Source organism: Mesorhizobium sp. M0317, assembly GCF_040321555.1.
In the GTDB taxonomy this organism is placed as follows: domain Bacteria; phylum Pseudomonadota; class Alphaproteobacteria; order Rhizobiales; family Rhizobiaceae; genus Mesorhizobium.
Genome location: NZ_JAMYRV010000012.1, coordinates 56836 through 112927, shown reverse-complemented (window position 1 = coordinate 112927; position 56092 = coordinate 56836). Strand labels below are relative to the sequence as shown.

Below are 56092 nucleotides of genomic sequence, written 5' to 3'. Positions count from 1 at the left end.
CGGCGGCCCCGCCATTCCGCTGGACGAGCGCAAGATCGCCGCGATCCGCGCTGTCCAGGCCACGCCGTCGACCGGCCAGCCGGTGGCGGCGCAGTTCTCGCTCTACGTTATGGGCACGGGCGACCATATGGACGAGATCTACGGCTGCATCGATTTCCTGAAACAGTCCGGCGTCTTTGAGCGCTCAAAGAACTTCTGCACCAAATTGCGTGGCGATGCCGGTGCCGTGTTTGCCACGCTCAACGAGGCCTTCTGCCGCTTCGGCCCCGGCGCCGGCCACGTCACCCTCGACATCACGATCTCGGCGAACAGCCCGAGCGCCGTCTGAGCCGCGGCTCAAGCGTCGTTCCTTGAGGATATTGCCGTGGCTGGTTTATCTGACCTATTGCGTGGAGGAGATGCCTCTGACCCCTCAGCACAGAGAGGAGGGGAGCCATTGGCGATTGGCGAAGACCGCGATGCCCACGAATCTCCCCCCTCGAGCAGGAGATGGCCGGCAGGCCAGAGGGGGTCCCAGCGCGTGGAGCGCCGACGTCCTTTTCGCATCGGCAAGGCGTGGGCGCTCTATGCGAGACGACCCCCTCTGTCGCCTTCGGCGACATCTCCCCCTCGAGGGGGGAGATTAGCCGCAGCCATCGCCAAGACCATCCCCGCCGCCTGCGCCTCCGCCCTGCTCCTCGCGGCGTGGGAGCTCTACGCCCGCTATGGTGGCGCTGCGCCCACCATGCTGCCGGCGCCGTCGCGCGTGCTGCAGCAGGCCTGGGAGCATCGCGCTGCCCTTGCCGACAACACGCTGCCCACCATCCGCGCCACATCAGCCGGCTTCGCCTGCTCGTTGGTCGCTGCCTTCGTGCTTTCGGCGCTGGTCGATTTCTTGGCCCCGCTGCGCCGCGCGCTGTTTCCGCTGCTGATTGTCAGCCAGACCTTGCCGCTGGTCGCGATTGCGCCGATCATCGTGCTGTGGTTCGGCTTCGGGCTGATGCCAAAAATCTTGCTTGTGGCGCTCGTTACCTTCTTCCCGATGATGGTGGCGCTGGTCGAGGGTTTTGCCGCGACCAGCAAGGCGATTTCGCAGATGCTCGCCACCATGGGGGCAGGGCGCTGGCGCATCTTCTGGCTGGCGCGCCTGCCTTCGGCGCTGCCCTATTTCTTCGCCGGGCTGCGCATCTCCATCACCTACGCCGTCTTCGGCGCGATCTTCGCCGAATATGCGGGGGCGGCGAAGGGGCTGGGCATCTACATGCTCAATGCCAAGAACAACTTTCGGCCCGATCTGGTGCTCGCCGCGGTCGCCGTCAGCGCCGCGCTCACGCTTGTCTTGTTCGCCATTGCGGTGCTCGTCCAGCGCTTCGCCATGCCTTGGGAGAATGCAGGGAGCGAAAGCCGCGACGGCAAGGTTGAAGCTGCAGAAGAGAACCGTCAATGACGCGGCTCGAACTCCGGGACATCAGGAAGAACTTCGGCGCGCTTGAGGTGCTCGCCGGCATTTCGCTTCATGTCGCGGCCGGCGAGTTCGTCTCCATCCTCGGCCCTTCCGGCGCCGGCAAGTCGACGCTGTTCCAGTTGCTGACCGGCGCGCTGAATGGCGAGGGCGACATGCGCTTCGACGGCGCGCCATTGCAGGGCAGCCCCTTCGCCTTCATGCCGCAGCGCGACGCGCTGATGCCGTGGCGGCGCGTCATCGACAATGTGACGCTGGGGCTGGAAGTGCAGGGTCTTGGCCGCAAGGCGGCGCGCGAACGCGTCGCGCCGTTGTTCGCTGAGTTCGGCCTTGCCGGTTTCGAGCGCGCCTGGCCGGCCGAGCTTTCCGGCGGCATGCGCCAGCGCGCCGCCCTTTTGCGCACCGTGGTGCAGCAGCGCGACATGCTGCTGCTCGACGAGCCCTTTGGCGCGCTGGATGCACTGACCCGCGCGGGTATGCAGCGCTGGCTGGAAGGCATGTGGCAGCGCCAACGCTGGACGGCGCTGCTGATCACCCATGACGTGCGCGAAGCCGTCTACCTCTCCGATCGCATCTATCTGATGTCGGCGCGGCCGGCCAGCATCATCGGCGAGATTGCCGTGCCGCTGCCGCGCCCGCGCACCACCGGCAGCGATGCCGCGCGCCAGGCCGCCGCGCTCGAAGCCGACATCCTCGACACGCTGCTCAATCCCGGGACTGACCGGCCCTCGTTCCCGCAGACCGCTCAAAGGAGTTTTTCATGACCGAATTCACACGCCGGCAGGCTTTGCTGCTGACGCTGGCTGCCGGACTGCCGCTTGCCTCTCGCGCTCATGCGGCTACGCAAAAAATCACCGTCGCGCTCGACTGGACGGTCAACACCAACCATGTCGGCCTGTTCGTTGCCCGCGACAAAGGGTTCTACCACGAGGTCGGGCTCGATGTTGAGATCCTGCCCTATGGCGATACCGGCGCCGGCACGCTGGTCGCCAACCGCATCGCCGATTTCGGCATTGCCGGCGTCGGCCTGTTTACCCAGCGGGCTGCCGGCGCCGATCTCAAGGCGGTCTACGCCGTGGTCCAGCAGGAGACCGGCCGGTTGGTCTTCAACGCGGATCGCGGCGAGATCAAGAGTCCCAGGAATCTCGACGGTCTGACCTATGGCGGCTTCGGCAGCGCCTGGGAAAACACGCTGATCTCGACCATCATCCGCCACGATGGCGGCAAGGGCGTTTTCGAGACGGTGACATTAGGCACCTCGGCCTATGAGGCGCTGGCCAACGGCTCGGTCGACTTCACGCTGGAGGTCTCGACCTGGGAAGGCGTCGCTGCCGAGTTGAAAGGCGTCAGGCAGCGCGGCTTCCGCTACGCCGACTACGGCGTGCCCGACGAGCACACCACCTTGATCGCCTCCAGCAATGCATATACCCAGGCAAACCCGAAGGCCGCATCGGCCTTCGTCGAGGCAACGCGGCGCGGCTACCAATTTGCCTGCGATCACCCGCAGGAAGCCGGCGATCTGCTGATGGCTTCCAACAAGGACGCGCTGACCGACCCGGCGCTGATCCACGCTTCGCTGAAAATGCTGGTCGACGGACACTTCTTGCGCAGCCAGGACGGCGTCATCGGCACCATCGCCAGGGCCAAGATCGAGGCGATCGGAACCTACCTCTTCAGGGCCGGCATATTGCTCGATGGCGATGGCAAGGTTCTGAAGGAGAAGCCGGATTTTGGAGCGTATTTCACGAACGAGTTTTTGGGCGCGTAATCTCCCCCCTCGAGGGGGAGATGTCGCCGAAGGCGACAGAGGGGGTCGGTACGTCCTGACGCGACTTCCTATCGCGGACAGAGGACGTCAGCGCCTTACGCGCGGCGACCCCCTCTGGCCTGCCGGCCATCTCCCCCTCGAGGCGGGAGATTGCGCCTCACCGCCTTCTCCCTCACATATCGATCATCGAGCGCTTCACCCGACCGATGATGGTGATGGCGCCTTCCAGCGCCGGCGGCGGGATGTCCATGTAGGAGGCCGGCTGGAAGGGCGGGTTCTCGTTGGGGCGGTAGCGCTTGTAGGTGGCCTGGCCGCTTTCGTCCGAAATGACGTAGCAGCCATTGGTCACCAGCCGCTTGTCCCTGAGGTTGACGAAGATGATCGAATCCGGTGGCGAGATCTTGTTCATCGACGGGCCGTCGACGCGTAGCGCAATCCATTGGCCCTGCTCCAGATCGGTGGTGGGGATGGTCGGATAGTCGCTGAGATTGACCACCATGTCCTGGCTGCCGAGTTCGCCGGCGCTGATCCATGAGACAATGGGCACGTCGACGGTGGCCAGCGACGGCATCGGGATCTGCCGGCCCGACTCGTCAAAGCCGAAATGGCCACCCGAAAGGCTGCCGCCGTCGCCGTTGAACAAGAGCCAGCCGGGATCGACGCCGAACAGGCGGCCGTATTTCTCCGCCGCCTTGCGCGACAGCGGCCGGTTACCGTTCTCGTGACTGATCAGCGTGTTCTTGTTGATGTCGCGCAATGCCCGCGCAGCGTCGCTCGGCGAGGCATAGCCCGCCTCCGCCCGCGCCTGCTGCAATCTGTGCCTCGGTTCCTGCATCGTACAAATTGCCTGAAATTTATCGTCCAATATGTACGATTTCGCTTGCGTACGTTTCGTACATATCGTACGCTTAGCGCATGATCGAACAAATCGCAAGCGTTTCCGCAGACATCCTCAGCTTTCTCCCATCGTCCGGGCTGTCCTCCTCCCCGGTCCGGACGCAAACCGGGGCTTCTGCCCCGGATCCGGTCGAACCGTCGTCCCCCCGATCGACCGGAACGGCCGGAGCCGCTCCTCTCCCGGCTCCGGCCACCTCTTCAGCCCATGGCGCCGCCGGTGCGCCAAGGGCTGTCTCCGGCGGGCAGGGTATTTCCTGCATCCGCACGGAAGATGGCACCGTCATCCTGTTCGACCGGCTGACGGGCAGGGCGGTTTCCGCCCTCACCAAAGCGGCCGCCGAAGCCGCCTTGCGGCATCTCGCCGGCTCGCTGCCGGCCGCCAGTATCGGCTGACCGCACCGACCATCCGCTCTGATTTTTTCCCGTGGGCCCCCGGGGCCGGCGCTCGGCCTTTGCGCGCGCAATCAATGGATACCGACATGACTGCCTATACCGACACCGAATTGCAGGAGATCGCCGTCTGGCTGAGGGATGGCCTGTCGGCCACAGGGATCGCCGTCCGCTTCACGGCGCTGCGCGGCAGTCCGGTCTCGCGCAATGCCATCATCGGCATCGTCCACCGCAACAGCGCGTTGAAGACCATCGGCTTCGCCAACCCCAGAGGCGGCAGGTCCGGCGGCCGACCGAGGAAGAATGCGACGGGGAAGACTGCGGCAAACGAGAATACCGCCAAGAGGAATCCGCCGGCGCAGCTAAGCAAGCCCGTAACGGAAGTAGCAGTTTCGAAGCAGGCCGCGCCGGTCAAACCGGCCGCCAAACCGAGCCGTCAGCCATCGGCCAGGCCTCTGTTGCCAGCCCGTCCGGCGCCCTCGATCCCGGGCGAAGGACGGCTGGTGGTGGACGGCGAAATCTACCGCTTCAATGTGCCGGCGCCGCGCCCTGCCTCGCTCGGGCGTCAGCCGCATGTCGCCGCCATGCGCTTCATCGACTGCCTGTTCGACCGCTGCCGCGCGCCGCTCGACCTGACGCTGGAGGAAGACCCCGACAACGATGCTCCCGGCAGTCGGCCGGGGCTCGAGATGCTGTGCTGCGGCCTGCGCACAAGGGCGCTGAAAAGCTACTGCGAATATCATCAGACGCGTTTCCACCGACCTGTGGCGGAGGTGGTGTGAGCGGCTGGGCTCCGTTCCTCGCCTCCGGACGACCCCACCAATGATCGAAAGCCGGCGGGACAGCGCCCCCCTCTGTCCTGCCGGACGTTCGTCGCTCGGAAAGCCAAGCAATTGGCTTTCCGTCCGCTTCGCGGACCACTCCTCAACCCCCACGAGGGGGGCGATCGGATATCGCCGCCGATTTCGCCAATTGCCAACGTTGCAGAGGCGCAGCCGCCGAAACTGCCAATCTCCCCCTCGTGGGGGAGATGCCCGGCAGGGCAGAGGGGGGCGCGAAGGAACGCCAACCTTCCGGCTCAACAACCCAATCTCCAGGACCACGCCATGAGCAAAAAAACCGCGCAGAAAGCCAAACCGCCGAAGCTGCCGGCGGGCGAAGTCGAGCAGGTGCGCATCCGCCGCGAGATCGGCCATGATTTCGCGCTGAAGGACGATCGCTTCGGCCGCAAGCGGCTGAGCGTCGGCACCGAAGAGGCGCGGCGCGTCTACGAGGTCTCCAATGACGGCTACACCGCGACCGGCGGCATCGTGCGGGTGCGCAATGTCGATCCGCTGGTCGGCATCACCTCGCTGACCCGCCAGCAGCGCGAGGCCGGCCAGCGGTTTCGCGACGATTTCGAGCGCGCCTCGCGTGACGGGCTGCGGCCGATGCCGTGGGAAGAGCGCATCGACGGCGGCCGCATCAATGGCGGCATCCCCGACCGCGTGCTCAACGACGGCCGCGCTCATGCTCACGCCGTCGCCGCCCTGGCCCACTGGGAAGTGGCGGAAGTGGTCCGCCAGATCTGCCTCGAAGGCCAGTCGGTGAAGGCGCTCGCCGAACGCACCGGCGAGGGACGAGATGTGGTGGTGAAGCTGTTGAAGGTCGGGCTCGACCTTTTGGCCGTGGGTTACGGGATGATGCTGATGCGGAAGCCGCGATAAGGCCGGCAGCCGCGCAGGAAGCGGCCGGCCGGCAGATGCCGGCCGACCGGTTTCACCCTATCGGATCACCGTTCGCAAACGCGAATTTCCTCGACGATCCTGTGATGATGGCGCCAATGCTTGACCAACTCTATACGGCAATGGCGATGGTGCCTGTAATACCTGTGGTACCTGAAGCCGTTATCGTAGGCATCATACTGGTAGTAGGGGCGAGGAGCGTAGCGATCGTAATAGTCGCCATAGCTGTCATTGTAGTCATCGTCATAGTAGCCGTTGCCGATGCCGATCACGACGCGCCCGCCGGCATTCGCCGGGGCGATCATCGCCGCCGCCGCAGTGATAGCGATAGCCGAAGCAAGCAGGAGCTTTTTCATAGCTGCCTCCTATTCAAGGTTGCGCTAATATAACTCGCTGGGCACGACCTCGTTCCATAATTTTGCAAGATGCGAACGACCCCTGCGCCGTGCATTGCGAGGAAGTTCAGCGTCACCTCCTGTCAGCATCGTCCCCCGATTTTTGAACCCTTCGCCGCCCCAGCCATTAACCCGGCATGAATCAGCAAGGGAAGGACGAGACCATGCATGTCATTCTTGGAGGTACCGGCCATGTCGGCTCGGCGGCGGCAATGGCGCTGTTGAGGCAGGGCGAGGATGTCACGGTGGTGACGCGCGACGAGTCGAAGGCCGCATGGTTGGTTGAACAGGGCGCGGAGGCCGCGGTTGCCGATGTGCTCGATGTCGAGGCGCTGCGTGAAGTCTTGCGGCGCGGCAAGCGGGCGTTTCTGCTCAACCCGCCGGCCGATCCATCGACCGACACCGACGCCGAGGAGCGCAAGACGGTTGGCGCCATTGCGGCGGCGCTGGAGGGCTCCGGCCTCGAAAAGCTGGTGGCGGAATCGACCTACGGCGCGCAGGCCGGCGAGGGTGTCGGCGATCTCACCGTCCTTTACGGCCTCGAGCAGAAGCTGAAGGCCCAGGCCATTCCGGCAAGCATCAACCGCGCCGCCTATTACATGAGCAACTGGGATCAGGCCCTGGAGACGGCGCGGCGCGACGGCGTCATCACCTCCTTCTTCCCGGCGGATTTCGAGCTGCCGATGGTGGCGCCGCAGGATCTCGGCGAGGCCGCGGCGAGACGTCTGCTGGAGCCGACGGACAAGACCGGCACGCACTATATCGAGGGTCCTCGGCGCTACTCAGCCGCCGATGTCGCCGCAGCCTTCAGTGCGGCGTTGCGCAAAAACGTGCGCGTGGTCACGGTGCCGCGCGAGCGCTGGACAGAAACCTACGAAAAACTCGGCTTCTCCAAAGCGGCGGCCGAGTCCTACACCCGCATGACCGGGGCCACGCTGGACAAGCCGGCGGAGCCGGAAAACCCGGAGCGCGGCACGACCAGCCTGGAAAGCTATATTGCTGCGCTCGTCGAGGGCCGGCCGGAAGACCTGTTGAAGGGTGCCGCGTGAGGAGTAGCTATTGTAAAACAGGCGCTTAGAGAGGTTCTGTGAATCAGACTTGAAACTTGGCGAGGCTCTGACGAGCCATACTTTTCAGGCGCCGCGCCGCCCCTCATCTGGCTGCCGCCACGGCGGCGCTCCCTTTGCAATGTTGGCGATTGGCGAAAGCATCGAAGACAGCATATTTCTCCCCGTCACTATACGGGGAGTTGAGGAATGGTCCGCAAAGCGGACGAAAAGCCAACTGCTTGGCTTTTCGAATGACGAACGCCCGGCAGGGAAATGAGGGGCGGCGCGAACCGGCCGCCATCAAGCGCCTTTCTTGATCGTCCTCAACGGCTCTTCTTCCGCCGCCCCCTCCCACCCGAACACACTGCGCCCTCCCAGCAGATGCGACTGATCGAACTCGCCGGCGACGATTTCCTTCAGGCTCGGCCCGGTGACGTAGCGCTCCAGCCGACGCGACTCGCCATCCAGCCGCTTCAGCGCGCCGAGCTCTTCCTCGCGGCCGAGCTTTGCCTTGCCGACGGCCGATTTCAGCACTGCGATCGTCTCGTCATAGACTTTCAGCGGCACCGGGAAGGGATGCCGGTCCTTGCCGCCATGGGCAAGCGAAAAGCGCGCCGGATCGGAGAAGCGGCAGGGCGCGCCATGCACCACTTCCGCCACCATGGCCAGTGCTCGCACGGTGCGGGCGCCGACGCCGGGCACCAGCAGCAGCTCGGGAAAATCGGCCGGCCCGCTTTCTATTGCCGCGGAAATGTTGCCGTGCAGCCGGTGCATGACGATGTCGCTCTCGCGCACGTCGTGATGCGCCGGCATCACCAGATTGGGCAGCATCGGCTGCGCCGTCGGTTTCGCGGGCGCTGCTTTCGGCGGCGGCTCCAGCACGGCAAGCTCGTCAAGGATCCGCTCCGGGCTCATGGTCCTGAGCAGGTCGATCTGGCCGCTGCGCGACGGCTCGGCGCGATAGTCGGTCAGGTTGACGATCTCGCCCTGCCGCTCGCCCTCGATCGCCGCATGCGGCTGGTCGACGAAGCTTGTCAGTCCTTCCGACAGCCAGTGATAGCGCCGCGCCTGGCGGCTGTCGCCGTTCATGCCTTGCTGCACCACCACCCAGCGGCTGTCGTCGGTGACGATGAAGCCGTGCAGATAGAGGTCGAAACCGTCCTGCACGGCGGCACTGTCCACCTTGGCGACCAGGCGGCTGGCGGTGGCAAGGGCCGCGCCATCGATGCCGACGCGCTCGCCGATCGCCATCAGCTCTTGCGGCGTCTTGCGCGAATGCGCGCCGCGCCCGCCGCAGACATGGATGCCGAGCTCCCGCGACATCGGGTTCAGCCCGCGCTTCAGCGCGCCGACGACCGAGGTGGTGATGCCCGAGGAGTGCCAGTCCATTCCCATGACGGCGCCGAAGGACTGGAACCAGAACGGATGCGCGAGCCGCCGCAACAGTTCGTCGCGGCCATAATGATGGATGATCGCCTCGCACAACACCGCACCCAGCCGCGTCATACGATCGCCCAGCCATTTCGGAACCCGCCCGCCATGCAGCGGCAAGTCCGCACTGCCGCTTCGCTGCGTCAAGTGAATGCTCCGTGGATGCCGCGCACCGGCGGTGCGCCTGTGATGTAGATGGCATTTGGGGGGCGATTTGCAAGCGGGGTGGGGGCGGCGACTATCGTCGCCCTACGCTCTTCTTGGTGTCTCGCCGAAAGATGCAGTTACGCCGCCTGTCGCACCTGGCAATAAGGTCGGCTCCCTGCTTGAAGGCGAGACAGGTCTCGAATAGAGCTTATCCAACCGACGGCAACTATTAAAACCAAAACGATGTCGCAATTCTGGTGGGTAAATCACAGTCAGACCGCCCGCCAAGAGATCGACGGGCAATATCTCTGGTCGCCCAAAACTCAGAAGAATGGGGCACGCAGCGAGTTCTACAAAAATATGCGTCGGGCGACACCTGGTGACCTCGTGTTGTCTTTTTTTCGGTCAAGCCGTGCGCTATATTGGTCGGGTAGCGGAGTTTGCATTCACAGCACCGAAACCACCGGAGTTCAAGAACACTGGAGCCAATTGGAACGAGGAAGGTTGGCTTCTCCCGGTGTATTGGGCGCCGCTCCTGCCGACAGTGCGCCCGTCGGACATAATTGGCGAATTGGGTCCGCTTCTGCCTCCCCGATACTCGCCCATCGACCCAAACTCCGGATCAGGCCGTCAAAACGCCTATCTCGCGAGCGTATCGCAAGAGGTGTTTCACACCATTGTCGCGGGTACAGCTTTCGACCGCGAAGCTCTGAGGCGTGGTGGCGCAAACAGTCTCACTTTCGAAGTCGTCAATGAAATTTTAGAGGACGTCGTTGAGCGCCGTATCCGAGACGACCTCCAACTCGAGGACACTGTAAAGACGAGCGTCATTCAAGCTCGTCGCGGCCAAGGTAAATTTCGTTCCAATGTCGAAGCCATGGAGCGCTCGTGCCGACTCACAGGGGTCACCAATCCCTCGTTGCTGATTGCAAGCCACATCAAGCCTTGGCGCCTATGCGCTTCCGCGCAGGAGCGCTTGGACGGCATGAACGGGCTGCTCCTCACGCCTGATGCCGACCACCTCTTTGACCGTGGCTTCATCAGTTTTGAAGATTGCGGGCAGGTCCTCATATCCCAGCGCGTCGACAAGACTGATTTGCGGCGGCTCGGTTTCGAGCAATTGGTGATGCAGAGTTTCGGCTTTGCCGAAGCCCCCGCCGTCTGGCGCACTAGCACCTTCACCCCGCCGCAGCAGGCTTACCTCGCTCACCATCGAGAGGATGTGTTTGTGGCATAGCTCGCATCAACTGAGCGGTCAGCCGTCAGGTCCCCCTACCTCGCCGCCCCCTAAAACACCGCCTTCTCCAAGACCGGCTCCAGTGATTCAGCAAATGGCGTCGCCAGGTGGTGCCGGTCGCGGAAGGCGAGTTGGCCGTTGATGAACACGTGGCAGGTTTGGGCGTCGCAGAACTGGCTGGTCAGGTCGACATAGGTGGCGCCGGGCACGCTGCGCACGACGTCGCGCTCGGCCGCGGCGATGTCGTCGTTCGCCGCCGCGTCCCTCGGCGTGTCGCAGACTTCAGGCACCTGCCCGCGCCACAGCGCCCGCGCCACGCATTTGTCGGCATAGCTTCCATTGTAGGGAACGTCCCGGATTACCGCGACCTTGATCCCGGCCCGGCTGAATGCCGCCAGCGTCCAGCGCAGGCCGGCCTTCCACTCCTCGTTCCAATCGGCGTGCTTCAGTTCCTCGGGCGATTCCTTCATCACATTGCCGATCGAGAATTCCGAGATCACCACCATGTGCGGGTGCAACGCGATAATGTCCTTGACCGATTGCTCCCGCGACTGGTCGCATTCGGTGTAGTCGCGCTTCAGCCGCCAGTTCCAGGTCGTCACCCGCGAGGCACGGCAGGACGATTTGAGATAGGTGACGAGGCGATAATTGTTCTTGGCCGCCGCCTCGATCAGCGGCGTCGACCAGTGGTCGGCATGCGAATCGCCGAACAGCGCAATCGAGCGCCCGGCGTCCTTGTTGCCGAACACGCAGGCCTTCGGCGTCACCGTCTCAAAGGAGAGAATACAGCCGGCCGCGCGCGCCGGGGACGGCTGCGCGGCGCTGGCGGCAATGCTGCGCTGCTCAGGGTCCAGATCGTGGACGGCAAGCCTGGCATTGGCGTAGGCGGCTGCGACGCCGGTGCCGGTCAGGAGGACGGCCGGCACCAGCGCCCGCGCCGCACTGGCCATCAGCCAGCCATTGCGGCGGATCGGGTTTTCGATGACATGATAGGTGAACCCCGACAGCGCCAGCGTCAGCGCCAAGCAGCCGAGCCGCTGCAGCGGCGAAAGTTCCGGCGTCAGCATCGTGGCATACACGATCACCGGCCAGTGCCAGAGATAGAGCGAGTAGGAGAGTTTGCCGACCCATTGCAGCGGCGCCAGCGCCAGTGCCTCGATCGGGCTTTTCTTAGCGCTCTCCTGCTGCGCGTGCGCCGCTCCTGCCAGCAGCAACAGCACGGTGCCGGCCACCGGCACCAGGGCGAGGAAACCCGGGAAGGGCGTTTCGTCGCTGAAGGAAAGATAGGCGCCGGCAATCAGCGCTAGGCCGAGCCACGCCAGCGGCGTGGCGAGCCGCGGGCGGTTTTGCCAGACTTGCTGCGGCACCATGCTGGCCAGCCCGCCGGCGGCGAACTCCCAGGCGCGTAGCGGCGAGAAATAGAAGGCCCAGGGCTGCGAGACCGTGGTGAGCCACGCGCAGACGGCGAACGAGACGAGGCCGGCAATGCCGATCACCAGGATCGCGCCGCGCTTGCCGGGGCGCAGCCATGCCGCCAGCACAAGCAGCGCCGGCCAGGCGACATAGAACTGCTCCTCCACCGACAGCGACCAGAAATGGACAAACGGGTTGCTGGCCGCATCGGCGGCGAAATAATCGAACGACCAGCGGATCAGCCACAGATTGATCATGTAGGCCGAGGCGAACATGGCGCCTTTGGAATAGAGCGATTGTTCCTCCGGCGACAGGATGAAGGCGCCGGCCACCAGTGTGGCGAGGATGACGAACAGCGACGCCGGCAACAGCCGCCGAGCGCGCCTGGCATAGAAGCGCCACAGGTTGAGCCGCCCGGTCTCGGTGATTTCGGCAAGCAGGTGTTTTGTGATCAGATAGCCCGAGATGACGAAGAAGATGTCGACGCCGGTGAAGCCGCCGGGCAGGCCGGTGAAGCCGAAATGAAAGGCGATCACGCCTGCCACCGCCAAGGCACGCAGTCCTTCGATATCGGGCCGGAACGATGCTGACACGATTTGCCACCTCGTGCTGGTGCATGACCCCGCCTCGGCGAGTAACGATCGCGCCGGGATCATACGTGCGGCAGCTTTGCGCCCAACGGGACACGGCGCTGCAACCGTTCACAGTCGGACCAAGACTCCGCCCTATGGGTCGATATCGCAATGCAACAAATCTAACGCAGTGCAACATTGGAGGAGGCGACGCCGCTGATCTCCCCCCTTGAGGGGGAGATGGCCGCGAAGCGGCCAGAGGGGGTCGTCTCGCGTGAAGCGCCAACTTCCGTCTGGCGCAGGGCGCCGCGTCCAGTCGAACCGACCCCCTCTGTCGCCTTCGGCGACATCTCCCCCTCGAGGGGGGAGATTAGCGCGCGCCGTTCGCCAAATCTCCGACATCCGGGGTCGGCCCTTGCGTTGCCCCCGTCACACGCATCGGCTATCCAACCGGCAGCCATGCAATTCAAACGGAGCCTCCCATGACCAACACCACCATTTTCAAATTCGGCGCTGTCGAGCATGCCGAGGGCGGCGACTTACCGGGCTGGATCGTTGTCGCGGGCCGGCCGACCATGCAGACCGCCGTGCAGCACACCACCGCCGACGGCAAGGTGCTGTCGGGCACCTGGCGGGCCTCGCCCGGCACTTATCACGCCACCTACACCGACTATGAGTTCGTGCACATGATCGCCGGCCGCATCATCATCACGCCCGATGGCGGCACGCCTGTCGAGGTCGGTCCGGGCGATGCGTTCGTGGTCGAAGCCGATTTCAAGGGCACCTGGCAGATCCTCGAGCCGGTAACCAAGCACTTCGTCGTCAAGCTTGCTTGATCGACGTAGTCAAGCTTGCTTGATCGACGTCGCCAGGGTCGCCTGATCGGCTCGTCGTCAGGCTTGCTTGATCGCGTCGTCAGGAGTGCCTGATCGGTGCCGATACACGTCGGCCGACGCGGTTCATCGCCAGCGTCCCCCTCGCCCAGCAGGGGGAGGGGGACGTAGCGAAGCGAATATCGGTTAAGAGGGCGTCACCTCGTTCGCTTCGAACCGATGCGGATCGAAAAGCTGAGACGATGGCGTTCTGCGGAGCCTGGTCGAGATAACGCAGGCCAGGACTGCTGCCGGGTCGCCGGCGCGTCAGCCAAGAGCGAGCGGCGCACTTCGAGAGTGCATGCCGCCCGTCCGGCGCCGGGCCGTCAATGCTGTTGTTACGAAACCCCCCAGCCCCGTCTCAACCGCCACGGCCATGGCGTGACCCATGGCTTGCTATACGCATGCAGCACCGCGGTCTGTCAACGCCGCCCGCGATGGCCGCGGGGGGTCGCCTTTGCACCTCCCGGCCAGCTTCCAACCGGCCGCGCGGACGCCATTCGCCGCTACAAAATGCGCTTGAAATGGCGGTTTTCCGGGTGTTCCGGCCGCTCCGGAGCGGCCCTTTGGCGCGACAGAGGTCGCGATCTAGGCGATTGGATGAATTTGTCTTTCGCGGCTGAAACGTTTCAGGAGCCGATTTGTAAACCTGACTTTTTTTGGGTGTATTTCCCTCACGTCAGTTTTGCACTCCAGCCGGCCCGATCGACCCGCCGGAGGGCAAGCCTCAGGGGCCGGCGTCGGCGCTCTGAGTCTCTCGGACCGACGGGCGCCGGACCATGCCGCTGACGACATAGGCCGCCGCGCCCAGCGCCGTGATCCAGAAGCTCGTCGGCCAGTCGGTCAGGAAGGCGAGCGTCAGGCTGATCCAGGCGATGATCACGGCAAGCGCGATGGACGTCAGCACGCCGGCTCCGACGCCGCTAGTAAGCCTGAGCGCGGTGGCTGCAGGCGCCACCATCAGCGCGAAGACGAGCAGCACGCCGACGATCTGCACCGCCTCGGACGTGGCGACGGCGACCAGCACCATGAACAGGGTCGAGACAAGAGTGAGCGGCACGCCGCGCGCTTCGGCGAGTTCCGGCTGCAGGCTGGCGAACAGCAGCGGCCGCGCGATCAGCAAAAGCGCGACAAGGATCGCCACCGCCAGCACCGCAAGCACGATAACGGTGCGCAGGCTGATGCCCAGCACATTGCCGAACAGCACGTTGGTCGCCTGCGAGGCGAAGGCGGTGTAGAAATGCAGAAACAGCAAGCCCAGGCCGAGCGACAGCGTCAAAACGATGCCGATGGCGACGTCGCGATGCGCGCGTTCGCCGAGCAGGCCGATGCCGATGCCGGCGGCGACGGTAAACACGGTGAGGCCGAGAAACGGCGACAGCCCGATCAGGCCGGCGCCGGTGGCGCCGGGAAAGCCGACATGGGAGAGCGCATGACCGGCGAAGGTCTGGCCCCGGAGCACGAGGAAATAGCCGACCGCGCCCGAAACGATGCCGACGATGGTGCAGGCATAGAAGGCGTTGCGCATGAATTCATAGTCAAAGATCGTGGACATGCGCCCCGCTCTCCAGTTCGACATCGTCGGCCATGACGAAGATGCGGCCGGCAACCCGCACCACATTGATATGCGTGCCATAGAGTTTCGACAGCACCGGACCGCTGATGACCTCGTCGACGGAACCGATCGCCGCCTTGCGGTTGCCGAGATAGAGCACGCGGTCGACGGCGCGCAGCAGCGGGTTGATCTCGTGCGAGCAGAACAGCACGGCAATGCCGAGCCGCTCGCCGATCTGATGCACCAGGTCGATGATCGCGCGCTGATGGCCTGCATCGAGGCTGATCAGCGGCTCGTCGAGCAGCAGCAGTTGCGGATTGCCGATCAAGGATTGCGCGATCAGGATGCGCTGGCGCTCGCCTCCGGAAAGCTCGCCCAGCGGCCGCCGCGCAAGGTCGCCGGCGCCCACCTCTTCAAGAGCCTTCCACGCCGCCTCCTTCTCGGCAGCCGATGCGACGGGCCAGCCCCAGCGATGCCCGCCGGCGGCACTCAGCACGAAGTCGAGGCCGCTGACGCCGACATCGCCAAGCGCGCGCCGCGCCTGCGGCATATAGCCGATGTCGGCGTTGCCGCGCGTCGGCGATTTGCCAAGCACCGAAATGGCGCCGCCGGCCGGTTTGATCAGGCCGAGAATGGCGCGCAGCATCGTCGTCTTGCCGGCGCCATTGGCGCCGAGCAGGCCGACAAAGGCGCCTTGCGGTAGAGAAAAGGAGACGTCGGATAAAACCCGGCGTCCCCCATAGGTCAGCGTGACCTTGTCGAATTCGATTGCGTTCATTTAGTCACATTCATTCGCAGTCACATTCATTGTGTGCGGGCGGCGAGCGCCTTCTGGACCGCGTCGATCTGGCCGCCGAACCAGGTCTGGATCGTCTGGCCCGCCGGTTCCGTCTCGGTGACGCCGATGACCGTGACCTTGTTCTGCTTGGCGATGTCGAGCAGCCTTGTCGTTGCCTCGTCGGTCACCTGCGAATTGTAGAACAGGATCTTGGCCGAGCCGTCCTTCAGGCTGTTTTCGAACGCCGCCACCTGCGTGGCGCTCGGCTCCGCATCGTTCATCAAGGCCACCTGGAAATCGTAGTTCAGCATCTTGAGACCGAGCGCTTCCGCCATGTAGCCGAAGACCGGCTCGGTAGCCGTCACCTCGGTGCCGGCATAGGTGTTCTTGACGTCGGTGATTTCCTTGTCAATGGCCTCGAGCGAGGTCTGGAATGCCTTCAGGTTCGTCTCATAATACACGGCATTGGCCGGATCGCGCTTGGCAAGGTCGGCGCTCAGCGCCTTGGCGATGGCCGGCAGCGTCGCCGGGTCGTACCACAGATGCGGGTTGTCGCCCGACTTCTTGCCGATCAGGTCGGCGGCGACGATGGTCGTGCGATCCTTGGCTGTCGAGGCCGACAGCAGCTTGTCCATCCACGGATCGTAGTCGGCGCCGTTATAGATGACGATCTTGGCGTCGGCGATGGTGCGCGCCGTCGACGGGCTGGTCTCGAACAGATGCGGATCGTCATCGGGATTGGCCAGGATGCTGGTGACGGTGACGTTGCTGCCGCCGATCTGGCGGGCAAGGTCGCCATAGAAATTCTCGGCCGCCACGATGGTCAGCTTGTCTTCGGCGCGGGCAGCCGTGCCGGTCAAAAGCGGCACCGCGACGAGCAGCGCGGCGAGAAAGGGAATGCGACGCATCCGTGGTCTCCTTGCAGTCTGAAAGGTATGTCGCCGGAGAGGCGGGCTGTGTAACTGTATAACAGTAACAATATAACGTTTGCGTCGAAAATACGGCTGATGTCAATGGGCTTTTCGAGCCGCGCAGTTTTTCACGCGCACAAAAGCGTGAGCGGCCTGCGCCGTTCAGGCGGAGCCACTCATGCCTGTCGGCTATATGCGAAAGGGCAGGCGATCGCCGGCACCGCGAGGCCGCCGCGAGCACACCGGTCGTGGCGGTATCCTGATGAATTCGCGGCGGGTAAGTTCCTTGCTTGTTGCCGTCAGTTTTGCGGACGCCTTCCCTCCCACGCGTCCTGCAACAGGGCGCGGATTGCGGCGCGGTCGAAAGGCCGCGGATTCCAGTATGGGTTCCTGGTCGCAATCTCGGCGGCGCGGTCGAGATCGGCCTGCTTGAGGCCGAGTTCTTTCAATGTAAGGGGCGCGCCGACCGCCTTGGCGAAATCGTGGAGACCGCTACCGGCGCTGCCGTCAAACAAGTCGGCGACCGGCTTCAACAAGTCGGGCACCGCGACGGCGTTGAAACCGATCGTGTGCGGCAACATCACCGCATGCGTCTCGGCATGCGGCATGTCGAAAGAGCCGCCGAGCGTGTGACAGATCTTGTGATGCAGCGCCATGCCGACGGCGCCGAGCACCGTACCGCACAGCCAGGCGCCGTAAAGCGCATCGCCGCGTGCATCGATATTTCCAGGCTCCTTGGTCAACACCGGCAGCGCCGCCGTCATGGCGCGCAATCCTTCTTTCGCCATCAGGGTGGAAATCGGATGGCGATCCTGCGCGTAAAGCGCTTCGGCCGCGTGCGCCATGGCGTTGAGTCCTGACGCGACGCTCATCGCTATCGGCAGGCCGACGGTCAGCTCTGGATCGTAGATCACCACTTCCGGCAGGATCCTTGCGTCACGCATTGTGGTTTTTTCGCCGTTCTCGGTCTGACCGAGGATCGGCGTCACCTCCGAGCCGGCATAGGTGGTCGGGATGACGATCTGCGGCAGGTCGGTGCGCCAGGCGATCGCCTTGCCGAGACCGGTGGTCGAGCCGCCGCCAAGCGCGACAACGCAGTCAGCGTTGACCTCGGTCGCCTTGGCCATTGCCGTTTGGGTTACCTCGACCGGCGTGTGCATGGCGGCGCCCGAAAAGGTGCCGGCCGCCAGCGCGCCGAGGGATTTGGCAAGCGCCTCGCCGTCGGCAGCCCGATGCGGCGTCGACAGCACCAGCGCGCGATTGCAGCCGAGTTTTTCGATCCAGGTGCCCACCTCGGACGACGCGCCATTGCCGAAGACAATATGCGCAGGGCTGCCGGAATAGGTGAACGTCCTTGTCATGCCGATCCGCTCCCTTTGCATATTATCACTGTGACGGAGCCGAAATCGAGCGACCAGCTCTCGCCGCCGGCGACATCGTTTGCGTCGTCACCGTCTCGCAAGCGGGGCCTGATCTCTCCCGCGTACTCGCAAACGTATCGCCTTGACCACAAAAACGTCAAAAAAGTATCAGTGAGGTGGACACACCGTGGTGGCGGCTGCATGAATTGCCGCCTAAGCTTCGATCACTGCAGAGAGCGGCAAACGCGGCCTGCGGGAGATGGCACTGCAACTGGTCGCATGACCGGACCGGCGCCGGGAGGAACTGACATGAATCCGGACTTGGAAGTCGTCCAGATCAGACGCGGCGAGTCGTTCAAGGCCTGGGCCCACGGCTACCCCTTCCACACGGTGCGCTGGCACTTCCACCCCGAATACGAAATCCATCACGTCGTCGCCACCACGGGCCATTATTTCGTCGGTGACTTCATCGGCGAGTTCGAGCCCGGCAATCTCGTGCTCACCGGCCCGAACCTGCCGCACAACTGGGTCAGCGACGTGCCGGCAGGCGCCAGCGTGCCGCTGCGCGGCCGCGTCGTGCAATTCTCGCAAGAGTTCATCGCAGACGCCACCGCCGCGTTGCCGGAACTTGCCGGTTGTGAAAACATTCTCGAGCTCAGCCGCCGCGGCGCGCTGTTCTCCACCGCTACCGCCAAGCTCGCCGCACCTGTGCTGGCCGAACTGGTCGAGGCGCAAGGCGTTCGCCGCATCGCGCTGTTCATGGAGCTGATCGATATTCTGAGCCGCGCCGCCGATGTACGGACGCTGACCAGCGCCAGCTATCTGCCGGATCCCTCAGGCTTCATGTCGGCCGGCGTCAACAAGGCGCTTGCCTTTATCAACGCCAACCTGACCGAGCCGTTCAGCGAAAGCGATCTGGCGGCGATTGCCGGGCGCAGCCCGAGCGCGTTTTCGCGCAGCTTCCGCCGTCATACCGGCATGGCGCTGGTTCAGTACGTCAACCGGCTGCGCATCAACCTTGCCTGCCAGTTGCTGATGAGCGAGGCCGACATGCCGATCACCGAGATCTGCTACGCCGCCGGCTACAACAACATCTCGAATTTCAACCGCCAGTTCCTGACCCAGAAAGGCATGTCGCCTTCGCGCTTCAGGGCCCTGCTGGCGGAAAACGTCAGCGCGGAGATTGCCGCCTAACAGGGAGGACCGGGAGGAGCCTAGACATTTACTGAGGTAAGAACGCGGGGTGCGTTGGAGGCGCCCCGTGCTGGAGATCGCTTGTCCCGAAATCCAGAGATATCAAGAGGATGCGCAGCACGGATCAAGTGCTCCGTTGTTCCTCGCAACAGCCGACTGCAGTCAAGGCCCGGCGCCATGTGGTGTCCAAGGCTTCATGAAACCATTCCTTGAAACGGAGCTATCGAAATGACCAGATTTGCCTGGAAATCGACGGGAGCCATCGCGCTCACTCTTTCTCTTCTTGGCGGCACCGCTGCCTTTGCCGCCCCGGTTACCGACGCCACGGTCGCCTTCTTGATGCCCGACCAGGCCTCGACGCGCTACGAGCAGCACGACTATCCCGGCTTCGTCGCCGAGATGAAAAAACTCTGCCCCGGCTGCAAGGTGATCTATCAGAACGCCGATGCCGACGCCTCGCGCCAGCAGCAGCAGTTCAACTCGGTGATCTCGCAAGGCGCCAAGGCGATCGTGCTTGACCCTGTCGACTCGACCGCCGCCGCCTCGCTGGTCAAGCTGGCGCAGAGCCAGGGCGTCAAGGTCATCGCCTATGATCGCCCGATCCCGACCGCACCTGCCGACTTCTACGTCTCGTTCAACAATGAAGGCATCGGCAAGGCCATTGCCGACTCGCTCGTCGAACACCTCAAGGCGCTGAAGGTCGACCCCGCCAGCGGCGGCCTGCTGCAGATCAACGGATCGCCGACCGACGCGGCCGCCGGGCTGATCAAGAAGGGCATCCATTCCAGCCTCGACAACAGCGGCTACAAGATCCTTGCCGAATACGACACGCCGGAATGGGCGCCGCCGAAGGCGCAGCAATGGGCAAGCGGCCAGATCACCCGCTTCTCCACGCAGATCGTCGGCGTCGTTGCGGCCAATGACGGCACCGGTGGTGGCGCCATCGCCGCCTTCAAGGCCGCCGGTGTCGATCCGGTACCGCCGGTGACCGGCAACGACGCGACGATCGCCGCACTGCAGCTGATCATCGCCGGCGATCAGTACAACACCATCTCCAAGCCGAGCGAGATCGTTGCGGCGGCTGCCGCCAACGTCGCCGTCCAGCTTCTGTCGGGCGAGACGCCGAAGGCCGAAATGACCCTCTACGACACCCCATCGCAGCTGTTCACGCCGGCGGTGGTGACGCAGGAAAACCTCAAGGCCGAGATCATCGACAAGAAGATCAACACCGCCGAAGAGCTCTGCGTCGACCGCTATGCCGAAGGCTGCAAGAAGCTCGGCATCACAAAGTGACAATGCAGGTCGCCCAAAATCGCGCAGCGGTTTTGGGATAAGACATGCATAAAAGGATGACCTAGAATCCTGATCCTGCTTTCCGGCCGCCCGTGCGGCGGCCGGAAGTTCGCAGTCACTCTTGACCGTCCATCCGGAAAGGTTTGCCACCATGTCTGACATCTCTGACGGACCGGTTTCGGCAGGCGAGCTGGTGCTCAGCCTGCGCGGCATCTCGAAGAATTTCGGCGCCGTTTCGGCGCTCACCGATATCGATCTCGATGTCCATGCCGGCGAGGTGGTGGCGCTGGTCGGCGACAATGGCGCCGGCAAGTCGACGCTGGTCAAGATTCTGGCCGGCGTCCACCAGCCGAGCTCGGGCACCATCAATTTCCGCGGCAGGCAAGTGACGATGCCCGACCCGAGCGCCGCGCTGACGCTCGGCATCGCCACCGTTTTCCAGGATCTGGCGCTGTGCGAAAACCTGGACGTCGTAGCCAACATCTTTCTCGGCAAGGAGCTCAACCCGCTGCGGCTGGACGAGGTGGCGATGGAAATTCGCGCCTGGACGCTGCTCAACGAATTGTCGGCGCGTATTCCAAGCGTCCGCGAGGCGGTCGCCTCGCTGTCCGGCGGCCAGCGCCAGACGGTGGCGATCGCCCGCTCGCTGCTGCTCGACCCCAAGGTCATCCTCCTCGACGAGCCGACCGCCGCGCTTGGCGTCGCCCAGACGGCGGAAGTGCTGAACCTCATCGACCGGGTGCGCGAACGTGGGCTCGGCGTGCTGATGATCAGTCACAATATGGAGGACGTGCGCGCCGTCGCCGATCGCATCGTGGTGCTCAGGCTCGGCCGCAACAACGGCGTCTTCGAACCCGACGCCTCGAACCAGGAACTGGTCAGCGCCATCACCGGCGCCGCCAACAATGCAGTGTCGCGCCGCGCCGAACGGCGCAAGGCCGCCGAACAAGCGAACAATCAGGAGCAGCGGCCATGAGCGCGGAGCCCAAGCAGGACACCTCCTCGTCGACGGCGCTCGACCGCAGCGACGTCCGCGTCAAGCACCAGGCCGGCGTTGGTGGCGCCATCAGCGCCTTCTTCGACCGCGTCCGCTCCGGCGACCTCGGCTCGCTGCCGGTGATTGTCGGACTGGTCATCATCTGGAGCGTGTTCACTGCCCTCAATCCGGTCTTCGTCTCGTCGAGCAATCTGGTCAATCTCCTGTTCGACTGCTCGACCGTCGGCGTCATCGCGCTCGGTATCGTCTGTGTGCTGATGGTCGGTGAGATCGACCTGTCGGTCGGCTCGATCAGCGGCTTTGCTTCGGCCATGGTCGGCACGCTGTGGGTCAACCAGGGCTGGCCGGTGGCGCTCGCCATCCTCGCCGCGATCGCCGTCGGCGGCTTCATCGGCGCGCTCTATGCCTTGCTGTTCAACCGGCTCGGCATGCCGAGTTTCGTCTCGACGCTGGCCGGCTTGCTCGCCGTGCTGGGCCTGCAGCTGTATATTCTGGGCTCCACCGGCTCGATCAATCTGCCCTATGGCTCGAACCTGGTGAATTTCGGCCAGTTGCTGGTCATGCCGGACTGGCTGTCCTATGCACTGGCGGCATTGCCCGGCATTGTCATGCTGATCGCCGGCCTGCGCACCGTCAGCCGCCGCCGGGCCGTCAATTTGTCGGCGCGGTCTGTCGGCGGCCTCATCGTGCGCGTCGCCGCCCTGACCATCCTGCTCGAACTGATCGTCGGTTATCTCAACCAGGCGCGCGGCATACCGTGGATGTTCGGCCTGTTCGTCGGCCTGGTGGTGGCGATGAACTATGCGCTGACCCGCACCCAATGGGGCCGCTCGATGACCGCCGTCGGCGGCAACCGCGAAGCGGCGCGCCGGGCCGGCATCAAGGTGCGCTCGATCTACCTCAGCGCCTTCGTCATGTGCTCGATGTTTGCCGCCCTCGGCGGCGTCCTGTCGGCGGCGCGGCTGGCCTCCGCCAGCCAGCAGGCCGGCACCGGCGACGTCAACCTCAACGCCATTGCGGCGGCGGTCATAGGCGGCACCAGCCTGTTTGGCGGCCGTGGCAGCGCCTATTCCGCGCTGCTCGGGATCATCGTCATCCAGTCGATCGCCAGCGGGCTGACCTTGCTCGATCTGTCATCGTCGCTTCGCTACATGATCACCGGCGCCGTTCTGGCGATTGCGGTCATCGTCGACTCCCTGGCACGCCGCTCGCGGGTTTCCCACGGCCGCGCCTGAACCAACAGAGAATACGAGGATAGAAGAATGGCTCAGGATTTGAGTGGAAAAGTCGCGGCGATCACCGGCGCCGCGTCGGGCATAGGCCTGGAATGCGCCAGGGCGCTGATCGCCGCGGGCGCCCGCGTCGTGCTTGTTGACCGCGCCGAAGACGCGCTGAAAGGCGTCTGCACCGAACTCGGTCCCAACGCGATCCCGCTGGTGATCGATCTGATGGAGCCGGCCAGCGTCGCGACGATGATGCCGCAAATCCTGGACAAGGCCGGCCAACTCGATATCTTCCACGCCAATGCCGGCGCCTATGTCGGAGGCCCGGTGCTCGAAGGCGACCCCGATGTGTGGGACCGCATGCTGAACCTCAACATCAACGCGGTGTTCCGTTCCATACACGCCGTGCTTCCGCATATGGTCGAACGAAAGACCGGCGACATCATCGTGACGTCTTCGATCGCCGGACTGGTGCCGGTGGTCTGGGAGCCGATCTATACGGCATCCAAGCATGCCGTGCAGGCCTTCGTCCACACGGTGCGCCGGCAGGTCGCCCCGCACCGCCTGCGCGTCGGCGCGGTGCAGCCGGGGCCGGTGGTGACAGCGCTGATCAGCGACTGGCCGAAGGACAAGCTTGAGGATGAACTGGCCAAGGGCGGCCTGATTCAACCGGTCGAGGTCGCCGAAGCCGTGCTGTTCATGCTGACTAGGCCACGGAACGTCACCATCCGGGACCTGGTGATCCTGCCGCAGAGCAATGATTTGTGAGGCAGTAGGCATTAGGGAATGGGAGAGGCTCTTGCAACTGGCCGTTCACTGCTGACCATCTCGCCTACTGCCTACTGCCTACTGCCTACTGCCTACTGCCTAACTTCTGAGGTTCCCCATGTCCCACTTCCTCGGCATCGATGTCGGCACTGGCAGCGCCAGGGCAGGGGTGTTCGACAGCAAGGGCACCATGCTCGCCTCGGCGAAGCGTGACATCGCACTGTTTATCGAACCCGGTGAGATCGCCGAGCAGTCGAGCGAGGATATCTGGCGCGCGGTGTGCGCCAGCGTGCGTGAAGCCGTGACCAAGTCGGGGCTCGCCGGGCGCGACATTGCCGGCATTGGCTTCGACGCCACCTGTTCGCTGGTCGTGGTCGGCCAGGATGGCGCGCCGTTGCCGGCCGGCAGTTCCGGCGACAGCCAGCGCAACATCATCGTCTGGATGGATCACCGCGCGCTCGACCAGGCGCAGCGCATCAATGCCGGCAAGCACGCCGTGCTCGACTATGTCGGCGGCACCATCTCGCCGGAAATGGAAACGCCGAAGCTGCTGTGGCTGCGCGAGAACCTGCCCGCCACCTTCGATGCGGCCGAGCATTTCTTCGACCTGACGGACTATCTGACCTGGCGCTCAACCGGCAGCCTGGCGCGCTCGATCTGCACGCTGACCTGCAAATGGACCTATCTCGGTCATGAGCGGCGCTGGGACGATGCCTATTTCCGTGCCATCGGCCTCGGCGCGCTCGCCGATGAAGGCTTTGCCCGCATCGGCACCGAAATCGTCGAGGGTGGCACGGCACTTGCCCAAGGCCTCACTGAGGCCGCCGCGGCCGATCTCGGCCTGCTGCCGGGAACGCCGGTTGCGGCCGGCCTGATCGATGCCCATGCCGGCGGCGTCGGCACGGTTGGCGGGCAGGGCTCGGTCGGCACCTTGCAGTCGCGCATGGCCTATGTGTTCGGCACTTCGGCCTGCACCATGGCCAGCACCAGCGAGCCGGCCTTCGTGCCCGGCGTCTGGGGTCCGTATTTTTCCTCGATGGTGCCGGGGCTTTGGCTCAATGAAGGCGGGCAATCGGCGGCGGGTGCTGCAATCGACCACCTCGTCGCTTTCCATCCGGCCACGGCTGAGGCATCCGCAAAAGCCAAGGCGGAAGGTCTCGGCCTGACCGCTTGGCTTGGTCAGCAGGCGGCGAAGCAGTCCGCCGACCTGTCCGCCGTAGCGCACCTGGCCGGGAGACTGCATGTCGTGCCGGAATTCCTCGGCAACCGCTCGCCCTTCGCCGATCCCGAGTCCAAGGCCCTGATCGCCGGGCTTGGCATGGACACGTCCCTCGACAGTCTGGTCGCCCTCTATGTCGGCGGCCTGCTGGGCATCGGCTACGGCGTTCGCCAGATCCTGGCGGCGATGGCCAAAAAAGGCATTGCCATCGACACTATCGTCGTCAGCGGCGGTGCGGCGCAAAGCGAGCTGGTACGTCAGCTTTTGGCCGACACGACGGGGCTGACCGTCGCCGGTTCGACCTCGCCCGAACCGGTGCTGCTCGGCTCGGCCATATTGGCGGCGGTGGCGGCGCAAAAATATCCCGATGTGATCGCGGCGATGACCGGCATGTCGCGCATCGGCGACATCTATCGCCCGGCCGGTGGCGACCTCGTGCCCTGGCACGACAAGCGCTTCGCCGCCTTCGAATTGCTGCAGCAGGCAGGCCGCGCCATCCGCGATTGAACGGCTTGGCTCACGTCCAGAAATAGCGGACGATGTGGAAGAACACCGGTGCGGCGAAGACCAGGCTGTCGGCGCGGTCCATCATGCCGCCGTGACCCTCGATCAGGTGACCCCAGTCCTTGACGCCCTGGTCGCGCTTGATCGCCGACGCCACCAGCCCGCCGAGGAACCCCATCAGGCAGGCGATGAAGGCGACGCCTGCCGCCGCGAGCGGCGAGAACGGCGTCAGGAACGACAGCAGCGCGCCGAGCAGGCTCGATGACACCAGCCCGCCGATCAGCCCTTCCCAAGTCTTTGATGGCGAAACGGACGGCGACAGAAGATGCCGGCCGAACAGCTTGCCGAAAATGTATTGCAGCACGTCGCTGCCTTGCACGGTGATGATCAGGAAGGCGATGAGCAGGAGGTTGCGGCCCTCGAAACCGGGCACGTTGAGCGTCAGCAGCGCCGGCACATGGCTGACGCAGTAGACCGAGATCATGACCGCCCATTGCTGCGCCGACACCCGCTCGAGGAAGCGCTCGGTGTCGCCGTTGAGCGCGGTGATCGCCGGCATCAAGAGGAAGCAGTAGACGGGGATGAAAATGGTGAAGAGCCCGTACCAGGCGGTCCACACCAGCCAGTACTGGAAGGGAATGATGATGCCGAACATGCCGAGCAGCACCCAGTGGTCGCTGCGCCGGCTGTGCGTCAGCGTCACGAACTCGCGCAGCGCGGCAAACGAGATCAGCGCAAACAGGATGGTCATGCCGGTGCGGCCGAAGAAGAACGCGACGGTGATCGCCAGCACCATCACCCACCAGGCGTTGATGCGCTGGTTCAAGTTGACGAGCGTCGAGGGCAGCGGCTTCGGCGCCCGCCATGAGAGGATACCGGCAACGATGCTCGCCATGGTCAGCACGCAGATCAGGCCGGCCAGCAGGATGACGGTTTCATGCATTGGCGGCAGTGTCATACGAAGTCTCTTTGCCTGGTCATGCTAGTGGTCCCGATCGGGACGCGGGTTGAGCGACAGCAGCGTCTGGCGCGCGCGCTCGAGGAAGGTGCGGCGTTCTTCGCCGGGCGCGATCGCCACCGGCGGACCGAAGACGACGCGGCACAAAAGCGGCACCGGTAGGAACTGGCCCTTGGGCAGCACGCGCGACATGTTCTCGATCCAGCACGGGATGAGTTCGACATCCGGCCGCGCCATCGACAGATTGTAGAGGCCGGAGCGGAACGGCAGCAGATCCGCCTCCGTCGTGTTGCGAGTGCCTTCGGGAAACAGGATCAGCGAGTGGCCGTCGTCGAGCACCGACAGCATGATCGAGATCGGGTGTTGCGTTTCGTCGGTCCACTGCCGGTGGATGAGCACGGACGACAGCATGTCCTGCGCGATGAAGCGGCGCAGCCGCGACTTGCCCCAATATTCGGCCGCCGCGATCGCATGGGTGCGGGCGCGCACTTTCTCGCTCAGACAAGCCGACAGCAGGATGAAATCACCATGGCTGGCATGGTTGGCGAAGTAGATGCGCTGCCGCTCCGACGGCTGGCTGCCGTTCCAGATTGGTCTGACGCCGGTTACCACCCAGGCCGCCGCCGACAGGCCGACCGACGTCACCGTCTGCAGCAAGGTGAAGGTGTTGGCGCGCAGGTGAAGTTTTGTCATGGCTCAAACAAATGCTGCGAAAAGGGATGCCGCAGCAAACATGGCGAGCGCAATGCGCTGCCTTGTCAGCAGGCGGCGCGTGCCTGCCATGCGACGGTCGAGCGAGCGGCCGCCGGCAGCGGTGGGCTTCAGGCGCATGCGCGTCAGGACGTCGTCGACCGCGGCACCGCCGGCGGCCTCGCTGGCGTGGCCTGCCATCAGCCGGAACAGCAGCGCGTCGAACAAAAGCAAGGCCGAAAGAACCAGCGTGGCCACGGCGCTCGCCGCCGCGACCAGCCAGGCCGCCGCCGACGGCGCTGTCGTCTGCGGCGCGGCCACCAGGCCGATGACCGGCGCTGCCATCACAGCCGCCACCACGAGCAGAATCGGCCACACCGCCTGCACCATCAGCCCGGCGGCGAATATTTCGGCCTTCTCGGGAAAATTGTCGCCACTCATGCCGGCCAACTCATGTCGGTTCTTCCAGCCCCGGTTCTTTCAGCCCCGGTTCATCCAGCCCGATCTGAAGGTGCACGGGCCTGCCCGACGCGGCGAGTTTCTTGCGCGCCTGTGCAGCTGTGTGTGAGCGCCCCGTCACCACCAGCCAGTCGGCGACGATGGCCGAACTGCGCTGGAAGCCGAGCGCGCAGCAGACCAGGACGGTGCCGCGCCGGCGCGCCAGCTCGATCGCCGCCACCGCTCGCTCCAGCCTGTCGTGAGGCGGCGCCACGAGGTCGAGCATCGCGTAGCTGATCCAGCGGCAGGTCACGCCGCGCGGCCGTTCCATCTCGCCGGCAAGGTCGATCACTGTGCCGAAGCGGTTGGCCTCGTCGTCACTCGGAAACCGGCCGAGGAAAACACCGTCGGTGATCTCCACTTGCGGCGCCAGTTGGCGGGTCCATACCCACACATTGATCCGGGCGCCAAGCCGGTAGGGCAGGAGCAGGATACGGTTGGCCAGTGAGACGCTACCATCGGCTGCCTTCTGGAACACTTTGGCGCCGGCTCCAGCATAGCCGAAGGCGACGATGGCCAGCGCCAATGCCGGCCACAACAGGATGAGAAAATCGGCGGAGACCAACGCGCCCTCGGCAGCGCCGGCCAGGGCAAGGGCCGCCCCCAGCCCGTAATAACCCGCCAGCCGCCGCGCCCTTGGGTCGGCGGTCAACCGAAAACCCCAGAATGGCAGCTCGCCCTTGGACGGAAACAGCCACAGCGCAAACAGGCCGAGCAGGGCGCCGGTCGGAATGTCGATGAAATGATGCTGCCAGGTCGTCAGCACCGAGGCGCCGATGAGAAAACACCAGACGTGCCAGACCGGGCGGAGAATGCCGCCGAGACGGTGACGTGCCAGAACGTGACGCCAATGGTCCCAGATGATCACCAGGAGTGCGATGTGCAGGGATGGCGCCTGGTTGAACGGCTTGTCGAAACCACCGAGCACCGCAAACAGGAAACCCGGCAGGCCGGTGGTTTCCGGCCGCACGAAGGTCGCCGTCAGCGGGAACGCGATGAAGCAGGCGACGGCAATGATCTGCGCCGAGAGATAGCGGCCGGCGAGCCGGTCGACGCCGCGCCTGGTCGTGTTGAGCAGCAGCGATAGGCCGTAGAACAGATTGATCGACCAATAGGGCACGATCGTCCAGGCGACGAACGGGATGGCGTATTCCCAGGCAAACACGATGCTGCCGACATGGTCGCGCCGCGACGCCAGCCAGTTGGCAAAGCCATAGGTCGAATAGAAGAATGGCGCCAGCAGCGCCAGCCAAAGGGCTGCCCTCAGCACGATGCCCAAATAGGGTTCCCGCGCCGGGGCAGGGTCAGCGACAGGCAGGGCCATGGTCTCAGACGCGCCGTGCGACCGAGACGGTGAAGATGCCCCATTGGTCGATGCGCTGGTCGATCTTTTCGAAACCGGCAGCCGTCACCAACTGGTCCATCTCGCCCTGCGTGCGCCGCCGCATCACCCAGGCCTGGCCGCCGCGATGCGAGGTCAGGCTGCGCGCGATCATCTCCAGCTGCGGATGCCATGGCTGGTTGGTGTAGACGAGCAGGCTGCCGGACTGCATGGCGCTGGCCAGCCCGCCGAGCGAGCGGGAAATCATCGTGTTGTCGGCGAACAATTCGTAAAGCCCGGAGACGATGGCGAGGTCCGGCGCCGGCTTTTGCCCGGCCAGCATGTCGGCATCGAAGGCGTCGGCCTGGTGGAAGCTGACGCTGGTCGGCAGACGCCGCTCGGCGATCAGCTTCGAACCCAACCCGACATTGAGCTCGGAATAATCCTGCAGCCGCACGCTTGCTGGTGGTTCAGTGCATTTGGCGACGGCATCGAGCACATAGCGGCCGTGACCGGCGGCGATGTCGAGCATGTGGACGGGACGGCCGGCTGCCTTCAGGCTGGCGGCGGCGTTGCCGATCAGCTCTTCCAGATGCAGCTTGCGCTGGCGGATGCCGCGCCAGCCGATGGCGTCGAGGAAGGTGCGGTCGACCATGCGGCCGATGAAGCCGGTGCCGCGCGCATCGTTCTCGTAGACATAGTCGAGCGTCGAGCCGGAATCGAAGCCGGTGGCGATGCCGATCTTCATGCCCGAAGACAGCCAGGCGCCCATGCGGATCGAGGCGCGACTCATCGCCCAGAAAATACCCTTGGGCGACAGCAGCGTCAGCGGCGAGGCGAGCCTCTCGGCCTCGTCGCGGGTGTAGCCGGCGCGGTCGGCCTGAAGCAAGTCGATGGTTCTCCCCGGCGTGGCAAATTGCTTTTCGAGGAATGGCCGGATCAGGTCCAGCGCCTGCTGGCGATCGCGCTCGCCCAGCGTGTCGTGGAAGAAGCCGGGCAGCACATGCCGCTCCTTGGCGCTGCTGCCGAGATTGACGAAGAACTCGTGCTGCGGTCCATGCCGCACCACCCAATCGCTGCCGGAGATCAAGAGCTGCGTCGGCGCGGTGATGGCGCGCGCGTCCGAGACGATGCGGGCAGCGTGGTCGTAAAGCTCGACCAGGATGTTGGAGGCGATCGGTCGCGTGATCAGCGGATCGGCGTCGAAGGAAGCGATGCGCTCGGCATCATGCGTCAGGAACTTCGCCTTGACGTAGGAATTGACGAAGAAGCGGCCCTTGAGCTTCTGCCACAGCGCAATGCCCTCCTTGGCGAAGGGCACGTAGAGCTTGACCGAAAAGGCCGGTGAAGCCACCACCAGCGCGCGGATGTCGGGCGCATAGTCATGCACCCAGGCAGCAGCCAGCACGGCGCCGAAGGACTGCGCGATCAGCGCGATGTCGCGCTGGCCAAAACCATCCCGGCCGATCTCGCGCACCAGGCAGTCGATATCACGCACCAGGGCGGCAAAGGACGGCGCATAGCCGCGCTCGCCGGCCGATCGGCCATTGCCGCGGGCGTCCCAGGCGTAGAAGGCATGGTCGGGCATGGCGAGCTCGTCGACCAGATGCGCCATGCGGCCGCCATGCTCGTGGCCGCGATGGAACAGCAGGATCGCACCCTTTGGCGCCGACCCGGCGGCCGGCCAGTAGCGGTAGAAGATCTCGGTGCCGTCATGGCTCTTGAACGTGCGCTCCTGCGCGATGCGCTCGAGGCTTGCCGGTGCTAGGGCGGCGATGGTCTGGTGGATCATGGTTTCCCTCTGGCGGTCGGGTGCCTGACGCTTTGGCATCAGGTGCCGCCCGCTCTAAGGCCGCTGCGTATCCGGTTGATGGCGGTTATCCCCGACAGTGTAGCCATGATCGGAAACACAAATGGCGCGATCCCCGCCACCCACAGGCCGCAAGCGAGGAGAAAGCCGATGACGCCGAGCACCAGGGCTCGGTCGCTCTTGCCGAACGGCCCGGCATAGTTGCGCCCGCTGCCTGCGGCAACGCCAAGCACGCCGGCGAACTCGACAAGCATGGCGGTAATAGCGAAGGCGACGACACCCCAGGCCGGGAACAAGGTGGCAAAGGCCAGGATCAGCGCCAGGTCCGAGACGACGTCGCAGAGTTCGTTGAGAAACATGCCGAGTTTTGATGCTTGCCCATGTTCCCTGGCCAGCATCCCGTCAATGGCGTTGAGCGCCATGCGCACGAACAGCACCACCGGCATCAACAGGAAAACCAGGGGATGGTAGGCAAAGGCCGCGACCACCAGGCCGGTGGCGATGGAGAGCGCGGCGGCGAGAAGCGTGATCTGGTTGGCGGTGACGCCGGCATCGGCCAGCCGGTCGGCCAGCGGCCGCAGCCTGGCCTGAAAGGCCGGTTTCAGTTGATAAAGCGTTGGCATGTGCGATCCCCCAACCGCGGCTCATGACAGTGTCGGCGAGATTGGTCAATCGGCAGGCAGGGCGCAAGGGCTTGCACCAGCATCCGCACCGTTGCGGGATTCGAAACTCCCGGCATGGATGCAGAGGCGCAGCCGAAGATCTCGGCCAAGCAGGATGTTGCGCGCTACAAACCGCCTCGCAAATGAGAACTTTACAAATATTCGTATTTATATGAAGTAAATCACTGAAAGGTCCATCATGACAAACAGTCGCTTCGCCACCCGCCTGAATTCCTTCGCCTCGCGGCCGCAAGCCGAATGGCCTGATCTTACCGGCAAGCCGTCCATGCTGCAGATGGCAGCCCGCGCGGCCAAGGTCGACGGGCTGACCGACCTTGATCTTAATTTCCCCGACCATGTCAGTGAAAAGCCGGCTGAAATCGCCCGAAAGCTCGGTGATTTCGGGCTTTCCATCAATGGCTTTGCCATGCGTTACTACTCCAATCCGGCCTTCAAGCTCGGCGCCTTCACCAATCCGGACCCGGCGGTGCGCCGCGAAGCCATCGACTTGACCAAGGCCGGTATCGATGCGGTGCGCGCGGCCGGCGCCAGTCTGATGACGCTGTGGCTGGGCCAGGATGGCTTCGACTATGCATTTCAAACTGACTATGCGACGCTCTGGCAGCACGAAATCGAGGGGATTCGTGAAGTTGCCGCGCATGATCCCGGCTGCCAGATCAGCCTGGAGTACAAGCCTAACGAACCGCGCTCCTACTCGCTGATGCCGGATGCGGCGACCACCTTGCTGGCGATCCGCGAGGTCGGCCTACCCACTCTCGGCGTCACGCTCGATTTCGCCCATGTGCTCTATGCCGACGAACAGCCGGCCTTCGCCGCGGCGCTGATCGCTCGCCACAGCAAGCTGCTCGGCGTCCATCTCAACGATGGCTATGCCAAGCGCGACGACGGCCTGATGGTCGGCGCGGTGCACACGCTGCAGACCATCGAACTGCTGCGCCAGATCCGCCGCGACGGCTACGCCGGCGCCATCTACTTCGACACCTTCCCCGACATGACCGGGCTCGATCCGGTGCGCGAATGCGAAGTCAACATCGCCACCGTCAAGCGCCTGCTGCGCGTTGTCGACCGGCTGGAGAAGGATAACCGCCTGTCCGCCGCCATGGACAGCCAGGACGCCGTGACGTCGCAGGCTATCGTCCAGGAAGCCATGCTCGGGTCGTGACGAGGGGACGTGGATGACGTTGAGCAATCTCGATCTGAAAGCCGTGGGGCCGCGCATCCGCATGATGATGCCGCATCTCACCCCGCTTGAGGCCAAGGTGGTGGAAACCGTCTTCGGCCGGCGCGGTTTCGACGAGACCATTCCGCTCAAGCAGATCGCCGAGGAGGCCGGCGTGTCGGAGGCGATGGTGGTCAAGATCGCCAAGAAACTCGGCTTCTCCGGCTACCGCGACTTCCGCACCGCCGTCTATGAATACAGCCGCCTCCCGACCGCCGAGATGCACCAGGAACTGTCGGTCGACGACAGCTCGGCCGAGATCGTGCAGAAAGTGTTCCGCACCTCGATCCAGGCGCTGGAGGAGACGCTCGCGATCCTCGACATGGACGATTTCGACCGTGCCGCCGATCTGCTCTACCGCGCCAGGAACCGCGATTTCTATGGTGTCGGCGGCTCCGCCCAGATCGCCCGCGACGTCTCGCACAAATTCCTGCGCATCGGCATCCGCGCGTCTGTCTATGACGACTCGCACATGATGCTGATGTCGGCCTCGCTGCTCGGCGCCGACGACATCGCCGTCGGCTTTTCGCATTCCGGCAACACGTCGGCCGTCATCGACGCCATCCATCTTGCCCGCAAGAGCGGCGCCCGCACGCTGGCCATCACCAACTACGACAACTCGCCGCTGGCCCGGATTGCCGACATCGTGCTGTGCTCGACCGCGCAAGGCTCGCCGCTGATGGGCGAAAACGCAGCGGCGCGCATCGCGCAACTCAACATCCTCGACGCTTTGTTCGTGGCGGTGGCGCAGCGCGACTACCAGGCGGCGGAGCGCAATCTCGGCCGCACCATGTCGGCGGTCACCTCGAAACGAAAAGACCGGGGCACATGACGGTTCCGCTGGTCACCGTCTTCGGCAGCCTGCACTACGACATCATGGTCGACGCGCCCGACCGTCCGCGCAAGGGCGAGACTGTGACCGGCCATGCCTGGCAGCCGAAATGCGGCGGCAAGGGCGGCAACCAGGCGGTCTCGGCGGCACGCGCCGGCGTGCGTGCGGCGATGATCGGCGCCGTCGGCGACGACGATTTCGGCACGGCGCTGCTGGCCAATCTCGATCGCGCCGGCGTTGATCGCCGCTTCGTGCGCGTGGCGGCAGGCGCAGGCTCCGGCATCAGCGTGGCGATCTTCGACAGCGATGGCGACTATGGTGCGGTGATCGTCTCCGGCAGCAATCTCACCCTGGGCAGTGATGACATCGCGGCTGCGGGCGAGGTGGTGGTACAGACGGCAGTGCTGTTGCTGCAGAACGAAGTGCCCGATGCCGCCAACATCGCTGCCGCGCGCGCGGTGAGGGCATCCGGAGGCCGCGTCGTGCTCAACGCCGCACCGGCGCGAACACTGTCGGCCGAATTGACCGCGCTGATAGACATCGTCATCGTCAACGCCATCGAAGCGGAATTTTTGGCCGGCGTTCCGGTCGTCGATACGCTCGCCGGCGCAACCGAAGCCGCGCGGCGGCTGATCGATACCTACCCCTCGGCGATCGTCACCGCCGGCGGCGAAGGTGTCGCCTATTGCGACCGGATCGGCGCGGCCTTCGCGCTGGCGGCCATTCCGGTAAAAGTCGTCAGCACCCATGGCGCCGGCGACGAATTCGTCGGCGCCTTCGCGGCAGGCCTCGCGCGTGGCCATCCGGTGGAAGCGGCGATTGCCACCGCCAATGCCGCCGCCGCCTCGCTGGTGGCGACTCCGGAGGGAGAGCGCAGCTCGCGTTGAAAACTCAGGCCGCATGTTGCGCCTCCAAAACCCGTGCCCCCGTCGATGAGCGAAACGGCAAACCGGGCGCGGCGAGAACCTGCTTGGCTTTGCCCTGACGGAGGCGGGGACCAAGCTGCGTGGTCGAAAGTAGGGAGCTTCAGTCCGCGTCGCCGGCCGAACCTTTGCCGCACTGCGTCAGCACCTTGCCGATGGCCGCGCTCGAGCCGGTCAGCGGAAAGCTGTTCCCGCCATATTTGTCGGCCGTAACCGTGACGTCGCCCTTGCCGCGCAACAGGCCGAGCAGTGGATCGTCTTTGCTCAGCTCAGCCGTGAAGTAATTATACATGGCCTCGAGGTCGAGCTTTTTGGTCACGCTCTTGTCACCGCCCTTGAAGGTGAAGGAAGCGCTGATGCCGGGCTCCAGCTGCTGGCCGGCCGCACCCAGATCGTAGCTCAGCACCGGCTTGTCGAAACAGACGAGCATCAGATGCGCATCGGCCTTCGGTCCGCCGCACACCGAAGCCGTCAGCACGCTGCCGCCTTCGTCTTCTTCCATCTTGGCGCTCCAGTTGCAGGACGCGGCAAAAGCCGGCTGCGCGGCTTGCAGCGCGGCCAGAACGGAACTTGCCATGATGAACTTCGCCAATGCACTTTGCATGATCCCCTCCCAAGCTACATCAACGAGATCATACAGGACAAAGGGCCTGGTGACAGCGGCATGCCGTCTTAGCCCCCGGCGCGCCCCATTGAGCAAGCCTTTGAGACCGGCCTCGACGTCCAGGGCGGCTCCGGCGCGAAGCGCTTACCGATCCAGTCGGCGAAGGCGCGTGTCTTGGCGGCTTGTCCCCTGGCCGAGGGCATGACGACATAGACAGCGCCTTCGTCGGCCAGCGTCCAGTCCTCCAGCAACGGCACCAGCCGTCCGTCGGCGAGTTCGCGCCCGACCAGCCAATCGGTGCTCATCATCAGGCCGAGGCCTTGCACCGCGGCTTCGACCAGCACTTCGGCATCGTCGCAAACCATCGGCCCCGAGACTTCGACGTTAACGCGGCGGCCCGAACTGTCGGTCATCTCCCAGGTGGGAAAGGTCTGGAAGCCGGAGAAGCCGAGGCAGGCGTGTTCGGTCAGCGCTTCCGGCGCTTCCGGCGCGCCCCTGCGGGCGAGGTAGGAGGGAGCAGCGCACAGCAACCGCCGCCGTGTCGCGATCTTGCGCGCCACCAGGCGCGAGTCCTCCAGCGCGCCGAGACGGACGGCGACATCGAAGTTCTCTGCAACGAGATCGACGAACCGGTTGGAGAACTCGGCCTCGATGCGGACATCCGGGAACGTCGCTAGAAAGTGCGGCAACAGCGGCCCGATCCACATACGCCCAAAGGTTCCCGGCAGCGCCAGCCGCAGCAAGCCGCGCGGCGTCCCGCTGGCATGCGCGGAAGCAGCAGCCTCGGCTTCGTCCACCGAGGCCAGGATGGCGCGGACGCGTACCAGGAACTCCGCTCCCGCCTCCGTCAACGATACGCTTCGGGTGGTCCGGTGCAGCAGCCGCACGCCGAGCCGCTGCTCCAGCGATTGCAGGCGGCGTGACAGAACCGTCGAGTCGCGCCCGACGCGCAACGCTGCCTTGGTGAAGGAGCGCGCTTCGGTGATGGCCGCAAAGGCGGCCATTTCGGCAAGGCTGGCGGGGTCGTGTGATTGCTGCATAAAGCACAGGACTCAAATGTAAAAATTCCGGATTATCTGCTTGTAGCGCAGCAGATAGCTTCACTCAATCCTGACGATTGACCCCTTAAACAGGAATGCGTGAGCCATGAAAGCCATCGAACTGACCGCCGCCAAACTGGACGCCTTTCGCGCCACCACCATTGCCACGCCTGAACCGCAGCGCGGCGAAGTGCTGATCCGCCAGCGCGCCGCGAGCCTGAATTTCGTCGATGTGGCGGTGGCCAGCGGCAATTATCGCGTGCCCGGCTTTCCGCTCATTCCCGTCGCCGACGGCGCCGGCGAGATCGTCGCGCTGGGGGAGGGCGTTACGGATTTCGCCGTCGGCGATCGCGTCGTTGCCCATGCCAAGCCGCGCTGGATCGGCGGTCCGCCCCGGCCTAACGAGATGACACAGATGCGCGGAATTTCGCTGCCGGGGTCGCTCGCCGAATATGTCGCGCTGCCGGCCAACTCGCTCGTGCCGGTACCGGCTCGTCTCTCCTTCGAGGCGGCGTCGACGCTGCCGATCGCCGGGACCCCCGCCTGGAACGCCGTCCGCGCCGCCGAAGTCGGGCCGGGCTCGGTCGTCGTGCTGCTCGGCACCGGCGGCGTCTCCATCTTCACCCTGCAGCTGGCGAAAGCCGCCGGCGCCACCGTCATCATCACTTCTTCGTCTGACAAGAAGCTGGGGCGGGCGAAGGCACTCGGCGCCGATCATCTCATCAACTACCGCGCGACACCCGACTGGGACGGCAAGGTGCTGGAACTGACCGGCGGCCTCGGCGCCGACCTCGTCGTCGAGACCGCCGGCACCGCCACCTTCGCCCGCGCCGTCAACGCCACCGCGCCTGGCGGCACGCTGTTCACCATCGGTTTCGTCACCGGCGCCGAGGCCACGGTCGACCTGCTGCCGATCATCATCAAGGCGCTGAAGGTGGTCGGCAATAACACCGGGTCGGTATCTGACCTTCGCGCCGCCGTCCGCGCCATCGCCGCCGCCCGCATCGACCCGGTCGTCGACAAGGTGTTCAGCCAGGAGCAGGCGGCCGAAGCCTACGCGCACATGGCGGCAGGCGGGCAGCATTTCGGCAAGCTTGCGTTCAAGCTCGACTGGTAGCCGAGGCGCGCGAGCAGCCAATCTCCCCCCTTGAGGGGGAGATGCCCGGCAGGGCAGAGGGGGTCGGTCCGACCGGGCTCGACCTACTGCGGCGGAAGGAGGTGGGCGCGCTACGAGAGGCGACCCCCTCTGTCGCCTTCGGCGACATCTCCCCCTCAAGGGGGGAGATTACGCACGCCGCTTCCTAGATCAACTTCTCCAGCGTGATCGGCAAATCCCGCACTCTTTTTCCCGTCGCATGGAACACCGCATTGGCGATCGCTGGCGCTACGCCGACGATGGCCAGTTCGCCGACACCCTTGCCGCCGAGCACCGAAGAGTGCAGGTCGGGAATGCCGACCGAGATGACCTCGATATCGGGGATGTCGGCATTGGTCGGCACCAGATAGTCGCCGAGATTGTTGTTGACGATGCGGCCATGCCTGCGGTCGACGATGCCTTCTTCGAGCAGCGCCTGGCCGATGCCCATGATGATGCCGCCCTTCCACTGGCTTTCGGCGAGTTTCGGGTTGTAGAGCCGGCCCGAATCCAGCGCCGACACCACGCGCGATACGCGCACCGTGCCGAAATCCTCGTCGACGCGCACCTCGATGAAATGCGCGCACCAGGAGTGGCGCGAATAGTCGCCCTCGGTGTGCGGCAATGCCGCCGCGATGGTGGTGTAGTTCTTGTAGCGATCGGCGGCCGTCGAGTTCGCCGGCATGGTGTCGCCTGTGGCCTCGATGCGGTCGCGGCCGACGCTGGCCAGCAGGTCGGCGATCGAGACATCGGGACCATCGCCGCGCGGCGACCTGATGCGGCCGTTGGCGACGACCAGCGTGTTGGCCTGCAGCGCGTGGAAGGGCGAGCGCGAATCGCTGATCGCCAGACCGACCAGCTGGTCGAGCGCCGATGTCGCCGCCTTGTAGACCGCGCCCGTCATCACGCCGGCCAGCCGCGACCCGCCGGCGACGCCGGCGCGGGGATACCGGGAATCACCGAGCTTCACCACGACATGGTCGGCCGCCACGCCTACCGTTTCGGCCGCCGTCTGCGCCAGGATCGTGTAGGTGCCCTGGCCCATGTCGATCGAGGAGCTTTCGACCTCGACCGAGCCGTTGGCAAGGATACGCACGATGGCCTCGCCATAAGCGCGCCGCACCGGGTAGGTGCCGGCGGCGACGCCCCAGCCGATCAGCTGGTTGCCGTCGCGCATCGAACGCGGTTTGGACGTGCGCTGGGCCCAGCCGAAGCGTTCGGCGCCAGCCGCGAAAGCCTCGCGCAACTGCCGCGTCGACCAGGCCTTTTTTGCGTGCGGATCCTGCTCGGCGTAATTCCTCAGCCGGATCTCCAGCGGATCGATGCCGACCTCGTAGGCGAGCTCGTCAATGGCGCTTTCGATGCCGAAGGCGCTAGGGTTTTCGCCCGGCGCGCGCATGGCGCCGGGCACCACCGAATTCACCCGCACGACATTCTGCTTCGAGGAGAAGTTGGGCGTCGCATACATGATCGAGGTGACCACGCCCAACGGCTCGACCCACATGCCGTCGATCGACGTTTCATTGACGCCGCGATGCACGATCGACTGGATTTTTCCGTCACGGTCGGCGCCGATCGTCACCGTCTGGCGGGTCGCGGCGCGGCCGCCATAGCCGGTAAAAGTCTGCGGCCGAGTCATGACCACCCTCACGGGCCGTCCCAGCATCTTGGCTGCGGCAGCCGCTACCGCGCCGTGGCCGAGCGCCAGCGCCTTGGAGCCGAAGCCGCCACCGATATAGGGCGAGACCAGCCGTACATTTTCGAACGGCACGCCGAACCATTCGGCATAGGTGCGGGCCATACCGTCGAGCCACTGGCTCGGTTCCCACACGGTCAGCCGGTCGCCCTCCCAGCGGGCGATGAGGCCATGCGGCTCCATCGGCGCCTGGTATTCGCGCGGCGTGTTATAGGCGCCGCAGACGCGCACCGGGGCAGCGGCGAAAGCGGCCTGCGCATCGCCCCATTCCTTGGTCATGGCGGCGATCGGAATGCCGTCGCCCGCCTTGGCGTCGCTGAGGTCGACGATGGCCGGCGTCTCGTCATAGCTGACCTTGACCATCGCCGCTGCCGCAACGGCCTGCTCGAAGGTCTCCGCGATGACCGCGGCGACATGCTGGCCCGAAAAGGTGATATCGCGCGCCAGCGGGCAGTAGGGCTTGTCCGGCGGCGGCGTGCCGAACCAGTCCGATGCAGTCTTCAGCGGCATGATGGTGTCCGGCGTCAGCACCTTGAGCACACCAGGTGCCGCCTCGGCGGCTGACGTGTCGATCGAGCGCACCTTGCCTGATGCGATCGTGCTTTCGACCAGGACGCCGTAGGTTAGCCCGTCGAGCTGCTGCTCGACGGCATATTTTGCCGCACCGGTAATCTTGGCCGGGCCGTCGACGCGCGACAGCCGCCCGCCAACCTGATCGGCAGTGCCGTCCGAAGCGTCGCCGTGCCGTGTCCTCGGGTCGTGAATGGTCATGACATGGCTCCCGTGTTGAGGATGGCGCGGGCAACGACGCGCGGCGCCAGTTCGATCTTGTAGTGGTTAGCGCCGTGGTCGATCGCCCCTTCCATGGCGAGCAAGCTGGCTGCCCGCACCCTGTCTTCGCTGAGCACCTTGCCCGTCAACGCCGCTTCCACGGCGTGCGCCCGCCACGGCTTCGTCGCGACGCCGCCCAGCGCGACGCGCAGGTCGCGAATGGTGCGGCCATCGGCTTCGAAGTCGATGCCGACTGCGGCACTTGCAGCCGCGAACTCATACGACTGCCGGTCGCGGATCTTGAGATAGGTCGAACGCCGGGCCGTGCCGGAAGCCGGTATGCTGATGGCGGTGATCATCTCGCCCGGTTGGATGGCATGTTCCCTGTCGGGCGTGGCGCCGGGCAGGAGAAAGAAGTCGTCGACGGCAACCTGGCGTTCGCCAAGATGAACCACGGCGTCGAAGGCGACCAGCGCGGTGGCGAGATCGCCGGGATACATGGCGATGCAGGCGTCGCTGGTGCCGAGCACGGCATGGCCGCGGGTGACGCCGCCGATCGCCGAGCAGCCGCTGCCGGCCGAGCGCTTGTTGCAGGCGGAAAAATTCGCGGGATCGCGGAAATAGGGGCAGCGCGTGCGCTGCATCAGATTGCCGCCGATGGTCGCCATGTTGCGCAGTTGCGCGGAAGCCGCCTGCCACAGCGCTTCGGAGACCGCGGGAAAGCGGCTCTTGATCTCGGCATGGTCGGCGACGTGGCTCATCTTGGCCAGCGCGCCGATGATGGCACTGTCAGCGTCGACCTTGATGGCGTCGAGCCCTTTGAGATGGGTGATGTCGACAAGGCTGTCGGGTTCGGCAACGCCGCATTTGGCGAGATCGACCAGCGTCGTGCCGCCGGCAAGCAGCATGGCGCCGGGCAGGGCGGCAGCTTGGCGTGCGGCGTCGATGCTATGGGCGCGAACGTAGGAAAAATCCCTCATGACGCGACCTCCAGTGCCGCCTGGCGCACGGCGGCAACGATGTGCGGATAGGCGCCGCAGCGGCACAGATTGCCCGCCATGTATTCGCGGATCTCGTCATCCGAGCCGGCATGGCCCTCGCGGATGCAGGCGACCGCCGACATGATCTGTCCCGGCGTGCAGTAGCCGCACTGGAAAGCATCCTGGTCGAGGAAAGCAGCCTGAACCGCGTTGAGCGTGCCGTCATCGCCGGCCAATCCTTCGATGGTGGTGATCTCGCGGCCTTCGACCTGTGCTGCAAGCGTCAGGCAGGACAGCACGCGCTGGCCGTCGACATGCACCGTGCAGGCGCCGCACTGGCCCTGGTCGCAACCCTTCTTGGTGCCGGTCAGGTCGAGGCGATCACGCAATGCATCGAGCAGCGTGACGCGCGGCTCGACCTGCAGTTCGTGACTGTGTCCGTTGATGGTGAGACGGATTGGGATAGTGGTGGATTTGGTTTGGTCGGTCATGAGGCGTCTGGCTCCAGTTGCTTGACGCTAGGGGATTGAGATGGCGTCCGAGTGGGAGAGGACAAGGGAAGAGGCGACGGTGCGCCTAATCTCCCCCCTTGTGGGGGAGATGCCCGGCAGGGCAGAGGGGGGCGCGAAGGAATGCGACGTTCCCGATTTACATGCGTCGAAATAGACCTTTTCCAAGCGGGTGTTGGTCAGGCCTTGATAGGCTGGCGGGACAGCGCCCCCCTCTGTCCTGCCGGACATCTCCCCCACGAGGGGGAAGATTGGCAGCTCTGCCGCCCCGACTCTCCAGCCGGCAGGGGACGCTTCAGTCTTCACAATCTCAACACGTGACATACCGGCTCCCCTGATTATATGATAAGACTGCTCCACTAAAACGGAGGCGCCTCCGTTTATTCAGTTGGGGGCTTACCCCTTTGGGTTCAAGCCCCCATATTTCGACAGTGGAGAAAAAAATTGACCGAGCAGTCGCAAGCAATTGCCGACGAGAGGCGCGAAGCCGCAGCGCCAAGGCCGCTGCGCGCCGATGCGCAGCGCAACCGCGACCGGCTGGTCGAGGTTGCGGCAGCGGCCTTTGCCGAGCACGGCGTCGATGCCTCGCTGGAGGAGATCGCGCGCCAGGCGGGCGTCGGCATCGGCACGCTCTACCGGCATTTTCCAACCCGCGAGCATCTGGTCGAGGTGGTCTATCGGCGTGAAGTCGAGGCGCTCTGCGCGGCGGCCGATGATCTCGCCAGCCACCATTCGGCCGATGTGGCGCTGGAGCAATGGATGCAGCGCTTCGTCGACTACATCGCCACCAAGCGCGGCCTTGCGGCCAGCCTGCGCATCCTGTTCAACACCAATTCCGCCGTGTTCTCCGACATGTCGGGCCGGGTGTCGCTGGCCTTGCGGCAACTGGTCGAGGCGGCAGTGGCGGAAGGCTCGATCCGCAGCGACGTCGACGCCTCCGATGTGCTGCATGCACTCGGCGGCATCTATTCAGCGCCCGACACCAAGGAATGGCGCGACCGCTCGCGCCGGCTGGTCAAACTGCTGATGGACGGGTTGCGGTTCGGGGCTGCCAAGGCGAGGTGAGGGACGGTCCCGCCACCTCGGCCCAGGCAATCATCTCCAACCCGATGCGGTGGCTACAACCAGAGCCGCCGTCGATCAGGCGCTGCAGGAACATTTCGCGGCGTTTGACGCTTCAAGCCAAAAAACCTGGAAAAAAACTGCCGGTTCTGACAAGAACCCGGAGCCGGCTACCCCTTCGTGCCGGTTAGGGAGGACAGACGCGCCACCTCGTACCTGACGACTTTCGGCTCCTGCGACCGGCGGAACCTCAAGCGCCGGCAAGACGCGCTGGGCCGCTGGGCGGGCGTCGCCCCTTGATTGACGATAGTAGCGTCACCAACTGTTGCCGCCACTGCCCGTGCCTCCGCCAGCGCCGCCGCTGCCACCGAGGGCGGGAATCACCGGTGGCTTTTGCGGTGTCTCCTCGGCCGGCGTCACCACTTTGCGGGCGGCCGCCTTCTTGTATCTGACCACCTTTGGCTGAGGCGTCATGCGAACCACTTTGCGATGCTTCACCGGTGGCGCCGGCTCAAACATCGGCGACACCGAGGTGCAGCCCATGAGCCCGGCCAGAACCCCGGATAAAATTGTCCCGATGAATATCTGCCCGATGAATGTCTGCTTGAATGCCTTGCCCACCATGGCCTCCTTTGTTCAGAACAAATCCCGACGCGGATTGGCTTCTTCCCAGACCCCCCGGGCCGCATTGACCAGTTGCGTGTCCAGCGAACCGGACGGGGGGATCTTCGACTTGAGCTCTTGACGCAGCGCGTCCAAAGCTGCCGTTTTCGGCTTCGTCCCGAACTGCGCCAGGCCCTTTTTGGCGTCCGGAAGCTCCTTGCGTAGATCGAGCGCGACGGCGAATGCCAGGAAGCGCACCGCGACAGCCTGATCGGCCTTGTCGCCTTTCGCCATTTCGAGTGCCGCGCGGTCATAGGCGCTCGACGGATCGCCGCGCGTGGTCGCCAGTTCGAACAGCCTTTGCGCTTCCGCCGGGTCCTGGCGCACACCGGCGCCATCCCTGTACATGCGCGCGAGGCTGCCCGGCGCGTAGGGCTGGCCGAGATCGGTGGCCTGCTGGAACAGCGCCTGCGCCGTCTTCGGGTCCTTCTCGACGCCTTGCCCGTTGAGGTAATTGCGGCCGAGCAGGTTCATCGAATACATGTCCTGCCGCTGCACGCCGGCCTCCAGGAAGGCAACGGCGCGGGCTGCATCGGCTGTCACGCCGTTGCGGCCCTGGGTGAAGATCGAGGCGAGTTCATTCATGGCATAGGTGTGGCCCATCGCCGCTGCCTTGAGCAGCAGGTCCAAGCCCTGACCGGTATCGGGCTTGACGCCGTAGCCGTTGAACAGAGCGCGGCCCCACGCCATCATCCCGTAGGGATCGCCCTTGTCGGCCGCTGCCTTGTAGAGGGCGTTGGCTTGCGTGTGATCGACGCCTGTTCCAACGCCAGTTGCGTAGAGATAGCCGAGTTCGAAGACGGCGCGCACATGGCCTTTCTTGGCGGCGTTCTCGATGGCTGTCCTGGCCTCGCCGACCTTGCCGGCCGCAAGCAGTGCGCGGCCGAGTTCGTAGCGGAAGCGGGCGACATCGGGATAGGTTTTCACCGCGGCCTCGCAGGCCGCCACCGCACCGGCGCCGATCTCGTTCGGCAGCAGGCCGGGCACCACACCTTGCAGGTCGAGAGGCTCGCCGGCGGCGGTATCGCAAGCATCGACCGTCGGCGACAGCTTCATCGTCGCGGGCTTGGCCGAGCTGCTGTCGGCGCGGATTTCGAAGCCGACCTCGACCGGCGCGCCGGCGCCGATCTGCGGCTCGTAACGGAGATGGTCGACTTCACCGGCCAGAAGGCTGGATTGCGGCGACAAGGTTCGATCAGGCAACGACAGCGTTCCCGTTGCCGGATACCCCGAGACCTTCAGGCTGACCGCCGGATCGTCGGTGGGGAAATCCAGATTGAGCGCGACCGGGCCGACGCCGACGGGAATATCAAGCTTGCGGTTCTCGATCGCTTCGGCAGCGCCGGTGATGTGGATGCCGCGATCCAGCACCTGCTGCTTCTGCTCTGCCTCGAGCGAAGCCATGATCTGCTGACCCGCCGCACCTTCGCCGCTCTTGACGCGGAACACGAGTATGCCCTGGCTCCCGCCGCCCCAATTGTCATGCGTGGCATAGGCCAGCATATCCACCTCGTCCTGCGTGGCGGCCCCTTTGGGGACATCCATTTGCAGGCGCGGCAGGTCCTTGCCGGCGATCGGTTCGCCCACCGCGACGTCTTTGCCGTCCAGCACCAGACGGCCCATTGCTGGCGGACGTTCGATGCTGACGCTGATAGCGCCGCCATCGACATCGACCGGCTCCGGCAGGCCGAGAGCGACAGGACCGACCCCCGACAGCACTACCTTCTCCAGCACTGGCGGCAGCGAAGGCCGGTTGTTTCGGCGCACCAGCACCACGTCATCGATCAGCGACGAATTTTCCCAGGGCACCTGCATGCCGTTGGTGGCCTGCACGACATCGCGGCGCACCGCTGACATGACCGTGCGGATCTCCTGGTTCGGCGCCAGCGCGCGCCGCGAAAACGCCGATGAAAACGGGCTCAGGTCGCCGCTGCCGTCATAGGCGACCGCACCTGGTTCGGTGGCGAAGGCAATCAGCGTGTTGAGCGAGCTTCGCACCTGCGCCAGCCCGGTATTGCCGGCGGTGACAAGCTGGTCGCGCAGCCAGTAATTGTTGCGCGGGAAGGGATTGTTGCGGCAGGCATCGAGGATGATCACCTGGATCTTCGACTTCGAGCGCAGCTGCTCCAGCACGTCGTTGAGCTTGATGGCCTGGACCTCGATATCGGCCGCCTTCTTCAACGAGGCGTCGACCGGTATCAGGAAATTCTCGCCGCCGATCTGAAAGCCGTGCCCGGAATAGTAGACGACGGCGAGATCGGCGCCGTCGGCGGCGGCCAGATAGTCCCGGAACTGGCCTTCGAACTGCTGCTTGGTGAGATTCTCGGCGACGAAAACCTCGAAGCCCGCCAGCCGGAACGTGGCTGATACGTCCTGGGCATCCTTGGCCGGGTTCTTCAGCGCCGGAATGTCGCGATAATCGGAATTGCCGATGACGAGCGCGACCCTTCGATCGGCGCAGGCCTCAAAGCTTGTGAGGCCGGCAAGGATGAAGGCCGCGATGAATCCGCAAAGTCGGAGCATGACAAAACTCCTGGTCGCGGCCTGACGCCGACGAGAACACCGCTTGCGGCATCAAGGTCCGTTGAGAGTATGCAACCTGCCACAGCATAAAGTGAAAGGCCCGTCACCGCCAGACCATGGCAGGCGATTTCTTTCGGCGTCGACCGACCGCAGAGTGCAAGTAGCACGCGCTTCACGAGCAGGTATGTGACAAGTCTCACAGTTCGCTGTTTTGGGGAAATGCCTGGTGCCGGCGGCTGCGCGCCTATTCCTTGAAGAGCAATTCCTTGTCGTTCGAATATTTCACCAGCAACGGAATGCTGGCGCCGCCGATAACGGGGCCGAGATGGCCAAACGTCCCCTCGATGACGGAGAACGGCTCGGGGCGATCGACAAGGATCCGTGCCAGCTTTCTGCGCATGGCCTTGGCGATCTCCTTGCGCACGCCATTCGGTATGGCGCCGTCGATCACCACATTGTCGATGTCGAGCAAGGCAACGGCACTGCGGGCGGCATAGGCAAGCCCGTCCGAAACCTCATCGATCCACGCGGTGAGCGGCTCTCCAAGGTCGCCCCAATCGTCGGGCGACGACCAGATGCGGCCGGCGTCCTCGCCCCCATTGTCCTGGACGTTGAGCTTGCCGGCCAGCGAATGCAGCGAAGCGACGCGCAGCAACGGCGTCATCCGGTCGCCCTTGCGCCCCGGCGCGGGCACCGACATGTCGCCCAGCGCCCCGGCCAGCTTGTTGCGGCCGGGGAACAAGTGATGATCGAGCACCAGGCCGCCGCCGATGAAGTGCCCGACATAGGCGTAGAGAAAGTCGGCGCGGGATCCGCCGGCGCCAAACATCAGTTCGGCCGCGGCCGACACCGTGGCGTCATTGTAGAGGAACACCGGCCAGTCGAACGCCCGGTCCAGTTCGGCGCGAATATCGATTTCCTTCCAGGCATCCAGCCTGCTCGCCGGCACCGCGCCCTCTTCGCTCAGGTTCCACTGATGGAATGGCGAGGCGATGCCAAGACCCGCGATGCGGTCTTTCTCTATCGATTTGTGCTTGCGGCACATGCGCGCGATGGCGCCCCTGGCGAATTTCATCACCTCGACGGGCGTCGGATAGTCGAACAGCGTGCGTTCGAACGCGATCACGTCGCCGACGAAATTGACCAGCGCGACATCGGCGCTGCGATGATCGACCTTGAGGCCGAAGGCATAGGCGGCTTTCGGGTTCAACGCAAAGGGAATCGAGGGTTGCCCCAGCCGTCCGCGCAAAGGCTCCAGGCGCAGCAGCAGCTTGTTGTCGGCGGCGCGGTTGACGATGGTGGTGATAGTTTGCGCGGCCAGCCCGGTCAGCCGCGTCAAATCGGTCTTTGCCAGCTGGCCGTGCCGGCGGATCAGCGAGACGATCAGGCGTTCGTTGTAGACGCGGCTCTCGGCCTGCGTGGTTCCGCCGCTGCGGCCTTCGGCGATCTTTTCGAGACTGAAGAAGCTGGTGCCGGTCACGCTTTCCCCTGCGCAAGGAGGTTGGCCGCAAGGCGAGCCGATCAAAGCGCTGACGTAGCAATGCGGGCACGGCAAGGCAACACTTAAATCCACCCGATGGAAAAATGTAGTTGACGCCGGCCGGCCTGCTGTCGTTCAAAGTATGCAAGCCTGGAGGAGCAATGCCGTGACGCAGACCCGGACAATCATGTGCTTTGGCGATTCCAATACCTATGGCGCCATTCCCACCCTGGCCCGCGTCGGACGGCGCCGCTTCACGCCCGACCGGCGCTGGCCGGGCATCATGCGCCGCCAGCTCGGCAGCGGATGGGATGTGATCGAAGAAGGGCAGGGCGGGCGCACCACCGTGCACGACGATCCGATCGAAGGTCTCCACAAGAACGGGCTCAAATCGCTCCCGGTGTGCCTGGAAACGCATATGCCGCTCGACCTCGTCATCCTGATGCTCGGCACCAACGATCTCAAGCATAGGTTCTCGGTAACGCCGAACGACGTCGCTGATTCCGTTGAGATTTTGGCCAGAATTGTCCTGCGCAGCGAAGCTGGCCCTGCGGGCGTGGCGCCCGCGGTCCTGATTGTTGCGCCGCCGCAGATGCTGGAGGTCGACTGGTTCGGCCAGATGTTCCTGGGCGGCGCCGCAAAGTCGATGCACTTTGCCGGCCTGTTCCGCGATGCGGCCCGGCGCGCCGGCGCCGCGTTCTTCAACGCCGGCGACGTCGTCGAATCGAGCGCGGTAGACGGCATTCACCTCGACAGCGACGCGCATCGCGTGCTCGGCACGGAATTGGCCAAAGCCGTCCAGTCGCTGATCGGCAAGGCGTGATCGCGTGGGCGAGCCACCCGACCATCTCTGATTAAATAATTCCACTGGAAAAAGTTTTGACTTGCGAGCGGGAAGGTGGGTATCTGGTGAGACTGGGAAGAGTAGCGACCGCGAGGCATTCGGATGCGCGGCAACAATCAACGACAGGGAGGAAGTGAAATGCGATCTGACAGGAACATGATGCTGGCGACGCTGCTCGGCGTTGCCGGTGTGCTCGCGGGCGGTACCGTCCTGGCAAGCGCGCAGGACGGTCCGGCCGGGCTCACAAAGCCGGCGGTATTTGCGCCGTTCGACCCGAAGGCGCCGGCCTGCAGCCCACCGCCCGGCCTGAACAAGGTGCTGGCCTTCGCGCAGGACAACGAGCGTGAATTCATGCAGGGTGTCGATCGCGGCCTGGCCGCCGCCGCCAAGGATCGCGGCCTGGAATATCGCCGCGCGCTTGCCAACAATGACGCCGCCAAGGGGGTCGAGCAGGTGCAATTGTTTCTCGCCTCCAAGGTCGGCGGTCTGGTCGCAGCCCCCGTGGACCCGGCCTCGATGAGCCGCAGCCTGCAGGAGCTTATTTGGTCGGGCGCCTATGTCGGCACCATCGTGCCGCCGCCCGCGACGTCGCTGCTCAACGCGCCGCAATATGAGACTGGCAAGGTGCTGGCCGAAGCGGCCGCGGCCTACATAAAGGACAAGCTCGGTGGCAAGGCCAATGTCGTCATCCTGTCGCATGACAGCATGGAATTCCTGGCGCCGCGCTTTGCCGCCATGCGCGACATCTTCAAGGCCATGCCAGGCGTCACCATTGTCGCCGACATCTCGCCCAATCCCGTCAACAAGGAAGGCGGCTTTGCCACGATGAGCACCATTCTCCAGGCCCATCCCGACGTCGATGTCGTGCTCGGCGCCGACACCGTCGTGCTCGGCGCGCTGGCTGCGCTGGAAGCGGCGGGCAAGGCGCGGCCGGACCAGTTCCTTGGCGGCATCGACGGCGAGCCGGAGGCGGTCGCCGCGATCAAGAAAGGCGGCGGTCCCTACAAGGCAAGCATCAGCCTGGCGTCGCCGGTCTTCGCTTATGCCATGGGCCAGCACGCGGCCGACTGGCTGGAGGGCAAGAGCATCCCGCAGGCGATGGATATCCTGCCAGTGGCGCTGACCAGCGACTACATGGCCCAGTACGAGGCCGACGTCGCCGACCCGGCCGCGGTCTACAAGGACCCGAAGCGCCGCGACATCTATCTCAGGATGTACGGCAACATTTGCTACGATACGCGCGACCAGTATGTGAATTTCCCCTGGTCATCCGAGGCAAAGTAGCGCCTGTTTTTCCCGCGCGATACGGGCGGGTCAGCCTGACCTGAAACCGCCCGCTTCAGTCAGAGGCAAGCATGAGCACAGACAGCCTTCGAACGGGGACGACACCGCTGCAAACGGGCCGGTTTTCATCCTTGCTGCCGGGCGTCAAGGCGCCGGGCGAAGCGTCTGGCCGCATCGGGCTGGCGCTGGTCGCGCTGGGCTTGATCATCGCCTTCTCGCTGTTGAACAAATCGTTCTTCAGCCTCGACAATTTCGTCGTCATCGGCGTCAACTCGACCTCGATCCTGATCGCCGTGCTCGGCACCTCCGCGCTGCTGATCGCCGGCTATGTCGACCTCTCCATCGGCAGCATGGTCGCCTTGATCGGCATCATCACTGCCAAGGTTGCGGTGGCGACGCAGAGCGCGCTGCTGGCAATCTGCGTCGGCCTGGGTCTGGGCCTTTTGCTCGGTCTGCTCAACGGTCTGCTGGTGCGCAGGCTGAGCATCTCGCCGTTGATCGTCACGCTGGCGATGCTGGCGCTCTATGGCGGCCTTGCCTTCGTCGTCTCCAGCACCGCGGTCTATGGTTTTCCCGAGGCTCTGCTCGAATTGGGGCGGGGCAAGATCTTCGGCATCCAGTACACCGTGATCATCGCCGCGCTGGTCTTTGTGATCGGAGCCTTTGTCTTGACCAGCACGGTCACCGGCTTGAGGCTCTACGCCATAGGCGGCGACCCGCGCGCGGCCGAACTCTGCGGCATTCCTGTGGGGCGCACGGTGGTTGGCCTCTACGCCGCCAATGGCTTGCTGATCGGCCTGGTCTCGGTGCTGATCGCCGGCCGTCTCGGCAGCATCACGCCGACCATCGGCGTTCGCTTCGAGCTCGACGTGCTCACCGCTGCAATTCTCGGCGGCGTTGCGTTTTCCGGCGGCTCCGGCAGGCCGCTCGGCATCGCCATCGGTGTTGCCACCATCGGCATCCTAAATGCAGGATTGATCTTCGTCGGCCTGCAATCATGGTGGCAATCCATTTCGGTGGGAAGCATGCTGTTGCTGGCGTTGGTGGCCGACCAGGCTGCGATCGGTTTTCGCGGCCGGCGCGCTCGGGCCGCCGCGACCAACTTCACGGTGGCGGACAATGGTGCCGTTGCCTCGGCCGGCCCTGCCGTGACGGCGGGCAATGCAGAAGCCCCGCAAGGTCCGGCATTCTCGATTGCCGGCGCCCGCAAATCCTACGGCGCGCTGACGGCATTGGAAGAGGCGAGTTTCACGGTCGGCAAAGGCGAGATCGTCTGTCTGCTCGGCGACAATGGCGCCGGCAAGTCGACGCTGGTGAAGATTATTTCGGGCGCCATCCAGCCCGATGCCGGCGCGATGACCCTCGAGGGCCAGCCGATTTCCTTCAGGAGCCCGCAGGATGCACGCGGCGCCGGCCTGGAGACCGTCTATCAGGATTTGGCGCTCTGCCCGAACCTCAGCGTCGCCCACAATATGATCCTCGGGCGTGAGGAAACGCGGCGTTGGCTCGGTGTCTTCCCGGTTCGCGACGACCGAAAGGCCGCCGAGCAGTGTCGTGCCCGGCTTGCCGCGCTGGGCGTCACGCTTCGCGACGAAAACGTTCTGGTGCGCTCGCTGTCGGGCGGCCAGCGGCAGTCCATCGCCATTGCCCGCGCGCTTGCCGATCACGTCAAGCTGATCTGCCTCGACGAGCCTACCGCCGCGCTCGGCGTCAAGCAGACCGCGCAGGTCGTCAAGCTGATCCGTTCGATCGCCGCCAGCGGCACCGGCGTCATCCTCGTCACGCACGACCTGTCGACGGTCAGGGCGCTGGCCGACAGGATCGTCGTGCTCAGCCTCGGCCGGGTGGCTTACGACGGCTCGGCCAAACAGCTGACTGCCGATCAGCTCTGGGGCCTGATGGCAAGCGGGACGCTGGCGCCGGCCGCTGGGTAGGAATGCCGATCGCAGGATCTAAAGCTCGAGGCAGACCTTGCCGAAATGCCTTTGCGCTTCGGAGTGCCTGAAGGCGGCGGCGATATCCTGCAGTGGAAAGCTGCTGTCGATGACAGGCTTCAGGCGGTTGACCTCTATCGCACGGATCATGTCCTGCTGGTCGGCTTTGCTGCCGATGGAAATTCCGCTGATGCGGATCTGGTTTAAAAACAGCGCCGGGATGAAACTTCTGCTGCAAAGCCGGTCAGGACGCCGATGAGTGCGATATGCCCGCCTGTCCGGCAGGCCGCTATCGACTGCGCCAGCGTCGCCGGTCCGCCGACCTCGATCACATGATCGACGCCGCGTCCGTCCGTCAGTTCCCTGGCCCTGCCGCCCCACTGCGGCACCGCCTTGTAGTTGATGACGCTGTCGGCCCCGAGTCGTCTGAGCTTCTCCAGCTTCCCTTCATCGGACGAGGTGGCGATGACCCTTGCGCCGGCGGCCTTGGCAAATTGCAGCGCAAACAATGACACGCTGCCGGTGCCAAGGATCAGCACCGTGTCGCCGGGCTTTACCTTGCCGCATGTCACCAGCCCGCGCCAGGCGGTGACGCCCGTGCAGGTCAGCGTTGCCGCCTCGAGATGCGTATAGCCCGCCGGCGCCTTGGTGAAGGCCTGCGCCGGCATGCACACATACTCGCTGGCGAAGCCGTCGAAACTGTCTCCGGGAATGTCGCGGCTTGTATCGGATCTCATGTCGCCGGCCAGCCACCAGGGGTAGAAAACACTGACGACGCTGTCGCCCGGCTTGAACGTGTCGACGCCGTCACCGATCGCGATCACCTCGCCGGCGCCATCCGACAGCGGCACGCGGCCTTCGGCGAGCGGCACCTTGCCTTGTACGGCGAAATCGTCGCGCATGTTTAGCGCGCAGGCGCGAATCCTGACCAGCATTTCGCCCGGCCCAGGCCGGGGCTGATCCTCCTCGACCAGGTCGAGCTTGTCCAACCCGCCCGGCGCTCTCAGCCTGACCAGCTTCATTGTCTCTCTCCGACGTAACGAGCGTTACCATGGCGGCGGCGGTCCAGCCTATCGCCGGACGGGCCGGCCGGAAATCACGCGCAGCCAGGGCGCCAGATGGACGGCGCTCATCAAGAGATACATCACCGGCATGCCGGTGAGCGGGGAGGCATCGGCCCCCAGGCACGACATGACGCCGTCGCCAGCGTGAATGCAGGTAAGCAGCGCCATCACGGCGAAAACAGGGGCCGCGGCGAGGCACAGCCAGTCGGCGGTGCGGAGAGAAACTGCATCGGAGCGTTGAGGGACCTCACTGCCGGTGCCTGTGCCGATATCGCTCATGGTCGTAATCCCTTGATGATCAATGCCCGGGTTTCCTGTCCCGTGAGGCACAGGAAACCAAGCTGGATGGGCGCCGCTCCAGGTCCTTACTTGCCGTCCTTGTTGCGGAACGCGGCTTCGCCGGCCGCCGACACTTCCTCCCACGTCTTGTCGGGTGCGGCGTCGTAATTGTCGTGCCAGTTCCACCAGCTGTAGAGCTCGGTCTGCGGATAGCCTTCGGGCGAATCCTCCCAGATTTCCTGGCGGCCGAGCGGCGTTGCGTCGAGGTAGCTCCAGACCGTGCCCATCTGCTCGTCGCCGCGGTTGTTGATGAAGTAGGTGCGATACACTTTCTTGCCGTCCTGGATGAACACGTTGTGGCCGTGCCATTCGTCGACGCCGAAATCCTTGTCGAAACTGTCGGTGATTGTGTACCAGGGCATCTCCCAACCCATCCGCTGCTTCAAGCTGGCAATGTCGGCCTGCGGCGCGCGGGAGGCATAGGCAAGCGTGGTGTTGCGGGCGTTCAGATGGGCGAGATGGCCGACCTGGTCGGCGCCGAGCGAACAGCCGCGGCAGGCATGTTCGGGCCAGCCGTGGACGCCGGGTTCGTAGAAGGCGCGGTAGACGATCAACTGCCGCCGGCCCTCGAACAAATCGAGCAGGCTCGCTTTGCCGTTGGGACCCTCAAACACATAGGCCTTGTCTACTTCCATCCATGGCATGCGCCGGCGCTCGGCCGACAGCGCGTCCCTGGCGCGCATCGTTGCCTTTTCCTTCACCAGCATCTTTTCGCGCTCGGCTTCCCATTCCTGCCTTGAAACGACCGGTGGGGTCTTCATTGCCACGTGCTTGGTCATTGCTTGTTTCCTTTGCCAGTTGTTGAGCCGTTGTGGCTTGTCGTTGCCTGTTGATCGTAAGGCAGGCTAGGGCCGCGAGGCGGCGAGGGCGGAGTTACAAATGTGACGGCATTTGCAGGCGGGCCACCGCAGCAGGGGTGGCGAGGCCGCACGGTGGGCTCGAAGTCCTCGGAAGCAGGCATGGTCGGTTTTTCCTTATTGAGAAGCTTAACGCGACTGTCTGAGATGCTCAGGCTAGCGAATGCGAATATTGCCGTCAACGCAGGCCTGGGCGTCTTCAACCAGTCCAGATGGCTAGGTCGCCGTCCGCGGCTTGCTGCTTGGCGGTGGTGACTTAAGTTAGGGCCGGTAAGGGGAGCGGTGGGAGTTACAAATGTGACGGGATTTGCATGGACTCGCTGATCACCGCGGCAGGGCTGGCGCTGGCGGCGGGCAACCCGCTGGCGGCACTCGACCGCGTCGCCTTGCGCGAGGATGCCCCGGCGCTGGCGTTGCGCGGCATTGCCATGGCGCAGCTCGGCGATTTCCATCGCGCCAAAGTACTGTTGCGTAGGGCCGGCCGTGCCTTCGGTCCAAAGGAGGCGGTGGCGCGCGCCAAGTGCGTTGTCGCCGAAGCCGAGATCGCGCTTGTTTCGCGTGATCTCAGCTGGCCGTCCAAGGCGCTCGACGCGGCGCGGTCGACATTGGAAAAGCATGGCGACCGGCTGAACGCGGCGCATGCCGGGCATCTCAAAGTGCGCCGCCTGCTGCTGATCGGCCGCCTCGACGAAGCTGAAGACGTGCTGGCTGGGCTCGATCCGTCGCCGCTTCCGCCGGCCTCACGCGCCGCGCATGAACTCGCGGTTGCCGGCATCGCCATGCGGCGCCTGAAGACGAAGGCCGCGCGCGCAGCCCTTGAGTGGGCGCGCCATGCCGCCCGCCGGGCCGGCATTCCGGGTCTCATGGCGGAGGTCGACAGCGCCTTCCTGGCGCTGGAGACGCCGGCGGCGCGCTGATCGCAGGCGGCGAGGAGCATCCGCTGTTGCTCGAAGAGGTCGAGGCGCTGCAGGCGTCGCGCGCGCTGGTCGTCGATACGTTCCGCTATATCGTGCACAAGCAGGAATCAACGATCTCGCTGGCAACGCGGCCGGTGCTGTTTGCGCTGGCGCGCGCGCTTGCCGAAGCCTGGCCGGCGGATGTGCCGAGGGCGACGCTGATTGCCCGCGCCTTTGGCGGCCGGCATGCCGATGAATCGCATCGCGCCAGGCTGCGGGTCGAGATCGGCCGGCTGCGCGCCGAATTGCGGCCGCTGGCGGGCATCGGCGCGACCAGCCAGGGCTTTGCGCTGAAGCCGCGCGAAGCAGGCTCCGTGGCGGTGCTGGCGCGGCCGATCGAGGAGCGGCACGCCGCGGTGCTGGCCTTCCTGGCCGATGGTGAATCCTGGGCCAGCTCGGCGTTGGCGCTGGCGCTGGGCGCCGGACAGCGCAGCGTACAGCGGGCGCTCGAGCAGTTGGCCGAGACCGGCAAGGTGCAGTCCTTCGGCCACGGCCGGGCGCGGCGCTGGATGACGCCACCGGTCGCTGGTTTCACGACCACCTTGTTACTCCCGTCGCCGCTGCCGAACGGCTAGGAAAGGTGACCATGATCGAGGACCAGGACATGAAACATTCAGCAGCGGAAATCCTGCGCGAATACGGGCCCTTTCCTGATGTCGACACCGTGCACGGCGTGAGCTTCGACGGACAGAATGTCTGGTTTGCGACGGGCGAGCGGCTGACCGCCTTCGATCCGGCAAGCGGTGAGACGCTGCGCTCGATCGATGTCGCCGCCCATGCCGGCACCGCCTATGACGGCCGACATCTGTTTCAGCTCGCCGGGGACCGCATCCAGAAGATCGACCCGGATACCGGCAAGGTGCTCTCCACCATCCCGGCGCCCGGCGGCGGCCGCGATTCCGGCATGACCTGGGCCGAGGGCACGCTCTGGGTGGGGCAAAACCGGGAGCGCAAGATCCACCAGATCGATCCCGAGACCGGGAAAATCCTGCGCACCATCGACTCAAACCGCTTCGTCACCGGAGTGACCTGGGTCGATGGCGAGCTCTGGCACGGCACCTGGGAAGGCGACCAGAGCGATGTCCGGCGCGTCGATCCGCAAACTGGCAAGGTGCTGGAACGGCTCGACATGCCGGCGGGGGTGGGCGTTTCCGGGCTCGAATCCGACGGCGGCGACCGCTTCTTTTGCGGCAGCGGCCCCGGCGGCATGGGGCGATCGGTGCGTCGGCCGAAGTAAGGCCGTCAAGTATTGGGCCGGCAGCGTATTTCCTACGGTCATCCCGCCGAGATCATATCCCGGAGCCGTCGAGCAGCGGGACGTCTTCGCCTTGCCACGGACTTGGCATTGAAGCCCGGCTCAGATTGGCCGTCGGCAGCGGCATCCAGCATTTCAACTCCGGTTCGGGGTATTCGATCACCCGTCCTGGCGACGAATCGGAAGAGCGCCAGCCCTCCGTGCCGAACTGGTCGGCGCGCGACCAGTAAGCGAGGTCGACCTCGGCCGGCCCCTGTTCCGATGGCCTGACCGTGACCAGGATGCGGCTGCCGTCCTTGGGGGCGCTCGCCATGTGCCGCCAGCGATCGGGTTCGTCCATTCTCATGTCCTCCTGCACGTTGCAGGGATAGTCGCCGCGCGCTTGGCAGCGGTCAACCCGAACTTTGCCCAAGCACGAGATCTGTTTAGTACTCCCGCGCCGTCGGCCGAAACAAGATCTGGTTCATGTCGACCTCGTCGGGCTGGCTCACGGCGAACCCCCCCATGGCGAAAGAGTCCGGATGCCGGGCCGCAACAGGAAAATCGAAACCGGCATGTGAACGGGCTCACATGCCGCCACTGCAAGGAACGCTATGGGACGTCGGCCATGACAGGGGTTTCGGATGACACTTGCTGATCTGTCTTTTTATCTTTTCACTATTTTCAATGGCTTGCGGGTGGTGTCCTACCTGCCGCAGATCATGCGGGTGGCCCGGGACAGGCACGGGGCGTCGGCGATTTCCTACGCGACCTGGCTGTTGTGGACAGGCGCCAACGCCACGACGGGACTCTACGCCCACATCAATCTGAACGATCCCGCTCTGGCGGCGATCAACTGGCTGAACGCCGTATGCTGCGTGCTGGTCATCGCGCTCACCGCCTACAAGCGCCATCGCGCACGGCTTCCGGTTGAGGAAGCCGCAAGCCGGTCGGAAGCGACCGCTCTGATGGTCGACAATGTCTGCTGAAGATCACCGCGGCAGATTGCGCTTTTCGAGGCCGCTCTCAGACATGCACGGTGCC

The 56092-nt window shown here is 64.9% G+C and carries 52 protein-coding genes and 2 pseudogenes (2 of these 54 running past the window's edge); 26 read left to right on the top strand and 28 right to left on the bottom strand.

Annotation, left to right across the window (positions count from 1 at the left end):
• The 4 genes from NKI88_RS11950 to NKI88_RS11935 form a co-directional block, all read left to right on the top strand.
• Nucleotides 1-328 carry the 3' portion of a YkoF family thiamine/hydroxymethylpyrimidine-binding protein gene (locus tag NKI88_RS11950; RefSeq protein ID WP_023819116.1) on the top strand. Its footprint begins 281 nt before the window's first position, so the window shows 328 of its 609 coding nt (coding positions 282-609); its start codon lies beyond the left edge, outside the window; its stop codon occupies nucleotides 326-328.
• 255 nt (nucleotides 329-583) lie between these two features.
• Complete coding sequence (locus tag NKI88_RS11945) at nucleotides 584-1426, top strand: ABC transporter permease (protein WP_352655288.1); 843 nt, start codon at nucleotides 584-586, stop codon at nucleotides 1424-1426.
• The gene (locus tag NKI88_RS11940; RefSeq protein ID WP_352655271.1) at nucleotides 1423-2205 is read left to right on the top strand and encodes an ABC transporter ATP-binding protein; all 783 of its coding nucleotides are present in this window, start codon (nucleotides 1423-1425) and stop codon (nucleotides 2203-2205) included. Before NKI88_RS11945 ends, NKI88_RS11940 begins: the two co-directional genes overlap by 4 nt.
• The gene (locus NKI88_RS11935) at nucleotides 2202-3209 is read left to right on the top strand and encodes an ABC transporter substrate-binding protein (RefSeq protein WP_352655269.1); all 1008 of its coding nucleotides are present in this window, start codon (nucleotides 2202-2204) and stop codon (nucleotides 3207-3209) included. The genes NKI88_RS11940 and NKI88_RS11935 overlap by 4 nt, the downstream gene beginning before the upstream one ends.
• A 172-nt stretch (nucleotides 3210-3381) precedes the next feature.
• Here the strand turns inward: NKI88_RS11935 and NKI88_RS11930 are convergent, their stop codons facing one another.
• On the bottom strand, nucleotides 3382-4044 hold the full coding sequence (locus NKI88_RS11930; protein ID WP_023689008.1) for a LexA family transcriptional regulator: 663 nt from the start codon (nucleotides 4042-4044) through the stop codon (nucleotides 3382-3384).
• A 260-nt stretch (nucleotides 4045-4304) separates the two neighbouring features.
• Complete coding sequence (locus tag NKI88_RS11925) at nucleotides 4305-4505, bottom strand: hypothetical protein (RefSeq protein ID WP_023709399.1); 201 nt, start codon at nucleotides 4503-4505, stop codon at nucleotides 4305-4307.
• 80 nt (nucleotides 4506-4585) lie between these two features.
• On the opposite strand from NKI88_RS11925, the gene NKI88_RS11920 reads away from it, so the two are divergent.
• Together NKI88_RS11920 and NKI88_RS11915 are read left to right on the top strand one after the other, a co-directional pair.
• Nucleotides 4586-5278 (top strand): GcrA cell cycle regulator, encoded by a 693-nt coding sequence (locus NKI88_RS11920; RefSeq protein ID WP_352655266.1) that lies wholly within the window; start codon nucleotides 4586-4588, stop codon nucleotides 5276-5278.
• A gap of 324 nt (nucleotides 5279-5602) precedes the next feature.
• The gene (locus tag NKI88_RS11915; protein ID WP_023824438.1) at nucleotides 5603-6202 is read left to right on the top strand and encodes a DUF6456 domain-containing protein; all 600 of its coding nucleotides are present in this window, start codon (nucleotides 5603-5605) and stop codon (nucleotides 6200-6202) included.
• 65 nt (nucleotides 6203-6267) lie between these two features.
• On the opposite strand, the gene NKI88_RS11910 is transcribed toward NKI88_RS11915, so the two are convergent.
• Entirely contained in the window at nucleotides 6268-6576 is a 309-nt protein-coding gene (locus NKI88_RS11910) for a hypothetical protein (RefSeq protein ID WP_352655264.1), read from the bottom strand.
• A gap of 203 nt (nucleotides 6577-6779) precedes the next feature.
• Between NKI88_RS11910 and NKI88_RS11905 the strand changes: the two genes are divergently transcribed.
• Nucleotides 6780-7664 carry an NmrA family NAD(P)-binding protein gene (locus NKI88_RS11905; RefSeq protein ID WP_023730350.1) on the top strand — a complete coding sequence of 295 codons (885 nt, stop codon included), beginning with the start codon at nucleotides 6780-6782 and terminating at the stop codon, nucleotides 7662-7664.
• Nucleotides 7665-7964: 300 nt separating this feature from the next.
• On the opposite strand, the gene NKI88_RS11900 is transcribed toward NKI88_RS11905, so the two are convergent.
• Nucleotides 7965-9242: a DUF763 domain-containing protein gene (locus NKI88_RS11900; protein ID WP_352655261.1), complete on the bottom strand. Its 1278-nt coding sequence runs from the start codon at nucleotides 9240-9242 to the stop codon at nucleotides 7965-7967.
• Between the two features lie 412 nt (nucleotides 9243-9654).
• Between NKI88_RS11900 and NKI88_RS11895 the strand changes: the two genes are divergently transcribed.
• Entirely contained in the window at nucleotides 9655-10479 is an 825-nt protein-coding gene (locus tag NKI88_RS11895) for an HNH endonuclease (RefSeq protein WP_352655259.1), read from the top strand.
• Nucleotides 10480-10529: 50 nt separating this feature from the next.
• Here the strand turns inward: NKI88_RS11895 and NKI88_RS11890 are convergent, their stop codons facing one another.
• Nucleotides 10530-12485 carry an acyltransferase family protein gene (locus NKI88_RS11890; RefSeq protein ID WP_352655257.1) on the bottom strand — a complete coding sequence of 652 codons (1956 nt, stop codon included), beginning with the start codon at nucleotides 12483-12485 and terminating at the stop codon, nucleotides 10530-10532.
• Nucleotides 12486-12946: 461 nt separating this feature from the next.
• Here NKI88_RS11890 and NKI88_RS11885 point away from each other — a divergent pair, with 461 nt between their 5' ends.
• Nucleotides 12947-13300: a cupin domain-containing protein gene (locus tag NKI88_RS11885; RefSeq protein WP_023688994.1), complete on the top strand. Its 354-nt coding sequence runs from the start codon at nucleotides 12947-12949 to the stop codon at nucleotides 13298-13300.
• 763 nt (nucleotides 13301-14063) lie between these two features.
• On the opposite strand, the gene NKI88_RS11880 is transcribed toward NKI88_RS11885, so the two are convergent.
• The 4 genes from NKI88_RS11880 to NKI88_RS11865 form a co-directional block, all read right to left on the bottom strand.
• Nucleotides 14064-14891 (bottom strand): metal ABC transporter permease, encoded by an 828-nt coding sequence (locus NKI88_RS11880; protein WP_023685454.1) that lies wholly within the window; start codon nucleotides 14889-14891, stop codon nucleotides 14064-14066.
• Nucleotides 14875-15669, bottom strand: coding sequence for a metal ABC transporter ATP-binding protein (locus NKI88_RS11875; protein WP_023685455.1), 795 nt, complete (start codon nucleotides 15667-15669; stop codon nucleotides 14875-14877). The genes NKI88_RS11880 and NKI88_RS11875 overlap by 17 nt, the downstream gene beginning before the upstream one ends.
• A 26-nt stretch (nucleotides 15670-15695) precedes the next feature.
• On the bottom strand, nucleotides 15696-16577 hold the full coding sequence (locus NKI88_RS11870; RefSeq protein ID WP_023712495.1) for a metal ABC transporter solute-binding protein, Zn/Mn family: 882 nt from the start codon (nucleotides 16575-16577) through the stop codon (nucleotides 15696-15698).
• Between the two features lie 302 nt (nucleotides 16578-16879).
• On the bottom strand, nucleotides 16880-17941 hold the full coding sequence (locus NKI88_RS11865) for a maleylacetate reductase (RefSeq protein WP_023695499.1): 1062 nt from the start codon (nucleotides 17939-17941) through the stop codon (nucleotides 16880-16882).
• A gap of 309 nt (nucleotides 17942-18250) precedes the next feature.
• Between NKI88_RS11865 and NKI88_RS11860 the strand changes: the two genes are divergently transcribed.
• The 6 genes from NKI88_RS11860 (at nucleotide 18251) to NKI88_RS11835 (ending at nucleotide 25142) form a co-directional block, all read left to right on the top strand.
• Nucleotides 18251-19135 carry an AraC family transcriptional regulator gene (locus NKI88_RS11860; protein WP_023695498.1) on the top strand — a complete coding sequence of 295 codons (885 nt, stop codon included), beginning with the start codon at nucleotides 18251-18253 and terminating at the stop codon, nucleotides 19133-19135.
• 228 nt (nucleotides 19136-19363) lie between these two features.
• Nucleotides 19364-20428, top strand: coding sequence for an ABC transporter substrate-binding protein (locus NKI88_RS11855; protein WP_023672498.1), 1065 nt, complete (start codon nucleotides 19364-19366; stop codon nucleotides 20426-20428).
• A 151-nt stretch (nucleotides 20429-20579) separates the two neighbouring features.
• Nucleotides 20580-21404: an ATP-binding cassette domain-containing protein gene (locus tag NKI88_RS11850; protein WP_023695497.1), complete on the top strand. Its 825-nt coding sequence runs from the start codon at nucleotides 20580-20582 to the stop codon at nucleotides 21402-21404.
• A complete protein-coding gene (locus tag NKI88_RS11845) occupies nucleotides 21401-22660 on the top strand; it encodes a sugar ABC transporter permease (protein WP_352655255.1) in 1260 nt (419 codons plus the stop codon). The genes NKI88_RS11850 and NKI88_RS11845 overlap by 4 nt, the downstream gene beginning before the upstream one ends.
• A gap of 27 nt (nucleotides 22661-22687) precedes the next feature.
• A complete protein-coding gene (locus NKI88_RS11840) occupies nucleotides 22688-23416 on the top strand; it encodes an SDR family oxidoreductase (protein WP_352655253.1) in 729 nt (242 codons plus the stop codon).
• 118 nt (nucleotides 23417-23534) lie between these two features.
• Nucleotides 23535-25142, top strand: coding sequence for an FGGY-family carbohydrate kinase (locus NKI88_RS11835; protein ID WP_023751870.1), 1608 nt, complete (start codon nucleotides 23535-23537; stop codon nucleotides 25140-25142).
• Between the two features lie 10 nt (nucleotides 25143-25152).
• Here NKI88_RS11835 and NKI88_RS11830 read toward each other — a convergent pair whose 3' ends face one another.
• Genes NKI88_RS11830 through NKI88_RS11805 form a run of 6 tightly spaced genes read right to left on the bottom strand, consistent with a single transcriptional unit; the run spans nucleotide 25153 to nucleotide 31039 of the window.
• A complete protein-coding gene (locus tag NKI88_RS11830) occupies nucleotides 25153-26082 on the bottom strand; it encodes a phosphatidate cytidylyltransferase (protein ID WP_352460524.1) in 930 nt (309 codons plus the stop codon).
• Between the two features lie 39 nt (nucleotides 26083-26121).
• Nucleotides 26122-26790, bottom strand: coding sequence for a lysophospholipid acyltransferase family protein (locus NKI88_RS11825; RefSeq protein WP_023672504.1), 669 nt, complete (start codon nucleotides 26788-26790; stop codon nucleotides 26122-26124).
• A gap of 3 nt (nucleotides 26791-26793) precedes the next feature.
• Nucleotides 26794-27228, bottom strand: coding sequence for a hypothetical protein (locus tag NKI88_RS11820; RefSeq protein ID WP_352655250.1), 435 nt, complete (start codon nucleotides 27226-27228; stop codon nucleotides 26794-26796).
• Between the two features lie 10 nt (nucleotides 27229-27238).
• On the bottom strand, nucleotides 27239-28609 hold the full coding sequence (locus NKI88_RS11815; protein ID WP_352655248.1) for a phosphatase PAP2/dual specificity phosphatase family protein: 1371 nt from the start codon (nucleotides 28607-28609) through the stop codon (nucleotides 27239-27241).
• Nucleotides 28610-28613: 4 nt separating this feature from the next.
• Nucleotides 28614-30395: a bifunctional alpha/beta hydrolase/class I SAM-dependent methyltransferase gene (locus NKI88_RS11810; RefSeq protein ID WP_031208640.1), complete on the bottom strand. Its 1782-nt coding sequence runs from the start codon at nucleotides 30393-30395 to the stop codon at nucleotides 28614-28616.
• A gap of 41 nt (nucleotides 30396-30436) precedes the next feature.
• On the bottom strand, nucleotides 30437-31039 hold the full coding sequence (locus tag NKI88_RS11805) for a CDP-alcohol phosphatidyltransferase family protein (protein ID WP_023703071.1): 603 nt from the start codon (nucleotides 31037-31039) through the stop codon (nucleotides 30437-30439).
• A gap of 238 nt (nucleotides 31040-31277) precedes the next feature.
• Here NKI88_RS11805 and NKI88_RS11800 point away from each other — a divergent pair, with 238 nt between their 5' ends.
• From NKI88_RS11800 to NKI88_RS11790, 3 genes are read left to right on the top strand one after another with little or no spacing between them, the layout of a single operon-like run.
• Nucleotides 31278-32261 carry a sugar phosphate isomerase/epimerase family protein gene (locus NKI88_RS11800; RefSeq protein ID WP_023695492.1) on the top strand — a complete coding sequence of 328 codons (984 nt, stop codon included), beginning with the start codon at nucleotides 31278-31280 and terminating at the stop codon, nucleotides 32259-32261.
• Nucleotides 32262-32274: 13 nt separating this feature from the next.
• On the top strand, nucleotides 32275-33150 hold the full coding sequence (locus tag NKI88_RS11795; protein WP_023730361.1) for a MurR/RpiR family transcriptional regulator: 876 nt from the start codon (nucleotides 32275-32277) through the stop codon (nucleotides 33148-33150).
• A complete protein-coding gene (locus NKI88_RS11790; protein ID WP_023730362.1) occupies nucleotides 33147-34037 on the top strand; it encodes a ribokinase in 891 nt (296 codons plus the stop codon). Before NKI88_RS11795 ends, NKI88_RS11790 begins: the two co-directional genes overlap by 4 nt.
• A gap of 139 nt (nucleotides 34038-34176) precedes the next feature.
• Here NKI88_RS11790 and NKI88_RS11785 read toward each other — a convergent pair whose 3' ends face one another.
• Both NKI88_RS11785 and NKI88_RS11780 read right to left on the bottom strand, forming a co-directional pair.
• Entirely contained in the window at nucleotides 34177-34677 is a 501-nt protein-coding gene (locus NKI88_RS11785; RefSeq protein ID WP_352655245.1) for a hypothetical protein, read from the bottom strand.
• Nucleotides 34678-34745: 68 nt separating this feature from the next.
• Nucleotides 34746-35717 carry a LysR family transcriptional regulator gene (locus tag NKI88_RS11780; RefSeq protein WP_352655243.1) on the bottom strand — a complete coding sequence of 324 codons (972 nt, stop codon included), beginning with the start codon at nucleotides 35715-35717 and terminating at the stop codon, nucleotides 34746-34748.
• Nucleotides 35718-35823: 106 nt separating this feature from the next.
• Here NKI88_RS11780 and NKI88_RS11775 point away from each other — a divergent pair, with 106 nt between their 5' ends.
• Nucleotides 35824-36834 (top strand): zinc-dependent alcohol dehydrogenase family protein, encoded by a 1011-nt coding sequence (locus NKI88_RS11775; protein WP_352655241.1) that lies wholly within the window; start codon nucleotides 35824-35826, stop codon nucleotides 36832-36834.
• A 184-nt stretch (nucleotides 36835-37018) separates the two neighbouring features.
• On the opposite strand, the gene NKI88_RS11770 is transcribed toward NKI88_RS11775, so the two are convergent.
• From NKI88_RS11770 to NKI88_RS11760, 3 genes are read right to left on the bottom strand one after another with little or no spacing between them, the layout of a single operon-like run.
• Complete coding sequence (locus NKI88_RS11770; protein ID WP_352655239.1) at nucleotides 37019-39319, bottom strand: xanthine dehydrogenase family protein molybdopterin-binding subunit; 2301 nt, start codon at nucleotides 39317-39319, stop codon at nucleotides 37019-37021.
• Nucleotides 39316-40299: an FAD binding domain-containing protein gene (locus NKI88_RS11765; RefSeq protein WP_352655237.1), complete on the bottom strand. Its 984-nt coding sequence runs from the start codon at nucleotides 40297-40299 to the stop codon at nucleotides 39316-39318. The genes NKI88_RS11770 and NKI88_RS11765 overlap by 4 nt, the downstream gene beginning before the upstream one ends.
• Nucleotides 40296-40790 carry a (2Fe-2S)-binding protein gene (locus NKI88_RS11760; protein WP_023712507.1) on the bottom strand — a complete coding sequence of 165 codons (495 nt, stop codon included), beginning with the start codon at nucleotides 40788-40790 and terminating at the stop codon, nucleotides 40296-40298. Before NKI88_RS11760 ends, NKI88_RS11765 begins: the two co-directional genes overlap by 4 nt.
• 462 nt (nucleotides 40791-41252) lie before the next feature.
• Here NKI88_RS11760 and NKI88_RS11755 point away from each other — a divergent pair, with 462 nt between their 5' ends.
• The gene (locus NKI88_RS11755; RefSeq protein ID WP_352655235.1) at nucleotides 41253-41873 is read left to right on the top strand and encodes a TetR/AcrR family transcriptional regulator; all 621 of its coding nucleotides are present in this window, start codon (nucleotides 41253-41255) and stop codon (nucleotides 41871-41873) included.
• A 312-nt stretch (nucleotides 41874-42185) separates the two neighbouring features.
• On the opposite strand, the gene NKI88_RS11750 is transcribed toward NKI88_RS11755, so the two are convergent.
• The 3 genes from NKI88_RS11750 to NKI88_RS11740 all read right to left on the bottom strand — a co-directional run bounded on the left by NKI88_RS11750 (nucleotide 42186) and on the right by NKI88_RS11740 (nucleotide 46536).
• Nucleotides 42186-42494 (bottom strand): hypothetical protein, encoded by a 309-nt coding sequence (locus tag NKI88_RS11750; protein WP_023689796.1) that lies wholly within the window; start codon nucleotides 42492-42494, stop codon nucleotides 42186-42188.
• 12 nt (nucleotides 42495-42506) lie between these two features.
• The gene (locus NKI88_RS11745) at nucleotides 42507-45056 is read right to left on the bottom strand and encodes a caspase family protein (RefSeq protein WP_352655233.1); all 2550 of its coding nucleotides are present in this window, start codon (nucleotides 45054-45056) and stop codon (nucleotides 42507-42509) included.
• A gap of 244 nt (nucleotides 45057-45300) precedes the next feature.
• Nucleotides 45301-46536, bottom strand: a complete 1236-nt coding sequence (locus NKI88_RS11740; protein WP_352655231.1) for an ROK family protein — start codon at nucleotides 46534-46536, stop codon at nucleotides 45301-45303.
• Nucleotides 46537-46678: 142 nt separating this feature from the next.
• On the opposite strand from NKI88_RS11740, the gene NKI88_RS11735 reads away from it, so the two are divergent.
• The 3 genes from NKI88_RS11735 (at nucleotide 46679) to NKI88_RS11725 (ending at nucleotide 50598) form a co-directional block, all read left to right on the top strand.
• The gene (locus tag NKI88_RS11735) at nucleotides 46679-47359 is read left to right on the top strand and encodes an SGNH/GDSL hydrolase family protein (protein ID WP_352655229.1); all 681 of its coding nucleotides are present in this window, start codon (nucleotides 46679-46681) and stop codon (nucleotides 47357-47359) included.
• A gap of 159 nt (nucleotides 47360-47518) precedes the next feature.
• A complete protein-coding gene (locus NKI88_RS11730) occupies nucleotides 47519-48664 on the top strand; it encodes a sugar ABC transporter substrate-binding protein (RefSeq protein ID WP_352655227.1) in 1146 nt (381 codons plus the stop codon).
• 71 nt (nucleotides 48665-48735) lie between these two features.
• Complete coding sequence (locus NKI88_RS11725) at nucleotides 48736-50598, top strand: ATP-binding cassette domain-containing protein (RefSeq protein WP_352655225.1); 1863 nt, start codon at nucleotides 48736-48738, stop codon at nucleotides 50596-50598.
• A gap of 18 nt (nucleotides 50599-50616) precedes the next feature.
• On the opposite strand, the pseudogene NKI88_RS11720 reads toward NKI88_RS11725, so the two are convergent.
• From NKI88_RS11720 to NKI88_RS11710, 3 genes and pseudogenes are all read right to left on the bottom strand, one after another.
• Nucleotides 50617-51620: pseudogene (locus NKI88_RS11720) on the bottom strand (zinc-dependent alcohol dehydrogenase family protein).
• Between the two features lie 48 nt (nucleotides 51621-51668).
• Complete coding sequence (locus NKI88_RS11715) at nucleotides 51669-51941, bottom strand: hypothetical protein (RefSeq protein ID WP_023742415.1); 273 nt, start codon at nucleotides 51939-51941, stop codon at nucleotides 51669-51671.
• Nucleotides 51942-52027: 86 nt separating this feature from the next.
• Nucleotides 52028-52780 carry a DUF899 domain-containing protein gene (locus NKI88_RS11710; RefSeq protein WP_023695474.1) on the bottom strand — a complete coding sequence of 251 codons (753 nt, stop codon included), beginning with the start codon at nucleotides 52778-52780 and terminating at the stop codon, nucleotides 52028-52030.
• Between the two features lie 389 nt (nucleotides 52781-53169).
• On the opposite strand from NKI88_RS11710, the pseudogene NKI88_RS11705 reads away from it, so the two are divergent.
• Nucleotides 53170-54389, top strand: a pseudogene (locus NKI88_RS11705) (helix-turn-helix domain-containing protein).
• A gap of 29 nt (nucleotides 54390-54418) precedes the next feature.
• Complete coding sequence (locus NKI88_RS11700; RefSeq protein WP_352655222.1) at nucleotides 54419-55051, top strand: Vgb family protein; 633 nt, start codon at nucleotides 54419-54421, stop codon at nucleotides 55049-55051.
• Between the two features lie 52 nt (nucleotides 55052-55103).
• On the opposite strand, the gene NKI88_RS11695 is transcribed toward NKI88_RS11700, so the two are convergent.
• A complete protein-coding gene (locus NKI88_RS11695) occupies nucleotides 55104-55409 on the bottom strand; it encodes a hypothetical protein (RefSeq protein ID WP_023689804.1) in 306 nt (101 codons plus the stop codon).
• 283 nt (nucleotides 55410-55692) lie between these two features.
• Between NKI88_RS11695 and NKI88_RS11690 the strand changes: the two genes are divergently transcribed.
• Nucleotides 55693-56037 (top strand): PQ-loop domain-containing transporter, encoded by a 345-nt coding sequence (locus NKI88_RS11690; RefSeq protein ID WP_023827255.1) that lies wholly within the window; start codon nucleotides 55693-55695, stop codon nucleotides 56035-56037.
• A gap of 37 nt (nucleotides 56038-56074) precedes the next feature.
• On the opposite strand, the gene NKI88_RS11685 is transcribed toward NKI88_RS11690, so the two are convergent.
• A protein-coding gene (locus NKI88_RS11685) for a DUF2270 domain-containing protein (RefSeq protein ID WP_023703102.1) crosses the window boundary here: on the bottom strand, nucleotides 56075-56092 show its end. Its footprint extends 714 nt past the window's final position; only the last 18 of its 732 coding nucleotides appear in the window; its start codon lies beyond the right edge, outside the window; its stop codon occupies nucleotides 56075-56077.

Bases quoted from the DNA above. Each gene is read 5' to 3' on its own strand.
- NKI88_RS11940 (WP_352655271.1), top strand. From the start codon at position 1,423: ATGACGCGGCTCGAACTCCGGGACATCAGGAAGAACTTCGGCGCGCTT.
- NKI88_RS11935 (WP_352655269.1), top strand. From the start codon at position 2,202: ATGACCGAATTCACACGCCGGCAGGCTTTGCTGCTGACGCTGGCTGCC.
- NKI88_RS11930 (WP_023689008.1), bottom strand. From the start codon at position 4,044: ATGCAGGAACCGAGGCACAGATTGCAGCAGGCGCGGGCGGAGGCGGGC.
- NKI88_RS11920 (WP_352655266.1), top strand. From the start codon at position 4,586: ATGACTGCCTATACCGACACCGAATTGCAGGAGATCGCCGTCTGGCTG.
- NKI88_RS11915 (WP_023824438.1), top strand. From the start codon at position 5,603: ATGAGCAAAAAAACCGCGCAGAAAGCCAAACCGCCGAAGCTGCCGGCG.
- NKI88_RS11910 (WP_352655264.1), bottom strand. From the start codon at position 6,576: ATGAAAAAGCTCCTGCTTGCTTCGGCTATCGCTATCACTGCGGCGGCG.
- NKI88_RS11905 (WP_023730350.1), top strand. From the start codon at position 6,780: ATGCATGTCATTCTTGGAGGTACCGGCCATGTCGGCTCGGCGGCGGCA.
- NKI88_RS11885 (WP_023688994.1), top strand. From the start codon at position 12,947: ATGACCAACACCACCATTTTCAAATTCGGCGCTGTCGAGCATGCCGAG.
- NKI88_RS11880 (WP_023685454.1), bottom strand. From the start codon at position 14,891: ATGTCCACGATCTTTGACTATGAATTCATGCGCAACGCCTTCTATGCC.
- NKI88_RS11875 (WP_023685455.1), bottom strand. From the start codon at position 15,669: ATGAACGCAATCGAATTCGACAAGGTCACGCTGACCTATGGGGGACGC.
- NKI88_RS11870 (WP_023712495.1), bottom strand. From the start codon at position 16,577: ATGCGTCGCATTCCCTTTCTCGCCGCGCTGCTCGTCGCGGTGCCGCTT.
- NKI88_RS11865 (WP_023695499.1), bottom strand. From the start codon at position 17,941: ATGACAAGGACGTTCACCTATTCCGGCAGCCCTGCGCATATTGTCTTC.
- NKI88_RS11860 (WP_023695498.1), top strand. From the start codon at position 18,251: ATGAATCCGGACTTGGAAGTCGTCCAGATCAGACGCGGCGAGTCGTTC.
- NKI88_RS11855 (WP_023672498.1), top strand. From the start codon at position 19,364: ATGACCAGATTTGCCTGGAAATCGACGGGAGCCATCGCGCTCACTCTT.
- NKI88_RS11850 (WP_023695497.1), top strand. From the start codon at position 20,580: ATGTCTGACATCTCTGACGGACCGGTTTCGGCAGGCGAGCTGGTGCTC.
- NKI88_RS11845 (WP_352655255.1), top strand. From the start codon at position 21,401: ATGAGCGCGGAGCCCAAGCAGGACACCTCCTCGTCGACGGCGCTCGAC.
- NKI88_RS11840 (WP_352655253.1), top strand. From the start codon at position 22,688: ATGGCTCAGGATTTGAGTGGAAAAGTCGCGGCGATCACCGGCGCCGCG.
- NKI88_RS11835 (WP_023751870.1), top strand. From the start codon at position 23,535: ATGTCCCACTTCCTCGGCATCGATGTCGGCACTGGCAGCGCCAGGGCA.
- NKI88_RS11830 (WP_352460524.1), bottom strand. From the start codon at position 26,082: ATGCATGAAACCGTCATCCTGCTGGCCGGCCTGATCTGCGTGCTGACC.
- NKI88_RS11825 (WP_023672504.1), bottom strand. From the start codon at position 26,790: ATGACAAAACTTCACCTGCGCGCCAACACCTTCACCTTGCTGCAGACG.
- NKI88_RS11820 (WP_352655250.1), bottom strand. From the start codon at position 27,228: ATGAGTGGCGACAATTTTCCCGAGAAGGCCGAAATATTCGCCGCCGGG.
- NKI88_RS11815 (WP_352655248.1), bottom strand. From the start codon at position 28,609: ATGGCCCTGCCTGTCGCTGACCCTGCCCCGGCGCGGGAACCCTATTTG.
- NKI88_RS11805 (WP_023703071.1), bottom strand. From the start codon at position 31,039: ATGCCAACGCTTTATCAACTGAAACCGGCCTTTCAGGCCAGGCTGCGG.
- NKI88_RS11800 (WP_023695492.1), top strand. From the start codon at position 31,278: ATGACAAACAGTCGCTTCGCCACCCGCCTGAATTCCTTCGCCTCGCGG.
- NKI88_RS11795 (WP_023730361.1), top strand. From the start codon at position 32,275: ATGACGTTGAGCAATCTCGATCTGAAAGCCGTGGGGCCGCGCATCCGC.
- NKI88_RS11790 (WP_023730362.1), top strand. From the start codon at position 33,147: ATGACGGTTCCGCTGGTCACCGTCTTCGGCAGCCTGCACTACGACATC.
- NKI88_RS11785 (WP_352655245.1), bottom strand. From the start codon at position 34,677: ATGCAAAGTGCATTGGCGAAGTTCATCATGGCAAGTTCCGTTCTGGCC.
- NKI88_RS11780 (WP_352655243.1), bottom strand. From the start codon at position 35,717: ATGCAGCAATCACACGACCCCGCCAGCCTTGCCGAAATGGCCGCCTTT.
- NKI88_RS11775 (WP_352655241.1), top strand. From the start codon at position 35,824: ATGAAAGCCATCGAACTGACCGCCGCCAAACTGGACGCCTTTCGCGCC.
- NKI88_RS11770 (WP_352655239.1), bottom strand. From the start codon at position 39,319: ATGACCATTCACGACCCGAGGACACGGCACGGCGACGCTTCGGACGGC.
- NKI88_RS11765 (WP_352655237.1), bottom strand. From the start codon at position 40,299: ATGAGGGATTTTTCCTACGTTCGCGCCCATAGCATCGACGCCGCACGC.
- NKI88_RS11760 (WP_023712507.1), bottom strand. From the start codon at position 40,790: ATGACCGACCAAACCAAATCCACCACTATCCCAATCCGTCTCACCATC.
- NKI88_RS11750 (WP_023689796.1), bottom strand. From the start codon at position 42,494: ATGGTGGGCAAGGCATTCAAGCAGACATTCATCGGGCAGATATTCATC.
- NKI88_RS11745 (WP_352655233.1), bottom strand. From the start codon at position 45,056: ATGCTCCGACTTTGCGGATTCATCGCGGCCTTCATCCTTGCCGGCCTC.
- NKI88_RS11735 (WP_352655229.1), top strand. From the start codon at position 46,679: ATGCAAGCCTGGAGGAGCAATGCCGTGACGCAGACCCGGACAATCATG.
- NKI88_RS11730 (WP_352655227.1), top strand. From the start codon at position 47,519: ATGCGATCTGACAGGAACATGATGCTGGCGACGCTGCTCGGCGTTGCC.
- NKI88_RS11725 (WP_352655225.1), top strand. From the start codon at position 48,736: ATGAGCACAGACAGCCTTCGAACGGGGACGACACCGCTGCAAACGGGC.
- NKI88_RS11715 (WP_023742415.1), bottom strand. From the start codon at position 51,941: ATGAGCGATATCGGCACAGGCACCGGCAGTGAGGTCCCTCAACGCTCC.
- NKI88_RS11710 (WP_023695474.1), bottom strand. From the start codon at position 52,780: ATGACCAAGCACGTGGCAATGAAGACCCCACCGGTCGTTTCAAGGCAG.
- NKI88_RS11700 (WP_352655222.1), top strand. From the start codon at position 54,419: ATGAAACATTCAGCAGCGGAAATCCTGCGCGAATACGGGCCCTTTCCT.
- NKI88_RS11695 (WP_023689804.1), bottom strand. From the start codon at position 55,409: ATGGACGAACCCGATCGCTGGCGGCACATGGCGAGCGCCCCCAAGGAC.
- NKI88_RS11690 (WP_023827255.1), top strand. From the start codon at position 55,693: ATGACACTTGCTGATCTGTCTTTTTATCTTTTCACTATTTTCAATGGC.